General features: G+C 58.9%; 55 protein-coding genes and 2 pseudogenes (2 of these 57 running past the window's edge). 11 read left to right on the top strand and 46 right to left on the bottom strand.

What is annotated here, in order from left to right; all coding sequences use genetic code 11:
* The 5 genes from EV586_RS06700 to EV586_RS21580 form a co-directional block, all read right to left on the bottom strand.
* On the bottom strand, positions 1-1,366 hold the 5' portion of the coding sequence (locus tag EV586_RS06700; protein ID WP_132944302.1) for a methylaspartate mutase subunit E. Its footprint begins 107 nt before the window's first position; only the first 1,366 of its 1,473 coding nucleotides appear in the window; the start codon lies at positions 1,364-1,366; its stop codon lies beyond the left edge, outside the window.
* A gap of 13 nt (positions 1,367-1,379) precedes the next feature.
* On the bottom strand, positions 1,380-2,759 hold the full coding sequence (gene glmL / locus EV586_RS06695) for a methylaspartate mutase accessory protein GlmL (protein ID WP_132944301.1): 1,380 nt from the start codon (positions 2,757-2,759) through the stop codon (positions 1,380-1,382).
* Positions 2,760-3,173: a methylaspartate mutase subunit S gene (glmS, locus tag EV586_RS06690; RefSeq protein ID WP_132944300.1), complete on the bottom strand. Its 414-nt coding sequence runs from the start codon at positions 3,171-3,173 to the stop codon at positions 2,760-2,762.
* A 138-nt stretch (positions 3,174-3,311) separates the two neighbouring features.
* The gene (locus EV586_RS06685) at positions 3,312-3,521 is read right to left on the bottom strand and encodes a hypothetical protein (RefSeq protein WP_132944299.1); all 210 of its coding nucleotides are present in this window, start codon (positions 3,519-3,521) and stop codon (positions 3,312-3,314) included.
* 121 nt (positions 3,522-3,642) lie between these two features.
* Complete coding sequence (locus tag EV586_RS21580) at positions 3,643-3,777, bottom strand: hypothetical protein (RefSeq protein ID WP_279388274.1); 135 nt, start codon at positions 3,775-3,777, stop codon at positions 3,643-3,645.
* A gap of 285 nt (positions 3,778-4,062) precedes the next feature.
* On the opposite strand from EV586_RS21580, the gene EV586_RS06680 reads away from it, so the two are divergent.
* Positions 4,063-5,403, top strand: coding sequence for a helix-turn-helix domain-containing protein (locus EV586_RS06680; protein WP_132944298.1), 1,341 nt, complete (start codon positions 4,063-4,065; stop codon positions 5,401-5,403).
* Positions 5,404-5,449: 46 nt separating this feature from the next.
* Here EV586_RS06680 and EV586_RS06675 read toward each other — a convergent pair whose 3' ends face one another.
* Positions 5,450-6,121: a GNAT family N-acetyltransferase gene (locus EV586_RS06675; protein WP_132944297.1), complete on the bottom strand. Its 672-nt coding sequence runs from the start codon at positions 6,119-6,121 to the stop codon at positions 5,450-5,452.
* 161 nt (positions 6,122-6,282) lie between these two features.
* On the opposite strand from EV586_RS06675, the gene EV586_RS06670 reads away from it, so the two are divergent.
* Entirely contained in the window at positions 6,283-6,606 is a 324-nt protein-coding gene (locus EV586_RS06670; RefSeq protein ID WP_132944296.1) for an ArsR/SmtB family transcription factor, read from the top strand.
* A gap of 48 nt (positions 6,607-6,654) precedes the next feature.
* On the opposite strand, the gene EV586_RS06665 is transcribed toward EV586_RS06670, so the two are convergent.
* The 5 genes from EV586_RS06665 to EV586_RS06645 form a co-directional block, all read right to left on the bottom strand.
* On the bottom strand, positions 6,655-7,236 hold the full coding sequence (locus EV586_RS06665) for a TetR/AcrR family transcriptional regulator (RefSeq protein ID WP_132944295.1): 582 nt from the start codon (positions 7,234-7,236) through the stop codon (positions 6,655-6,657).
* Positions 7,237-7,286: 50 nt separating this feature from the next.
* Positions 7,287-8,480: an ATP-grasp domain-containing protein gene (locus EV586_RS06660; RefSeq protein ID WP_132944294.1), complete on the bottom strand. Its 1,194-nt coding sequence runs from the start codon at positions 8,478-8,480 to the stop codon at positions 7,287-7,289.
* Positions 8,481-8,498: 18 nt separating this feature from the next.
* The gene (locus tag EV586_RS06655) at positions 8,499-9,716 is read right to left on the bottom strand and encodes an ATP-grasp domain-containing protein (RefSeq protein ID WP_132944293.1); all 1,218 of its coding nucleotides are present in this window, start codon (positions 9,714-9,716) and stop codon (positions 8,499-8,501) included.
* Positions 9,717-9,738: 22 nt separating this feature from the next.
* Positions 9,739-11,004 carry an alanine--tRNA ligase-related protein gene (locus EV586_RS06650; protein WP_132944292.1) on the bottom strand — a complete coding sequence of 422 codons (1,266 nt, stop codon included), beginning with the start codon at positions 11,002-11,004 and terminating at the stop codon, positions 9,739-9,741.
* A 101-nt stretch (positions 11,005-11,105) separates the two neighbouring features.
* On the bottom strand, positions 11,106-13,028 hold the full coding sequence (locus EV586_RS06645) for an ABC transporter substrate-binding protein (protein WP_132944291.1): 1,923 nt from the start codon (positions 13,026-13,028) through the stop codon (positions 11,106-11,108).
* A gap of 174 nt (positions 13,029-13,202) precedes the next feature.
* On the opposite strand from EV586_RS06645, the pseudogene EV586_RS21705 reads away from it, so the two are divergent.
* A pseudogene (locus EV586_RS21705) lies at positions 13,203-13,637 on the top strand (M23 family metallopeptidase); the annotation flags it as partial.
* Between the two features lie 102 nt (positions 13,638-13,739).
* Positions 13,740-13,979: pseudogene (locus EV586_RS21700) on the top strand (SH3 domain-containing protein); the annotation flags it as partial.
* Positions 13,980-14,021: 42 nt separating this feature from the next.
* Here EV586_RS21700 and EV586_RS06635 read toward each other — a convergent pair.
* From EV586_RS06635 to EV586_RS06585, 11 genes are all read right to left on the bottom strand, one after another.
* Positions 14,022-15,155: an acyl-CoA dehydrogenase family protein gene (locus tag EV586_RS06635; RefSeq protein ID WP_132944289.1), complete on the bottom strand. Its 1,134-nt coding sequence runs from the start codon at positions 15,153-15,155 to the stop codon at positions 14,022-14,024.
* Between the two features lie 146 nt (positions 15,156-15,301).
* Positions 15,302-15,934 carry a response regulator transcription factor gene (locus tag EV586_RS06630; RefSeq protein WP_132944288.1) on the bottom strand — a complete coding sequence of 211 codons (633 nt, stop codon included), beginning with the start codon at positions 15,932-15,934 and terminating at the stop codon, positions 15,302-15,304.
* Positions 15,931-17,013, bottom strand: coding sequence for a HAMP domain-containing sensor histidine kinase (locus EV586_RS06625; protein WP_132944287.1), 1,083 nt, complete (start codon positions 17,011-17,013; stop codon positions 15,931-15,933). Before EV586_RS06625 ends, EV586_RS06630 begins: the two co-directional genes overlap by 4 nt.
* The gene (gene liaF / locus EV586_RS06620) at positions 17,010-17,801 is read right to left on the bottom strand and encodes a cell wall-active antibiotics response protein LiaF (RefSeq protein WP_165898366.1); all 792 of its coding nucleotides are present in this window, start codon (positions 17,799-17,801) and stop codon (positions 17,010-17,012) included. The genes EV586_RS06625 and liaF overlap by 4 nt, the downstream gene beginning before the upstream one ends.
* Positions 17,802-17,900: 99 nt before the next feature.
* Positions 17,901-18,548, bottom strand: coding sequence for a PspA/IM30 family protein (locus tag EV586_RS06615; protein WP_132944285.1), 648 nt, complete (start codon positions 18,546-18,548; stop codon positions 17,901-17,903).
* 37 nt (positions 18,549-18,585) lie between these two features.
* The gene (locus EV586_RS06610; RefSeq protein WP_132944284.1) at positions 18,586-18,933 is read right to left on the bottom strand and encodes a hypothetical protein; all 348 of its coding nucleotides are present in this window, start codon (positions 18,931-18,933) and stop codon (positions 18,586-18,588) included.
* A 197-nt stretch (positions 18,934-19,130) separates the two neighbouring features.
* Entirely contained in the window at positions 19,131-19,928 is a 798-nt protein-coding gene (locus EV586_RS06605; RefSeq protein WP_132944283.1) for an undecaprenyl-diphosphate phosphatase, read from the bottom strand.
* Between the two features lie 177 nt (positions 19,929-20,105).
* On the bottom strand, positions 20,106-20,723 hold the full coding sequence (locus EV586_RS06600; protein WP_132944282.1) for an SCO family protein: 618 nt from the start codon (positions 20,721-20,723) through the stop codon (positions 20,106-20,108).
* Positions 20,723-21,502, bottom strand: coding sequence for a prolipoprotein diacylglyceryl transferase (gene lgt / locus EV586_RS06595; RefSeq protein WP_132944281.1), 780 nt, complete (start codon positions 21,500-21,502; stop codon positions 20,723-20,725). Before lgt ends, EV586_RS06600 begins: the two co-directional genes overlap by 1 nt.
* A gap of 24 nt (positions 21,503-21,526) precedes the next feature.
* A complete protein-coding gene (locus EV586_RS06590) occupies positions 21,527-21,937 on the bottom strand; it encodes a FixH family protein (RefSeq protein WP_132944280.1) in 411 nt (136 codons plus the stop codon).
* A gap of 164 nt (positions 21,938-22,101) precedes the next feature.
* Positions 22,102-22,689 carry a TVP38/TMEM64 family protein gene (locus EV586_RS06585; RefSeq protein WP_132944279.1) on the bottom strand — a complete coding sequence of 196 codons (588 nt, stop codon included), beginning with the start codon at positions 22,687-22,689 and terminating at the stop codon, positions 22,102-22,104.
* A gap of 151 nt (positions 22,690-22,840) precedes the next feature.
* On the opposite strand from EV586_RS06585, the gene EV586_RS06580 reads away from it, so the two are divergent.
* The 3 genes from EV586_RS06580 to EV586_RS06570 all read left to right on the top strand — a co-directional run bounded on the left by EV586_RS06580 (position 22,841) and on the right by EV586_RS06570 (position 27,546).
* Positions 22,841-26,227 carry a ferritin-like domain-containing protein gene (locus EV586_RS06580; protein ID WP_132944278.1) on the top strand — a complete coding sequence of 1,129 codons (3,387 nt, stop codon included), beginning with the start codon at positions 22,841-22,843 and terminating at the stop codon, positions 26,225-26,227.
* Positions 26,228-26,353: 126 nt separating this feature from the next.
* Positions 26,354-26,695: a helix-turn-helix domain-containing protein gene (locus EV586_RS06575; protein WP_132944277.1), complete on the top strand. Its 342-nt coding sequence runs from the start codon at positions 26,354-26,356 to the stop codon at positions 26,693-26,695.
* Positions 26,635-27,546 carry an IS3 family transposase gene (locus EV586_RS06570; RefSeq protein WP_132944276.1) on the top strand — a complete coding sequence of 304 codons (912 nt, stop codon included), beginning with the start codon at positions 26,635-26,637 and terminating at the stop codon, positions 27,544-27,546. The genes EV586_RS06575 and EV586_RS06570 overlap by 61 nt, the downstream gene beginning before the upstream one ends.
* A 63-nt stretch (positions 27,547-27,609) precedes the next feature.
* On the opposite strand, the gene EV586_RS06565 is transcribed toward EV586_RS06570, so the two are convergent.
* From EV586_RS06565 to EV586_RS06450, 24 genes are all read right to left on the bottom strand, one after another.
* Positions 27,610-27,897, bottom strand: coding sequence for a hypothetical protein (locus tag EV586_RS06565; protein ID WP_132944275.1), 288 nt, complete (start codon positions 27,895-27,897; stop codon positions 27,610-27,612).
* A complete protein-coding gene (locus EV586_RS06560) occupies positions 27,894-28,274 on the bottom strand; it encodes a sigma factor-like helix-turn-helix DNA-binding protein (RefSeq protein ID WP_132944274.1) in 381 nt (126 codons plus the stop codon). The genes EV586_RS06565 and EV586_RS06560 overlap by 4 nt, the downstream gene beginning before the upstream one ends.
* 35 nt (positions 28,275-28,309) lie before the next feature.
* The gene (locus EV586_RS06555; protein WP_132944273.1) at positions 28,310-28,615 is read right to left on the bottom strand and encodes a hypothetical protein; all 306 of its coding nucleotides are present in this window, start codon (positions 28,613-28,615) and stop codon (positions 28,310-28,312) included.
* A 126-nt stretch (positions 28,616-28,741) separates the two neighbouring features.
* The gene (locus EV586_RS06550; protein WP_132944272.1) at positions 28,742-29,329 is read right to left on the bottom strand and encodes a sigma-70 family RNA polymerase sigma factor; all 588 of its coding nucleotides are present in this window, start codon (positions 29,327-29,329) and stop codon (positions 28,742-28,744) included.
* 148 nt (positions 29,330-29,477) lie between these two features.
* Positions 29,478-29,786, bottom strand: coding sequence for a hypothetical protein (locus tag EV586_RS06545; protein WP_132944271.1), 309 nt, complete (start codon positions 29,784-29,786; stop codon positions 29,478-29,480).
* Between the two features lie 131 nt (positions 29,787-29,917).
* Complete coding sequence (locus tag EV586_RS06540; protein ID WP_132944270.1) at positions 29,918-30,298, bottom strand: hypothetical protein; 381 nt, start codon at positions 30,296-30,298, stop codon at positions 29,918-29,920.
* Positions 30,295-31,032, bottom strand: a complete 738-nt coding sequence (locus tag EV586_RS06535) for a peptidoglycan recognition protein family protein (RefSeq protein ID WP_132944269.1) — start codon at positions 31,030-31,032, stop codon at positions 30,295-30,297. Before EV586_RS06535 ends, EV586_RS06540 begins: the two co-directional genes overlap by 4 nt.
* Positions 31,029-31,352: a hypothetical protein gene (locus EV586_RS06530; RefSeq protein ID WP_132944268.1), complete on the bottom strand. Its 324-nt coding sequence runs from the start codon at positions 31,350-31,352 to the stop codon at positions 31,029-31,031. The genes EV586_RS06535 and EV586_RS06530 overlap by 4 nt, the downstream gene beginning before the upstream one ends.
* Before the next feature lie 44 nt (positions 31,353-31,396).
* On the bottom strand, positions 31,397-31,780 hold the full coding sequence (locus EV586_RS06525; RefSeq protein WP_132944267.1) for a hypothetical protein: 384 nt from the start codon (positions 31,778-31,780) through the stop codon (positions 31,397-31,399).
* Between the two features lie 23 nt (positions 31,781-31,803).
* The gene (locus EV586_RS06520; protein WP_132944266.1) at positions 31,804-32,778 is read right to left on the bottom strand and encodes a hypothetical protein; all 975 of its coding nucleotides are present in this window, start codon (positions 32,776-32,778) and stop codon (positions 31,804-31,806) included.
* A gap of 54 nt (positions 32,779-32,832) precedes the next feature.
* Complete coding sequence (locus EV586_RS06515; RefSeq protein ID WP_132944265.1) at positions 32,833-34,482, bottom strand: hypothetical protein; 1,650 nt, start codon at positions 34,480-34,482, stop codon at positions 32,833-32,835.
* Between the two features lie 14 nt (positions 34,483-34,496).
* Positions 34,497-35,036, bottom strand: coding sequence for a hypothetical protein (locus tag EV586_RS06510; RefSeq protein WP_132944264.1), 540 nt, complete (start codon positions 35,034-35,036; stop codon positions 34,497-34,499).
* Between the two features lie 39 nt (positions 35,037-35,075).
* On the bottom strand, positions 35,076-36,284 hold the full coding sequence (locus EV586_RS06505) for a putative phage tail protein (RefSeq protein ID WP_132944263.1): 1,209 nt from the start codon (positions 36,282-36,284) through the stop codon (positions 35,076-35,078).
* A 2-nt stretch (positions 36,285-36,286) separates the two neighbouring features.
* Positions 36,287-37,450 (bottom strand): baseplate J/gp47 family protein, encoded by a 1,164-nt coding sequence (locus EV586_RS06500; RefSeq protein ID WP_132944262.1) that lies wholly within the window; start codon positions 37,448-37,450, stop codon positions 36,287-36,289.
* Between the two features lies 1 nt (position 37,451).
* The gene (locus EV586_RS06495) at positions 37,452-37,904 is read right to left on the bottom strand and encodes a DUF2634 domain-containing protein (RefSeq protein WP_132944261.1); all 453 of its coding nucleotides are present in this window, start codon (positions 37,902-37,904) and stop codon (positions 37,452-37,454) included.
* Positions 37,901-38,239: a hypothetical protein gene (locus tag EV586_RS06490; RefSeq protein WP_132944260.1), complete on the bottom strand. Its 339-nt coding sequence runs from the start codon at positions 38,237-38,239 to the stop codon at positions 37,901-37,903. The genes EV586_RS06495 and EV586_RS06490 overlap by 4 nt, the downstream gene beginning before the upstream one ends.
* A gap of 28 nt (positions 38,240-38,267) precedes the next feature.
* Positions 38,268-39,299 carry an XkdQ/YqbQ family protein gene (locus tag EV586_RS06485; RefSeq protein ID WP_132944259.1) on the bottom strand — a complete coding sequence of 344 codons (1,032 nt, stop codon included), beginning with the start codon at positions 39,297-39,299 and terminating at the stop codon, positions 38,268-38,270.
* 15 nt (positions 39,300-39,314) lie between these two features.
* Positions 39,315-40,043 carry a LysM peptidoglycan-binding domain-containing protein gene (locus tag EV586_RS06480; protein ID WP_132944258.1) on the bottom strand — a complete coding sequence of 243 codons (729 nt, stop codon included), beginning with the start codon at positions 40,041-40,043 and terminating at the stop codon, positions 39,315-39,317.
* Entirely contained in the window at positions 40,043-43,498 is a 3,456-nt protein-coding gene (locus tag EV586_RS06475) for a glycine zipper domain-containing protein (protein WP_132944257.1), read from the bottom strand. The genes EV586_RS06480 and EV586_RS06475 overlap by 1 nt, the downstream gene beginning before the upstream one ends.
* A 170-nt stretch (positions 43,499-43,668) precedes the next feature.
* Positions 43,669-44,112: a phage tail assembly chaperone gene (locus EV586_RS06470; protein ID WP_132944256.1), complete on the bottom strand. Its 444-nt coding sequence runs from the start codon at positions 44,110-44,112 to the stop codon at positions 43,669-43,671.
* Between the two features lie 86 nt (positions 44,113-44,198).
* Positions 44,199-44,651: a phage tail tube protein gene (locus tag EV586_RS06465; protein ID WP_132944255.1), complete on the bottom strand. Its 453-nt coding sequence runs from the start codon at positions 44,649-44,651 to the stop codon at positions 44,199-44,201.
* Positions 44,652-44,686: 35 nt separating this feature from the next.
* Positions 44,687-46,093: a phage tail sheath subtilisin-like domain-containing protein gene (locus EV586_RS06460; RefSeq protein ID WP_132944254.1), complete on the bottom strand. Its 1,407-nt coding sequence runs from the start codon at positions 46,091-46,093 to the stop codon at positions 44,687-44,689.
* A gap of 33 nt (positions 46,094-46,126) precedes the next feature.
* Entirely contained in the window at positions 46,127-46,339 is a 213-nt protein-coding gene (locus EV586_RS06455) for a hypothetical protein (protein ID WP_132944253.1), read from the bottom strand.
* 13 nt (positions 46,340-46,352) lie between these two features.
* A complete protein-coding gene (locus tag EV586_RS06450; RefSeq protein ID WP_132944252.1) occupies positions 46,353-47,144 on the bottom strand; it encodes a hypothetical protein in 792 nt (263 codons plus the stop codon).
* A 126-nt stretch (positions 47,145-47,270) separates the two neighbouring features.
* Here EV586_RS06450 and EV586_RS06445 point away from each other — a divergent pair, with 126 nt between their 5' ends.
* From EV586_RS06445 to EV586_RS06430, 4 genes are all read left to right on the top strand, one after another.
* Complete coding sequence (locus EV586_RS06445) at positions 47,271-47,834, top strand: DJ-1/PfpI family protein (protein ID WP_165898364.1); 564 nt, start codon at positions 47,271-47,273, stop codon at positions 47,832-47,834.
* Between the two features lie 262 nt (positions 47,835-48,096).
* Positions 48,097-53,355 carry a non-ribosomal peptide synthetase gene (locus EV586_RS06440; RefSeq protein ID WP_243652974.1) on the top strand — a complete coding sequence of 1,753 codons (5,259 nt, stop codon included), beginning with the start codon at positions 48,097-48,099 and terminating at the stop codon, positions 53,353-53,355.
* A gap of 39 nt (positions 53,356-53,394) precedes the next feature.
* The gene (locus tag EV586_RS06435) at positions 53,395-56,592 is read left to right on the top strand and encodes a non-ribosomal peptide synthetase (protein ID WP_132944249.1); all 3,198 of its coding nucleotides are present in this window, start codon (positions 53,395-53,397) and stop codon (positions 56,590-56,592) included.
* Between the two features lie 42 nt (positions 56,593-56,634).
* Positions 56,635-56,758: the 5' end (the start) of a non-ribosomal peptide synthase/polyketide synthase gene (locus EV586_RS06430; RefSeq protein ID WP_165898362.1), read on the top strand. 12,692 nt of this gene lie beyond the right edge of the window; the window shows 124 of its 12,816 coding nt (coding positions 1-124); it begins with the start codon at positions 56,635-56,637; its stop codon lies beyond the right edge, outside the window.

Below are 56,758 nucleotides of genomic sequence, written 5' to 3'. Positions count from 1 at the left end.
CGCGCGCGCGCTCTTCGAGCAAGGCGCGGTTGTGATCTTTGATCTCCTGCGGGAACGGGAGGTTGCCGAATTCGAGGTAGCGGATCGCACCGGCGTTGTCGCGCGCCGGCAGCATTTTGCCCGCGTTGTGTTTGCTGGGCGCAAACGGCACGTCGAGCACGCCCGCCTGAAACGCCCGCACCGTGCCGACCGCCCAGTCTCCTTCGCCAAGCGCATAGACTTGGTCGAGCAGGCAGGTCGTCTCCGCCTTGATCAGATCGATCTCCGCCTGCAGCGCCGGGGACATCGCCAGGCGCTGCCCCCGCAGCATGCGCAGCGTCTGCTGCGTCGCCAAAATGCCTTGCGCGTTCGCTTCTTTGGTCGGCACGCCGGCCGCTTCATGCGGCGTCTTGACGATCACCTTGGTCGCACCGGCGAGGGCGGCCGCCTGCGCGCCGAGACAGACCACGCCAAACGCCTGCGCCTCATCCTGCGGGAAGCCGCCCATCCACTGGTGAAAGACGGTGGTGATCTCCATCCCGGCATAGCCGTACGTCTGGAAATACGCCTCCGCCTGCTCTTCCAGCGCCCGGATCGCCGCCACGTCCTGCAGCAGCTGGCCGCCTTGCCCGTAGCCGAGCGTCAGGCTTTTGACGCCTTGCTCAGCGGCGAGCAGCCCTTCGAGGATCATCACCGCATTCGACATGCTCGGCGGCACCAGCGTGCCGGTCAGCGGACCAAACGGCTCGCGGTTGATGCGGATGCCCATCTCTTCATACAAGCCCGTCAAGCGGTCGCAGTACTGCCAGTCCAGCAGCGAGCGCTCGAGGCTGACGTTTTTCGCATACGGGATGTTGTACGAGATCCCGCCGCCTTCGTTCGATGTCCATCCGGCCGCCAGCACGATCTCCGACAGCAGGCGCGCATCTGGCGTGCCATGCCGCGCCTGCAGCGGCCGGCCGACGTTTTCAAACAACTCGCGGCATCCCGCCACCCCGTGGTTGACCGCCGGAAAACCGTTTAACAGCGACCGGCCCGTCTTCTTGCTCTCCTCCAGACCGACGATGCATTCGCGGTACCGGTTCTGTCGGGTATAGCTGTCGATCGTCACCGGCAGCAAGTCGGCTCCACCGACTTCTTGCAAGTGCAGCAGCAGCTCGATCTGCCCTTCGACGGTCGCCACCCCGGCGCGCGGTTGGGCCAGCGTGATACCGGCCGCTTTGGCGCGCATGAGTGCAGGAGCAAACTGTTTTTCCAACGGGATCTGGCGGTGGTGCTCCGCGGCCAGCTCCAGATCGGCGTCCCGTCCTGTCTCCCACTGGCCGAGCACCCCGGCACGCACTGCAAAGAACTGATCCAGACTCCATTTTGCATTCCGCAGTTCCATGTGCTCCCTCCTGTCATCCGATCAGGTATTTTTTCATCAAGCGCAGCGCTTTTTCCGGATCTCGCTGCGCCACCAAGCCCATCGCCGACAGCAGGTATGAGCGGTCGATCAGCACCTGCGGGTGCAAGGGCTTCAGGCAGGTCGGATTGTCTGCGGTGAAGAAGCCGGCCCCGACGATCTCATCGGCAAGCGGGCTGTGCACCAGCACGCCGCCGGTGCCGATCACCGTCCGAAACTCCAGCAGGTCTTTGCCGGTCTGGGACAAGAACAGCCCCATCGGCGTATAGACGCTCTCCACCACCCCGGCGTGGCGCTCCATGGCGATCTCCACCGCCGTCTTGGCCATCGCTTCGTCGAAGGCCACATCTTCCGGCGACACAGCGACAAAACTCACCTCGCCCTGCAGCTGCCGGCAGCGCTCCTCCACCGAGCCGCCGTACTCCGGCAGATGCTTCAAGATCCGCCGCGTGCCGGCCGTCTCCCACAGGGACACGGCGCTGACCCGCATCCCGAGGTCGCCTTCGACCGTGCGCTTGGCGTGCGGTTCCTGCAGCCCTTTCCAGACCACGCCCGGCTTGGTCGGTTCGCCGCTGCCGATCGAGTGGATGTCGGTCGTCGCTCCCCCGATGTCGACCACGACCAGCGGCCCGATGCCTGTGGCGAGGTCGGTGCCGTCGGCCAGCACCATCGCCGCTTCCAGCACGGCCGCCGGAGTCGGCATCAAGATCCCGCCGACCAGCGCTTCCGCCTCGGCGAGTCCTTTGGCGACGACGATCCGCTCCATGAACACGTCGCGGATCGCCTCGCGCGCCGGCTCCACCTGCAGTTCGTTCAAGCGCGGCATGACGTTTGACACCAGCTTGAAGTACAGCCCCGCGTCCGCAAACAGCGCTTCGATCTCATCGCGCGCGTTCTTGTTCCCGGCGACGACGACCGGCACGTCCCGGAGGTGTGTGGCGATCATCTGCGCGTTGTGCAGAATGCAAGTCTTGTTGCCGCCGTCGGTGCCGCCGGCGAGCAGGATCAGGTCGGGCTGCACCGCTCTGATCTCTTCCAGCTCGCTCTTCGTCAGCTCAAACGAATACATCCCGAGCACCCGCGCCCCGGCACCGAGCGCCGCCCGTTTCGCCGCTTCGGCGGTCAGCTCCGGCACCAGCCCGATCGCCACCATCTTCAGACCCCCGGCCGCGCTGGAACAGGCCAGCTTTTCGCTAAACTCCAGCGGTCCGGTCTGCTCGATCAGCTTGGCGTGCGCTTTTTCAAAGCCGACCAGCAGACCTTCTTCCACGGTGGTCAGATCTTTGGCCGTGCCCAGCACCGTTTCACCCTGCATGTCGATCGCCGTCAGTTTCGTATAGGTGCTGCCAAAATCGATACAAAGCAGCGCTTCCATCTACATCACCAGCCCTAAATCCTCATGCAGATTGCGCACGGCGACCACAAGCGGCGTCTCCGGCGAAAACACGCGGTTGAAGCCCATGTCCAAAAACAGCGCTTCGACTTCGGCAAAATCGTGCTTGCCGACGACGAGGTTGCCTCCGACGTACAAGACGATGTCGAGGAGGCCCGCTTCCTCACATTTTTCACGCAGGCCGCGGCAGTCGATCTCGCCATGCCCGTAGAGCGAAGAGACCAGAATCGCCTTGGCGCCCGTCTCAATCGCCGCCGAAATAAAATCTTCCTGCGAAGAGAGCACCCCGATGTTCACCACATGAAAACCCGCTTCCGAAAAGACATGGTCCAAAATGCGATTGCCCACCGCGTGGCAGTCCGCTCCAATGACGCCAATGACAATGGTTGCCTTCATCCGTATCCCTCCGCCTTAATTCCCAGTCACTTGATATATAAATATGATTTCTCTCCATGTGATTCGATTCCTTCTCTCGCATCAAAAGAATTAAGAATTTTCAAGTTGCTTACTCGGCGATTTGCACACGAAAAAAGCTCAGCGTGATCTGCTGAGCTTTTCCATCCGTCTTTTCGCTTCCAGCCAGCCTGCTTCCGCCCGAGCGTGCAGCAACCGCATCTCCTCCTGCCGCGGCTGGCTACGTTTCAGCTCCTCCTCCAACTGCTCCAGCAGCCTCCTGCAGTACGCTTCTTCGTACCGGGCTGCCTGGTACGCCATCTGCTGACCGCCGTCCGCCGCCTCTGCCATCGAGCATCCCTCCTGCCTCCAAACAAGAGAAACGCGAAAGCTCAAGCCTTCGCGTTCTTGTGCATCCTATTTGTATGGTATCCAATAACTTCCACTTCAAGCCTGTAGCAGCAGAACTTGCTTACAGGGTCGGCGAGTTGCCGATCGGCCAGACCAGAGCGGCTTGATGTCCGGACTCCGGACCTACGACTGCAGCAATAGCCACCGCAACCGCCATCGTCAATACGCCATACGCCAATGCTTTCAACAATTTCATCCTCGTACATCCTCCTACACAATCATGAACATTTGTATTTTTTGAACTTAATGTTTAGTTACGTTACTATCATGGTAGTCGGAATGCGCGATTTCGTCAATAACATTTTTGAACATTTTGGTAGATCGACCACAAATCTTAGCGAATACTTAAAACAACCAGACGACAAGTAAGGACGATTGGCTCTTGTCCGAGTATGATATACTAACTTAATAGAGAGACTTGAAATGGATGAGCTTGTCAGAGCAAAAATGACTACGAATTGACATAGGAGTGTTATCGGGGATGGCAGGAGTTGGACAACGAATCAAAGAACTGCGCAAAGCCTCCAAACTGACACAGCAAGAGTTGGCTGAAGGGGTTGTGACGCGAAGTTACATCAGTCAGATCGAAAAAGGCTTGATCCAGCCTTCCTATGACACGCTGGAGAAGCTGTCGAACAAGTTGGGCGTATCGGTGGAAGATTTCTTCAAAGAGCCGGAAAACAAGGCGATGCTGATCACCGACTGGAAGAAGTACGTCCGGTTTGCCGAAGGGCATGCCGAGTCCGGGCAATACGAGCAGGCGAAGAAGATCGTCGACAATCTGGAATCGGCCGCTCAGGAAGAGCTGAACGATTTTGACCTGGGTATTTTGAACTGGGTGCACGGCAAGCTCCGCGAGCAGACCAACCAGTTCCGCGAGGCGATGCCGTTTTATGAAAAGAGTCTGGAGCACTTGACGGAGTACATCGACTCCAAAGAGCTGGTGCGCTCACTCGACTCGCTGGCGTATTGCAACCTGCAGTTGAACGACAATCAGGAAGCCTTGCGCATTCTGAATCATGCGAACGAAGTGATCATCCGCTACCACCTCGGTGGTCTGGTCAAGACGTCGGTGCTGATCAACACCGGCGTGGCGCATGCGAAGCTCGGCGAATACCATTCGGCGATCCGCCTGCTCCAGGAAGCGAACTACCTCAACCACGCGATGAACGTGCACTACAAGGCCGGCCACATCTCCTTCATCCTCGGCAACTGCCACATGCAGATCGGCGATACGGATGCGGCCATCGAGTTCTTCCGCCACGCGATCGACTTTTACGAGTACAGCGACGACATCGAAAACAAGGCCGGGGTCATCACCAACCTCGGGATTCTCTACACCAACACCGGCCAAGGCAGCAAAGCGGCAGCAGCCTTGTCTGAGGCGATCCTGATCTACGAGCAATTGCGCGATGCGCACACCAAGCACGACCCGGCCGAAGCGGAGCGCCTCGAAACCCGCGCCGTCAACGCCCGGATCGAGCTGGCCCGCGCTTTCCTGCTGCTCGGCGAAACGGCGCAGGTGCAGGCGATCTGCGACCGGATCTTGAACAGCAGCCAGCAGCCGTATTACAAGGCGGACGCGCTGCTCTACCTCGGCAACATCCAGTTCCAGGCAGCGCGCTTCCAGGCAGCGCTGGACCACTATCAAGACGCCTACCGCCTCTTCCTGCAGAGCGGCGAGCGCAAGAAGATCGCCGACCTCGAAGAACATCTGGGCAACACCTACTTCGAGCTCATGGAGTTCGCCTTGTCCGCCCAGTTTTACAAAAAGCGCCTCGAGACGCTGCGCACCCAGCCGGCGCCGCTGGTGTCGCTCTAAAAAAGGCTCAGCTTGCCAACCACAAGCTGAGCCTTTTTCTGTATGCTTAGATCGCCAGCAGCGCGACCGTCGTTTTGCCTTTCAACCCTTCCACCATCTGCAGCCAGGACTCCGGCTTGTTCGGCAGGATCGCGTAGTAGGTGGTGAGGAACTGCACGATCAGCTCGGCCGGCAGGGACGCCACGCCCGGATCGTAGCTCAGGTAGCAGAGATCGAGGCCGGAGACCGCTTCGCCGTCGCCTTCCCAGGACGGGTGAACGTACGGGAAGTCGAGCTTGCGGTAGCCGAGGTGGGACAAGACTTCGCGGCGCACGTACGGGTTCATCGACTTGACGCCGCCAAAGCCATACTCCGCCACGAGGTACGGGTTGTAGATCTCCGCAAACATCCCTTTCAGCTCACGGCCCGCTTCCTGTACGACGGCGAGCAGGTCGATGCGCCGCTGCTCGGCGAGGAACGGCCCGATGCCTTTGCCGTCTTCTCCGATGATCGTGAAATCGGTCATCGCCACTTGCATGTCCGCATAATAGCGGTATTCGGTCGCCCCGACCACCTTGCCGTCTTCCACCGCGACAAACACGCGAATGCCCGGGTCTTGCAGAGGGCCCGCCCACAGCGAGAACTCCAGCACTTCTTCCTTCGGGAACACCTTCCCCATCAGCTCATGCATCTGCTGAAACAGCGGGTCGTCAATGCTCGTAATGCGTTTGTATTCCATCAAAATACCTCCTTCAGACAAGCTTGCATTTTATCTAACAGAATACACCAAACGAGGAAAAAGGCAACTCACCTTGACATCGCAGCGGGCAACTCCCTATAATAAAAACGTAACCAAAAAGTTACGTATCACTCCCCTTGCAAGGAGGTGGAGCAAAGCGAATGACAGAAGAAGGGCAGTCTTATGACGTCTTTGCGGCGCTGGCCGATCCGACCCGCCGCAAGTTGCTCGAAATCCTGACGAGCGGTGAGCAGTCGGTCACCCGGCTGGCCGAGCATTTCCCCGTCTCCCGCCCCGCGATCTCCAAACACCTGAACGTCCTGCGTCAGGCAGGGCTGGTCACCGAAACCAAGTCTGGCCGTGAACGCCTCTACCAACTGCGTGCGGAACCGCTGCGGGAAGTCCGGGACTGGCTCGATTACTACGAGCGCTTTTGGAACGAGAAGATCCACAACCTCAAGCGACTCTTCGAAGATCCGCATTAATAAAGTCCGTTTCGATGCACGCCACGGCCATCGAAACGGACTTTCTTGTTACCGGGCCAGCCCGCGAATCGCCATGTCCACGAGCGCTTCGGCGCCGGCCTGGTCTTTCTCTTCGATCATCCCGGTCAGCACCGCCTGCATATACGTGTGGATCGCGCCGGTGATCACCAAGGAGGCATCGGTCGTATCCATCTCGCGGAACTCCCCGCGCTCGATCCCGTACCGGATCACGCCGGTCAGCAGACTCATCAGCTGGCGCAGCTGTTGGTGGTGCTCCTGCTCGAATTCCTGCTTGTTCTTGAATTTGAGCATATGTTCGAAGTTCAGCTTGTGAAACTTCACCATCTGCGGAAACTTGGCCACTTGGAACCGCGCATAGGCGCGCAGCTTGTCGGCGGCCGACTCGTACGGGGCGATCTCTTCCTCGACAATGCGTTGATACTCCCGCATCTGATAATGCACCACTTCGGCCAGCAGTGACTCTTTATCCTTAAAGTGCAGGTAGACCGTCCCTTTGGCGATCCCTGCATCCTCTGCAATCTCTCCAACTTTCGTTTCATGGAACCCACTGGTGCTGAAGCGTTTGGCAGCCGCTTCGAGTATTGCCCGTCGCTTGTCAACAATCTCCATCTCGGTACCTCCGATATGATTACACTCCTTTCATTATACCAGACTCCGGGCTATGCTTCCCAAACAGTGTTTGCTTCGACGTATTGGATCGCCTGCGTCAGCCGCGCTGTCACTTCGGCAGCCGTCTGGCCGGACACGATCACCGTCATGTAGCTTTCGGTGCTGCGGGTCGGGCCGGCGTAGATTTTGCCGATCTCCCCTTCGGTGGACGCTTCCACGCACCAGTCAAACGGCACCGCTGCCGGCATGCTGACCAGTTTCCCGTGTTTGGGCGGGATGAAATAGCTGCCGTACAGCGTTTCTGCCCCCTGGGGATCGGGCAGCGGATCGATCAGGCCGCATTGCGCGCGGGTGATGTAGCGGTCGAGGTGCAGGCCATAGGCGCGCTCGATCAGCTCGTTGACCCGGCCGCCGGTGGTGCGCGACGCCACTTCACAGAGCACGATCCGGTCGTCCGGCGTGTGAAACACCTCGGCGTGGAAGGTGGCGGCATCGAGCTTCGGCATCACGCGGAGCAGTTCGTTTGCGAAATGGATCAGCCGCTCGTAAAGCGGATGTCCCGGCTCGAGCAGCACATTGCCGACGCCTTGCTGGTCAGTATAGGCGAGACAGGTGTTGACGTACGCCGACGCGCAGGCAAACTGCACCGCTCCGTCCAGCACCACCCCGTCGATCTGGTACATGTCGCCTGCGACGAACGACTCGGCCAGCATCCCGGCCGCAGCGCCCGTCTTCACCCACTCCTTGAGCTCGTCCTCGCTCCGCAGCACCCGCGTGTAGGAAGAGGACATGCCGCGCAGCGGCTTGACGACGATCGGGTAGCCATGCGCTTCGGCAAAATCATAGAGATCGAGCGCGCTCTCCAGCTTGCGGTGTGCGGCGACCGGGATGCCGCCGCGCATCGCAGTCTCTTTCATCACCGCTTTGTCGCGGAAGGCGAGCGCGCTGGCATACCCTTGTCCGGCCAGCCCGAGGCGGTCGCGCAAGCGCCCCGCCCGGATGATCTCGCTTTCCTCCAGCGCGATGATCCGGCGAAACGGGCGCTCCCGATGCAGCTTGACCGCCTCCAGTTCCACGCGCCCATCGCGCATCAGCACATCAAACGGCTGGCGCACCGGAAACTCCGGGAAGTCATCGACGACGCTCCGCTCCGCAAACATGTACACCTCTTCTTCCAGTCCGGTCAGCCACTCCGCATAATCGATCTTGTCCCGCGCAAAGCGATTCAACAGCAGGATTGCCATTCCTGCACCTCCTCCGTATTATCGGCCAGCCTCGACCGACTCTTCTTCCGGCGCCCAGATCACGTGCTGCTCAATATAGGCGAGCAGTTCCGCATGCCTTGCCGCCAGCTCCGTTTGATCCCCGGCGATAAACACCACCGAGCCCACCGTGTCGGCAGCTGCCAACTGGCCTTGGGAGACCATGCCGGGCTGCATGCGGGGCTGGTACTCTTGCACCCAGTCGAACGGAAACTGCTCGATCATCCCGACCAGCCGCCCGGGTTGCTTGGGGATCAGATACACGGCAGACAGCACGCGCGGCACGTTCGTTTCCGGAAGTTGCACGTCCAGTCCGCAGGACAGTTTGCTCCACGCTTCGTCCAGTTCCACGCCGTACGCCTGCCGCACGCATTCGGAGATGCGCCCGCCCCCTGTGCGCGAGGCGATCTCGCAGAAGATGAGCTGATCATCCGGGGTGTGGAAGATCTCGCAGTGAAAGGAAGTGTGCTCCGGCGTCGGCAAGATCGCCAGCACCCGTTCGGTCATCGCCTGCAATCGCTGAAAGATCGGCTCCTCCGGATGCAGGAGTCTGATGTACAGCCCTTCGTTCGCCCGATAGTTCAGGCACGCATCGTTGTAAGTGCCGACCGAGACCAGCCGGAGCTTATCGTTGGCGACCAGTCCGTCGATGTGGTACATGGTGCCGGGCACGTACGATTCCACCATCATCCCGGTCAGCCGGCCTTTGCGGTAGAAGGGCTGCAGTTCCTCTGCGGTGTGCACCAGCGTCGTGTTCATCGCGCCCATGCCGTCGATCGGCTTGATCACGACGGGCAGACCGTGCTCCTGCACGAAGTCATACAATTCCATGCCCGTCTCCAGCCGCTGAAAGGCCGGGCACGGCACATCGTCTTGCAACAGCGACTTCATCACCACTTTGTCGCGGTAGGCAACTGCGCTCGCCACGTCCTGACCGGGCAGACCGAGCCGCTCGCGGATGCGGGCGGCGCGCAGGATGTCGCTTTCATCCAATGCCAGCACCCGGCGGATCGGGCGCTCCTGATGCAGCTGCAGCGCTTCGATCTCGACCAGACTGCTCTGCACATAGTTCTCAAAACCTCTGACGATGTCATACTCCGGAAAATCATTTTCATAATAGCTCGGCGTAAACAGGATCAGCTCTTCACCCGACTCCTGCAGCCATTCTTTAAAGAACACCAGCTTCGCCGGAAATCGGTTTAGGATCAATATTGCCATCGTTCTTCTTCGCCTCCCTGGCTCAAGCTTTTTTGTAGCTTCTGGCCTCCATGTCGAGCAGCCAGGCTTTCACGTCCTGCGCCGGTTCGCCTGCATCATACGCGTCGGAGAAGGTCATGAACGGCTGGATCGCTTTTTTCTGATAGCCCTCTACCGCCTGCCCCCGCGCTGTCAGCACGTCGACCGCCAGCTCGGCGGTGATGCCGCGCGAATCTTTCCAGACTGCCAGATCGTCCAGCGTAAACGGTCCGCGACGTCCGCCGACCGCTAAATTCACTTGCTTTTCCAAATATTTCACCGATTCGAGATGCACCTTGCGATAGGAGTGCTCCTCCGTCGCAAACAGCTCCTCCAGCCGGTCTTTCTCCTCCATCCAGTCATATCCGATCTGGCGCAGGCAGTGTAGCGTCGGCTCGACATACTCCCGCAGTCCGGCTTCATAGCCGCGTCGATAGCGGTCATGCAGCAGTTCGCGCAAGATCTTCTTCACCACATGCCCCGGCCCTTTGCCGGTCAGCTGCGCACCGTCCGCCAATGCGGCGACCAGCGACCGGATCGTCGCCGCGTTGCGATGCCCGAACGGGGCCTGCCACGTCAGGCCGTCCAGCTCCTCGATCTTCTGCATCAGGGGCAGGAACATCTCCGTCTCGAACCACGACGCTTTGCCTTGCAGCAGAAACGCCACCCGCTCGAGGAGCAGACAAGAGTCCACTTTCAACTGCCCGTCCGGCCCGATGATATTCACCACGTCAAACATCGGCAAAAACGCATGGCGATGGCGCAGGAAGAACTTGCAGTAGAACCCGCTCAGCATGCCTTCGACCCGAAACGGCACCGGCCGCCGCCACAGCACCAGATTGTCCTCCGGCATTCCGGCCTCGATCATCACGCGCTGCAGGTCTTGGCGATCCTGCGGCAGCAGGATGTACAGATCGTCCCGGCGCATGCCCATACCTTCTGTCAACAGCTCCCAGCCCACCGTCAGCGCCTCGCGCAAGTCGGGCTGGCCGAACTGGTAATAGCTCATCATCACCTGAAAGATCGTCCACAGCGGCGACGGCACCTCGTCGTACGAATACGAGGTCCAGAACACCCGCTGCTGTGTAAACAGATACTGGCTTTCCGGCTCTTTCTGCCCCGAGAAATACCCGATGTTCGGTGTCAGCGCCGACCCGTTAAAATACGGCCCGTCCCCTTCCGCATTCACCACCCGCCGCTCCGGCAGCTTCGCATACCCTTTGTTCAGCAAAAACTCCGCATACCGCTCGCGGACTTCTAACGCTTTCATGCACCCTTCACCCGCTTTCCCGTATTCATTTGATTATAGTATACTTTCAATTTAACTTATAGAGCATAAAAAAGCACCCCTTGCGGAGTGCTTTTCGCCAGCTATTTGCCTTCCAGATAAGTCAGTTTCAGATCATAGTTGACCGCCATGCCCGGCACCGCCTGCCAGTTCTTCACTTCCGGCCGGGTCAGATACCCTTGAAAGGTGAAAAACAGCGGCGCGACCGGCAGATCGGCAAGCATGATCGACTCCGCCTGGCGGTATGCTGCCATCCGCTTGGCCCGATCGCTCTCCTGCAGCGCCTTGTGCAGCGCCGCATCAAAAGCGGACGACACGTAGTTCGCATCATTGTACAGCCCGTCGCTCAGAAACATGTCGAGGAAGTTGTCCGGGTCGTTGTAGTCGGCGCCCCAAGAGCCGAACAGCAGCTGATAGTCGCCGCTGCCGGAGCGCTGCAGACGCTGCCCGAACGAAACGTATTCGGCCTGCACATCGATGCCGAGCTGCTGTCTCCACTCTGCCTGCAGCGCGGCTCCCGTCTTGCGCGCAAAATCGCCGTCGTCGATCAGCAGCTTCACGCTCGGCAGCTTGCTCAGCCCGAGCTCTTTCAACCCGGCTGCCAGCAGCGTCTTCGCTTGCGCCAGCCTGACCTGCCGCTGCAGCAGGTCGCCGCTGTCGGTGCGGTACGTGCCGCCGCTGCCGTTGATGATCCCGCTTGGCACCATTCCCGTCGCCGGCTCATATCGTCCCCGCGCACCGAGTGCGTCGATCAGCGCCTCGGCATCGAGGCCGTAGCCCAGCGCCTGACGGATCTTCGCATTGCCAAGCACGGCATCCTCGGTGTTGAACTGCAGGTACGACGTGACCAGATTGCTGACCCGGCTCAGCTGCGGGCTCTGCGCATTGGCGGCATAGTCGGCCGCGCTAAGCGGTATGCGGTCGAGCTTGCCCTGCCGGAAACGCGCGGCAAGATCGGCTGTGCCGATGTAGTAGTTCACCTTCTGCAAGCGCACCTGCCCCTGATCCCAGTATGCCGCGTTCTTCTCCAACAGCGCATACTGCTCATGCGCCCACGCGGTGACGGTGAACGGGCCGTTGCTGAGCGTCTGCTTGACGTCGGTGCCATACGCTTCGCCTTTGCTTTCCACAAACTGCCGCTTCTGCGGGAAGAAGATCGGCAGGGTCAACTGTTCCAGAAGCGACGGCTCCGGTTTGGCAAGCGTCACGTCCAGCGTCTGCGAGTCGACCGCCTGCACGTTGACCCCGTCCAGCAAAAAAGCGTACGCGCCTTGCAGCTCCGGATTCTGCCCGCGCTGCCAGCCGAAGGCGAAGTCCTGCGCGGTCACCGCCGTGCCGTCCGACCACTTGGCGTTGTCGCGCAGGTAGAAGCGATAGGTCTTGCCGTCCGGCGACACGCTCCAGCTCTTCGCCACGCCCGGCGCCGCTGCGCCCGTCCGGTCGAGCCGGGTCAAGCCTTCGCCGATCTGTGTCAGCAGAGTCAGCGAGGAGGAGTCGCTGGCAAGCGTTGGATCGAGCACAAACTCATAGCTTAGCGGCAGATGCAGCGCCTGGCCGCCTTGGGGCAGCTGCTTGGCGCCCGAAGTGATGATCACCGAATTGCTCCGCTGCTCCCACTGCACATCCGCCCCCAGCGTCTCCGAGACGAAGCGGATCGGCACCATCGTGCGGCCCTTCGTCACTTCGGCCGGCTGGTCGAGCTGCACCGTCTGCCCGTTGACCCGCGCCTGCTTCGATCCGATCGGCAACACGATGTTCAGGTCGCCTTTGACCGCATAGACGGTCGATGTCTCTTCCTGCCAAAACACCTCGGCGCCGAGCTTCTCGAAGATCCCGCGCAGCGGCACCAGCGTTCTGTCATTGTTCATGTACGGCGCGGTGTCATACGTCTGCGCCTGACCGTCGATCTTGATGTTGATCTTGGCAGATGCCGCATCTGCGACCGCCGGTGCGGACAAAAGCGACAACGCCATCACGCACAGCCACGCTTGCTTCCTACCCTTCACCCCAACGTCCCCTTTCACGATTCATGGAATTTGCAATACTGGCAATATTCGACATTAATCCGCAAGAACCTTCAATTAATAATTATAAAATATATTATTGATATAGTTATAATTTTAATATATAATCAGAATTGTGGTATAGACCACTACAAATGATAGAGGAGGCCCCTACACATGAAGAAATTTATGAAATCTCTGTTCTTCCCGGTGTTCCTGATCTTCGGTCTGCTGATCACGTTCGCACCGCAGGAAGCGTCCGCAGCGCCGGCGTTCCAGCTGCCGTTCCCGTGCGGACAAGTCTGGAGCGGCCAGACCCGCTCCGACCACAGCCCGGCGAACGCGATCGACTTCAACCGCACCGACGACCTCGGCGACCCGGTCGTCGCATCGGCAGCCGGCAAAGTCACCACCGTCAAAGACTTGGGCAGCACATCGTACGGCAAATATGTCGTCGTCGACCACGGCGGCGGCTGGACCACCTACTACGCGCATCTGAACGCGTTCTCCGTCTCGGTCGGCCAGTCGGTCACCCAAGGCCAAAAGCTCGGCACCGTCGGCTCCACCGGCGGCTCGACCGGCCCGCACCTGCACTTTGAACAGCGCCTGAACGGCACTGCGCAGAAGATCGTCTTCAACGGCGCCCAAGCGCTGTACTGGGGCACGAAAAACTACACCTCGAACAACTCCTGCGGCGGCTCCTACGCCAACGGCACCGTCAACACCAACGGCGCGAACGTGAACGTCCGCTCCGGCCCGGGCACGAGCTACTCGATCGTCGGCTCCGTCGCTGACGGCGCGCAAGTCCGCATCTACTGCCAAACCTACGGCACCACCGTCACCGGCACCTACGGCACTTCGAACATCTGGAACCGCATCGGCACCGGCCAATACATCTCCGACACCTATGTGTACACAGGATCTGACGGACTGGTCGCACCGCTTTGCAATTAGAGAAAAGAGAGACCTTTGCGGCTGCAAAGGTCTCTCTTTTGCTTACATGGTGCGCAATACGTTTTTCGCGATCAGGAATTCGTGGATCTGCGTCGAGCCTTCGATGATCTCGTTGATCTTCGCGTCGCGGTAGTAGCGCTCCACCGGATAGTCGGGGTGCACCCCGTTGCCGCCGTGAATCTGCACGGCGTCGGCTGCGACTTTCGTGACCATGACCGAAGAGAGGTATTTCGCGTTCCACGTCTCCATGATCGAATCGGGATCGCCGATGTCTTTCAGATACCCGGCATGGTAGCAGAGCAGGCGCGCCGCTCTGATCTGCACGACCATCTCCGTGATCATCTTCTGGATCAGCTGGTTCTCGCCGATCGGCGCGCCGAACTGGTGGCGGTGCTTCGCGTAGGTCGCGCTCGCTTCGAAGCAGGCCTGCGCCAGACCGATGCAGCCCCAGGCGACGGTGTAGCGGCCATAGTCGAGGCAAGACAGAGCCACGCCGGTCAAGCCCATGCCTTCGCGGCCAACGAGGTTCGACTTCGGAATGCGGACGTTCTCAAAAGTCAGCTCGGCGATCTCCGAACCGCGCGAGCCCATCAGACCTTTCATCGGGGTGCGGGAAAAACCGGCCCGGTCGCCTTCGACGAGGAATGCGGTCGGCTTGCCGTCATAGGAAGCGATGACGAGGAACAGGTCGGCGATCCCGCCCATCGAGATCCACTTCTTGCGGCCGTTCAACACATATTCATCGCCGTCGAGCACGGCGGTCGTCTGCACGCTTTTCGCGTCGGAGCCCACTTCCGGCTCGGACAGGGCGAAGGCGCCGATCACTTCGCCTTTGGCGAGCTTCGGCAGCAGGGTGTCTTTTTGCTCGCGGGTGCCCCAGCGCAGCAGGGCCAGCGCGACCATGCCGTGGACGGTCAGCAGCACGCGGGCGGAGACGCAGACGCGGCCCAGCTCTTCGTTCAGCGCGCCGATCGTCACGTTGTCATAGCCCAAGCCGCCATATTCGGCCGGCAGCATCGAACCGAGGTAGCCGTGTTCGTTCATGCTGGGGATGATCGATTCGTGCAACCGCTCTTCGCGATCGTTCAGGGCAGCGTACGGCCCCACATACTTGTCGGCAAAAGCGCGGAATTCATCCTTCAAGGATTGCTGGAGCTCAGTCAATTGAGTCTTCATGCGGTCACCTACTATTTCAAGAGTTTAGTATCTTGCATTAATACTACAAATATCAGTAACTTTAATCAAGCGGAATGACAATAAAAAAACTTGGTCTTTACAGACCAAGTTTTGTCACCCCGCACCTTTTGCCCGTACAGGATCTCTTATTCCACCAGTTTATTGCGATGGGCGTAGATCGCCGCCTGTGTGCGGTCGTCCACTTCCAGCTTGGCCAGAATCTGCGTGATGTGCGCCTTGACCGTCTTCACCGCGATAAACAGCTCGTCGGCGATCTCCTGGTTGTTTTTGCCCTCGGCGATCAGGCGCAGGGTCTCCAGTTCCCGGGCGGTCAGCATCTCGTGGGGCTTGGCCTCATCGGGGCGGCGCATGCGGGAGAGCACTTTGCCGGTCACCTGCGCTTCCAGCACGGGCTGGCCTTTTTGGGCGGAGCGGATCGCTTCGGCGATCTCCTGCGCCTTTGAAGTTTTCAGCAGATAGCTGAGCGCACCCGCTTCGATCACCGGGTATACTTTGTCATCGTCCAAAAAGCTGGTCAGGACGATGATCTTCGGGTCGGGCAGCAGGCGACTGATCTCTTTTGTCGCCTCGATCCCGTCCATTCCTTCCATCACCAGATCCATCAGGATCACATCCGGGCGATGCTCCACCGCCAGGCGCACGCCTTCCCGTCCGTCCGACGCTTCCCCGACCACCTCGATGTCCGGCTGAGCTTCCAGATAAGCGGACAAGCCCATGCGCACCATTTCATGATCATCTACCAGCAACACGCGGATCATCGTTCCTGCTCTCCTTCCGGCTCCAACGCGGGAACCTTTTCAATGATGGGCACTTTCAGCGACAACTGCGTCCCTTTGCCGGGCGCGGAGATCAGGTCGAGCACCCCGCCGATCTCATGCGCCCGCTCCTGCATCATCTGCATGCCGTAGGAGGACGTCTTTTGCGCGTTCATCTCGAAGCCGACTCCATTGTCGATCATCCGCAGAAACACCTGCGAATCGATCGCTCCGACGCGCACTGTGACCGAAGTGGCCTGCGAGTGGCGCAGCACGTTCGACAAGCCTTCCTGGACGATCCGAAACAGATGGTCCTCCACCCCTTTGGACAACGGCGGAATCTCCGTGATCTCAGCGCGGATGTCGATCGGCTGCTTGGCCTGAAACTCCTGCAGGAGCTCCTCCAGCCCTTCGCGCAAGCCTTTGCCTTCCAGCGTCGCCGGACGCAGGTGCAAGAGCAGGGCGCGCATCTCCTTCTGGGCATGTCCGGCCATTTTTTCGATCATCGTGATCTGCTGATGGATCTTGTTTTCTTCCGTATAGGTCAGGTTCTCCTGCACGGCGGACGACATCATCGAGATCGCAAACAGCTGCTGTGACACCGCGTCATGCAGTTCGCGGGCCAGACGCTGGCGCTCTTCGAGGATCACCGACTTTTTCAGCTGATCCTGCATCTCCGCCTTCTCGGTGGACAGGCGCTGCAGCGAGGCGACCTGCTTCTCCACGCGCTGCGCCATCTCGTTCAGCCGGTCGCCGGCCAGCCCGATCTCGTCGTCACCAAGCGCCGGGACGCGGTGCGCGAACTGGCCTTTTTCATAGCGCAGCGTCGCTTCGACCAGCTCTTCCAGCCGCTGTTTCAGCCCGTTGCCAAACGCGAACCCGGACACGATCCCCGGCAGCACGATCATCGCGAGGACGATCAAGATCACCGGGATGTCGAACCACTGCTCGGTCAGCACTTTCATCACGTCGAGCTTGACATACACCACAAGAAGCGTCAGCGCAGGCAACGCGGCCAGCAGACTGACGCCGAGCGTAAAGCGCGTGATGCGCCATTGAATGTTCGTCAGCTTCCGGCTCATAAGCACCTCACATCCACGTCGCCGAGCAGGACCGAGATGGAGATCTTCACTTTGCGCGAGGCGCTGGAGTAGCCCGGAGACGTTTTTTCCATCTGGCAGTTGAGGCCGCCTTGCTTGGTGCCGAGCACTTCGAGGTTGCCGGCGGAGACGGAAGCTGCGACCGACACGTCGAGGTCGTACGGCACATAGATGTCGATGTCCCCGATCAGCGCGGCGATGACGATGGTCGTTTCGCCTTCAGGCAAGATCGCTTTCGACAGGTCGATCTTCACGTCGCACACGCCGTAGGAGACGTTCAGGCCGTCCAGATCGAACGGATGGTTGAGCATCCGCAGCGTGCCGACGAGCGACCCGCTGAACGAGTGCTTCGACCATTGAAAATCGCCGCCGGCAGCGGAGCGGAACCCGCTGCCTGGCTCACCGTGTCTCCCCCGCCCTTGAGCGCGGCGCTGTTCCTCGCCTGACGGTTCGTCTACGGGTGCTTTCTTTAAGTCGATCACCACGTCTTCCGGACGCTTGCGCTCTTGGCTTTTGATCAGCTTGTAGCCGACGTAGATCAGGCCGAGGGCGATCACAATGCCGATCAGATTGGCGTTCGACAGCTGCTGCACAGCCAGCACGCCGCCGATGACCATCAAGACCAGACCCGCTTTTTTCGAACGGTTGCGATACAGCCAGTAGCCGACCGCGCCGAGCAGAAACGGGAGAAACAGTCCCAAGGCGCTTAACACAATGATGATGAGTACGATGGCAACCACTAAAAATAATGGATTTTGAGGCAGGCGCACAAGGTGACCCCCCTTTCTAGCTGTTATTATAAACCAAAAACACAAGAAGGGGCCCATGATTTGGGCACCCTCTCGATTTTTGCGGCGACGCGCCTGGAGTTATGAGACTTTCTCCCCGCGCATGCGCTCCAGTTCCTTTTCCACCTCGTCCGCATATTCGAAGCGGGCATAGCTCAGTTCGTCAAAGGTCGAGGAGGAGCCTGTGTTTGCTTTGATTTCCATTTCAAGGATCTTGTTTTCAAAGCGCTGGAACTCGCGGACGAAGCTGTCGGTGTCGATGCTGTGCAGCGCGGTGACGATGCGCTCTTTGACTTGCGCCACGTTGGCGCGGGCGATCAGCGCATGCTTCTTGTCTTTCAGCTCCTGATAGCGGCGTTCGAGCAGCGACGCCTGCTCTTTCAGCTCGCGGGTCTGTTCGGCTGCGAGGTCGGCCTGTTCGCCGAAGTAGGCAGCGCGGGCTTCGTAGTGCTTCATTTCGCCGAGCGCTTTGCGGGCGAGGTTCTCTTCGCCGGAGTTAAACGCCTGCTCCGCTTGGCGGCGACGCTTGTCCTGCAGGGCGTGCGCCTCTTCCTTATTGCGTTCGTAGGAGACGGTCAGCGCCTGCTGCTTGACGATGGCGTGGCGCGCTTTGGAGATCTCTTCTTCCATGTTGCGCAGGGTGTGGTTGAGCATCATCTTCGGGTCTTCGATTTGGTCGAGGCCTTCGTGGATCGCTGCGGAGATGAGGTTGGCAATGCGTTTGAACATGTGTGGTTCCTCCTTAGGGGTGGTGTCGTTTGTCAGATTAGTTTTTGCCTTGCTTCTTCAGGAACGCTTTCCAGTCGTCTTCAAAGCCGTTATCCGTCTTGACCGAGCCTGTGAAGGTGTCGGTGGAAGAGGTGGTGGTGTACACCGGCTCGGTGTGCTTCAGTTTGTTGATCAGCTTGAGCACGATGTACGCGCCGCCTGCGAGCAGGGCCAAGGTGAACACCAGCGAGAACACCATGCCGATCAGCGCTGGGAGCCAGCCGCCTGTGAACATCAGGCCGAGCAGCAGGAGAATCACGCCGCGCACCTTCTTGTTCTGTCTGTATTTCTTCACCCCGAAGTAAAAGAACATCAGGGAGATCAGGAAACTTATCAAACCGCCCATCTTGTTTCACTCCTTTCGTGTTTCGTGTGTGTTGTTGTTTTCTATGTCTTTATCTTACGGAAAATCTCAAAGTCTCTTAATGTACCTCAGTTGAATCTTCGAGTAAGACCTTAGTCGTAGAGGATGTAGGACAAGTTCGGTTATTGGACGCAAAAAAGACCTTCGCAATTATGCGAAGGTCTTTTCGTTGCTTGCGCCTACAGCAGAAACAGCCAGAACAGCGCGGCCAGCACGAAGCGGTAGATCGCGAACCAGGTGAGCTTCACGCGCTCGAGCAGCTTGAGGAAGCCAACCATCGCGAACAGGGCGACGACAAAAGCGGTGATGAAGCCGACCGCGAAGTAGCCGATGTCGTCTGTGGAGAGGTACTGCCAGCTCTTCAGCAGGTCGTACCCGGTCGCGCCGACCATCATCGGGATGGCGATGAAGAAAGAGAAGTCGGCCGCAGCCTTGCGGTGCACCCCGAAGAACAGACCGCCCGACATGGTCGAACCGGAGCGGGAGAAGCCCGGCCAGACGGCGAGCATTTGGAACAGACCGATCTGCAACGCCTGGAGGTAGGTGATCTCGTCGATCGTGTGCGCCTTGATCTCGCGGCGATCGGCGAACTTCTCGGCGACGATCATCAGCACGCCGCCGACGACGAGTCCGATCAGCACCGTCTCCGGCGAGAAGAGCACTTCTTTGATGAAGCCGTGGAGCAAAAAGCCGGCCGTCAGTGCCGGCACGATGCCAAGCAGTACATGAAGCAGGTTGATCTTGTACACCGGGGCGTTGGCGACGCGAATGCCGAACAGCCCGAGGATGCGTTTCCAGTACAGCACGGTGGCGGCGAGGATGGCGCCGAGCTGGATGAAGATCTCAAACGTCTTCACCGCTTCGCCGGTCACGCCGAGCAGTTCTCCTGTCAAAATCAGATGCCCGGTCGAGGAGATCGGCAGAAATTCGGCCAAGCCTTCGACCAGACCCATTATCAGCGCTGAGATGTAGTCCATAGTGTCGTCCTTTCCGCATCATCGCAATCAATAACAGCATTCTACCTTATTTCGGACGAACAAAAAAGCCGATTCCCTTCAGCGGAATCGGCGTATGCAGAGCTTCACCGTCTCCTAGCAAGCGACAAGCCGTGTTTTGCCACGCTTGCTCGGCTGTACGGTTGCCCGTTCAGAGGGCTACTCTTTTGCTAATTTGGTAATGTCGTGTAACACTTCATCGATCGGCATCTCTTCGCCCATGTAGTAGACTTTGCGGACGTTGTTTTTCGCGTCGACCAGGTACAGCGAGCGGGTGGCGTGGATGAACGTGCCGTCCGACTGCTTTTCGACGAAGTTGCCGTAGCTTTCCACGACCTTCTGCGTCTCTTCTACCGTGCCGCGGAGCAACGTCCAGCCGCTCTGGTCGATGCCCATCGCATCGGCGTGTTTTTGCAGCACTTCGGCGGTGTCATATTCCGGGTCGAACGTGACGGAGACAAATTGGACTTTGTCAGCCCAGATGCCTTTTTCTTGCAAGTCTTTTTGCAGATTGACCATCTTCGCCGTCGTGACCGGGCAAATGTCCGGACAGTTGGTGTAGATAAACTCGACGAGGCGGACTTTGCCGTTGTAGTCGGTGAAGTTGACGTTCTCCCCGGCGAGGTTTTGCAGCGTGAAGTTGGGAGCGCGGTTCAGCACGGGCAGCTTGGTGTAGCCCGACCAGAACCAGTAGGCGACCCCGACGATAAAGGCGAGGATCATGAGACCGATCAGCCCGTTCCAGAACAGGTTGTTGCGTTTTTGTGCGGTTTCCATCAATTCACAGCCCTTTCCTTCGTCAGCAGGCGCGTGCCCGCCCACAGCGCCAAGGTCACGAGGATGGCGATGACGGAGGTCCATTGGCCTGCTGTCCAGTTGAAGAGATATTCCGGCGTATCGCCGCGCAGGTATTCAAGGAAGAAGCGTCCGATCGAGTAGAGCGCGACATAGATCACAAAGATCAGACCTTTGGGCAGCGGGCGGAAGCGCAGCAGGATCAGCAGCGCAAACACGACCATGCACCACATGCTCTCGAACACTTCGGCCGGCCAGAGCGGCTGATCCCCGTATTCGGCGTAGGCGTTGGTGCCTTCCGGATAGACGATGCCAAAGCCGCTGTTCGTCGGTGCGCCGTAGGCGTCGCCGTTCATGAAGCAGGCGGCGCGGCCGATCGCCTGGCCGATGATCATGCCCGGCGCGAACAGGTCGGCCGTCTCCCAGAACGACCATTTCAGCTTGCGCACATACCAGACCCCGGTCAAAATGCCCCCGATCAGCCCGCCCTGCACCGACATCCCGCCGTCCCAGACGGCGAAGATCTGCAGCGGATGCGACAGGTAGTACGCGCCTTGGAAGAACAGGACTTCCCACAAGCGGGCACCGAGCAGGCCGCCCAAGATCACGGCAAACGCCATGTCGCTCAATTTCTCCGGGTCCCGCCCCGCCAGCTTGGCAAAATACGCGGTGACGCCCAGCCCCAGCAGAATCGCCAGCGCCGAGATCACCGAGTGCGACGGAATCCCAAACCCGAAGATCGTAAACAGATACTCTCTCACCCAAGCACCTCCGCTTTTCCCAACCTATTGTACTACTTCAAAAGAGACCGTCGGCATCTGATGCAGTTCTTTCGTTGTTGTGTGTATCGTCACTTGATAAGTTCCCGGAGTTGTAAACGTCTTCTTCAGCGCATAGCGGCCATCGTTGCCGCCTTTGACGTTCAGCGTCTCATGAGCGCCTTCGCCTTGCCAGATTTCAAATTCCACCTTGGCATCTGTCACCGGTTCACCGGCGCGCGCGATCGTCGCGACCAACTCCGCTTCAGCGCCCGCTTTGGCAGGGCTTGGCGTGGTGGTGAACTCGATGTTCAGCTTTTGCGGCTTCGTCGTGCCCGTCCCATGCTGCGCATGATCTGTGCCACCGTCCGTCCCGCAGCCTGCGGTTGCCAGTGCAGCTGCCGTCAGCAGCGCAGCGATCCATGCTATTCGTTTCATCTTTTGCACCTCCTGCGTACAAGGGCAATGATACCAGACTGGCCAGGGGGATTACATAACTCTATCGGGCTATCTTTTTTCAAATCTGTGACGCATCTGTGAAACCTCGTCCCAACCCTCCCTCCATCATCGCAAAACTGCGCCGGAAATGCAAAAAACGGCCCTTATAGGGCCGCCCGTTCCGCATATTTTCCTTTCCCCCGCTTCTCCACCCATCTTCCGCCATACCACAGTCCGATCATCAAGGCGACGACCACGCCGAATTTCCACGGATGCTCGATCCACGACGGCAGGTCGTGCCCGATGTAGGACAGGATGAACACCATCACGCCTTTCGCCGCGAACGTCGCCAGAATGAAGGAGCGGATGCTGATCGTGGTCAGCCCGCCGACCACCGCCACCGTCGTCGAAGGAGAGAACGGGAACGCACAGAGAATAAAGACCGATGTAAACCCCTTCTCCTCAATCCACTTCAGGAACTTCCCCGAATCCTTATACTTGCGCAGCATCCGGTCGCGCAGCCGGTGGCTGAGCAGGCGCACCAGCAAAAAGAGCAGGCTCTGCCCCAGACTGACGCCGATCCACGAATAAAAGAATCCTTCCCACAAGCCAAACGCCATCGCATTCGCCATCACGATCGGGATCAGCGGCAACACCGGAAAAAACGTCTCCAGCAGCGCCAGCAAGATCCCCGGCAGCGGCCCAAAGGCGCGGTATTGCTCCATAATCCCCTGTAAATCGGTCAGATCCATCCTTTTTCCTCCGGTTAATCAGACTTACCTCAAGTATATACTAACATAATGTATAAAGTTAAACTATATACAAAATTGTTTCTTGTATTCTTTATATACACATGCTAGATTTAACTTGAATTAAAAGGACAAAAGGAGGGACTTCTAGACGATGAGTGACAACCAAGAGGCACGCAAACTGCTGGTCGATCTGCTGCACGAAGCGGCCGAACTCGAACACTGTCTGCTCGATGCCTACCTTTATACGGCCTGCTCGATTAAAAGCACGCCGCAGGAGTTCGCCCTTGCGGCCGGCAAGCCGAACCGCCGCCGCGCCGTGCAGTTCGAACGGGCGCGCGCCTGGAAGCAAAGCATCCTCATGGTCGCCCATGAAGAGATGCTGCACCTGCATTACGTCGAGTGCCTGCTCCGCGGCCTCGGCGAAGCACCGAGCTTCGGCCTGCCCAAGCGCGCACAGAGCGGCAACTGGGTGATCCCGAACTGGAGAGCACAGATCGCCGGCGAGAACGTCGACGGCGGCAACGGTGTGGAAGTGCCGATCAGCGGCTTGAGCCTCGAAAACATCCGCCGCTTCGTGCTCTACGAATCGACCGATTCCCTGCAGGACGACAACCCGTTTGGCGAATCGGCTTCGCAATTATTTAAACGCTTGTATGACTTCGAGCTGGACTACCGCTTCGAAAGCATGCTCTATCACATCGATAAGGAAGACCGCCGCGCCGAGCTGAAGCAGAAGCTGTACCAGCTCTACAACCTGCTGACGCCGCTCGCGCCGGAAGACAAAGTCGAGCAAAAAGTGTTTGCGGCGATGAAAGCGGTCGGGCTGCCGTCGGTGGAAGAACTGCGCTTCCAGTCGATCGCCGACTTCTACCTGCGCGGCATCCTGCCCCTCTACCAGCAGGCGTTCGACTTCAACTGGGTCGAGAACAACAACCGCGACCTGAACAACGAACTGCTCGATCCGGCCCACGCAGCAGAGGGCTTTTTGCCGATCGGCCCGATCAACCGCGACATGAACTTCAACCATTTTGCCCGCGGCAACATCGAGAACCCGCTGCGCAACTACAAGCATGTTGAAAACATCGTCAAAGAGATCGTCGAAGAAGGCGAAGGCGCGTCCAATTTTGAAAGCAAAGCGCTGGAGTTCCTCGACAAAGTGGAGCAGATCGGCGGCACGCGCAACTACCTGACCAAAGTGATGCGCGACCCGAACCGCCGCAATCCGTCGACGCCGATCGTCCGCCTCGGCGAGCGCCTGCGCAACTCGCACCTCTACCGCTTCGTGCTGATCATGACCGAGCTGGAGCAGGAGAAAGCGCTGGCTCAAGCGTCGGGCGTGGAATTCGAAGCGGTCCGCGAGCAGCTGTACGTGGACGACAACGTGCGCCTGAAGCAGATCACATCCGAGCTCCCGTCGCACTTTAACGCGGCGTACCTCGTCATGCTGTCCTGGCTCTCTCGCATGTATGAGATCCCGCACTGGGACGCGGACAAGCCCCGCCGCCAAGCGATCGAGATGCTGGCTTCGTGGCCGCTGATGTCGCTGGCGATCCGCCCGTTCCTCGAACTGGCCTCGTTCTTCCCGGTCAACCTGCAGGACATGTTCCGCCTCGACCCGGCCGGCCTGCCCTTGCTGCCGATCCACGCCCAGCAGCTGCACGGCATCTACACGCAGACCGAGCGCTCGCAGGACGTCAACGCCCGCATGGACTATCTGGCGGTGCGCGTCTTGAGCGATGTCGCGAGCTGGGCTGCCGCGCAAAAGGAAGCTCTGGCAGGCGTCACGCTCGACGAAAACACGAAAGACATGATCCTCTCGCGCCTGACCACCCTCTCCCAGCTCGACGAGTTCCAGAAGCAGTTCCCGTTCCGCGTCCACGGCGGCTACTCCAACCAGATGCCCGATCTGACCTACCAGCAGAAGCATCCGGACGGAGGCAAATACGAAGAAGATCCGACCACCATTCCGGCGCTGTTTGAAGAGACTTTAGCCCTGCGGATCAAGTTCTCCGGCTGGGGCCTCGTGCAGCTGGCGACCGACCCGGACCCGCCGAGCGACGAAGTGGGCGCGACCGGCACGCACATGCTGCACCCGGCCGACGGCAACCGCCGTTTTGACCGCGCGCTGGTCTGGCAGCACAACGACAAGAAGCACGACATCGTGCGCGGCCCGAAAAAAGACGTGCCGGAGCTTGGCGTCAACGCCCAAGAGGTGTCGCTCGTCGTCACCAACGGCAAAGCGAACGCCGGCTTCGTCCCGCTGCAAGTGATGAACTCGCTTGGCGCCGTGCAGACTTCGGGCGTGCAGTCGGAACTGCGCGTCGACGGTTTCCTCGACCTGCTCAACCTGACGCCGCAGGACATCCTCGGCGCGGACCGCAAGCTGCGCCTCGACCTGCTGGAGAAAAAGGGGCAGAAGCCGTTCCTGAACGGCCAGAACCATCTGGTCTGGAAAGACGGCGAGCCGATCGACCCGTTCATCATGGCGCTGTTTGCCGATCCGGCAGGCGGTGCAAACGCGGACGACCCGGAGCTGCTGTTCAAGCGCGAGATCTTCAACCAAGGCTTGACGATGATGGAGATGGAGCCGTTGCAGCGCATCTCCACCTCGCGCGGCCCGTGCGGATTTGACGGGGTGCAAAACATTCCGTCATGGGTGATGGACGCGATGCCGGAGCAAGACCGCAAGCTGTTCGAGTGCCCGGGCTATCCGATGTCCTACCTCGTCAACCGTTCGCGCAAACTCGGCAAAGCGCTGGAGCATGAGTTCAACTCCGCCGTCGAGTCGCAAGCGGCGGTCGATGCGGCCGTTTCGCTCGCCGAGCGCATGCGCCTGATCAACGTCCCGCGCCCGGAGACGTTCATCTGGCTGACCTTCCTGCTCCACTACGGCCATACGGTCAGCGGCCACTTGGAGCTCGGCGCAGGCGACAACCCGATCCTCAAAGCGCTGGCGAAAAAGACCAACCTCGAGTTCGCCTTGGCGGAGGAAGACAGCCGCACTTCGTCCAACTCGCGCTGGCTGGTCAAATACACCAAAGGCGTGATGGACACCGATGCGATCCGCGACCTCGTCTTCGGGGAATTGTACATCCCGGTCACGGTGCAAGCGTCCGGCAAGCCGGTCACCTTGTCGCGCAGCTGGACCTTCCCGGCGGCGATGCAAAAGACGGTCGCCGACTACGCCTGCAATTTTGCCCAACCGTTTTGGGCGCCGTTCAAAGTCGCAGCCGACGGCAAGACCCGCACCTTGAAGCTCTCGAAGACGGTCGAGATCACCGAGACGTTGGGGAAGAAAAACTCCGATTCCTACTCCTACACCATGACCGGCCTCGAAGGCGTCACCGATTACACCGCGTCCTTCTCCGTCTCCAAACCGAAACACGGCGACGAGACGATCACCTTGGACTGGAACGTCTCCTTCAAAGCGTCCACGCCGCAAGCGGTGCTCACCGCCGTCACCACCGTGGCGAACGGCGCGCAGCAGATGACCGACGCGATGACGAACCATTTCGCACCGAAGGTGAAGCGTTACTAAGCGCTGTTACGATGAAGCGTTACGCATCAGAAGCGCACCAAGAAGCGGCCCAGCACTGATATTATCCCTCCTGTGTAGACAGCAGGACAAAGTACCCCTACTGTTAACTCAGGAGGGGTTTTTTGTATGGAGAAAGAGACACGGGTAAGATCGACCTATTCTTCCGAGTTCAAGTATCAAGCAGTGAAGATGTACAAAAAGGGTCAAATCGGGTATAAAGCAATCGCGAAGTTATTAGGAATACCCTCCCACACTATGGTCCAACTGTGGGTAAGAAATTTCGATAAATATGGAATGGTCGGTTTGGAAGAACGACGAGGAAAGGCAAAATCTCCACACAAAGGCAGGCCAAAAACGAAGTTTGCGACCGTTGAGGAAGAAGTGAAAGCACTTCGGGCGGAGGTTGCATTGCTAAAAAAGATGCGAGCCTTACAAAAGGGGGACGAAAAAGAAAACAAATCCAAATAGCATATCGAGCCATTCGAGATATGCTCAAAACGCATTCAGTCATGCTCTTATGCAAGTTGGCAGGTGTTTCGAGGAGCGGGTTCTACAAGTGGCTGCGACGTCAAGAAACGGAAAGTACCAAGCAAAGTCAGGACAATTTACTGAAACGTCTTATCAAAGAATGTCACCGAGAGGTGAGAGGGATATACGGATACTATCGAGTAAGGGCCTGGTTGCGAAAACGTCATGGCATCATTGTCAACCACAAGCGAGTCTATCGGCTGATGAAAGAGTTAAACGTACAAGCGAAGATCCGGCGGAAAAAGAGGTTCTTTGGCAAGGTTGAACATGAAGTAGCACCGAATCATCTGAAACGTCAATTCGAAGCTCTTATGCCCAATCAAAAATGGGCCACGGATGTGACGTATCTTCAGTTCAACAATCAGACCCTGTATTTATCCGCTATCTACGACATGTTCAACAACGAGGTTGTTGCATACAGGATCGGTCAGAAGAACGATCTCAAACTTGTGTTGCATACTGTGCACCAGGCAAATAAAAAAAGAGATGTGACCGGAGTCCTCCTTCATAGTGATCAGGGGTTCCAATACACATCTCGACAATATAAAAATCTTCTCAATCAGTATCATATAACACAAAGCATGTCTCGAAAAGGAAACTGTTTGGACAACGCTTGCATCGAGAACTTTTTTGGGCACTTGAAAGCAGAACTGATGTACATCAACAAATTCAAAACGAAAGCTGAAGTCGTGCAAGCAGTTCAAGCTTATATTCGTTTCTATAACGAGGATCGAATTCAACGAAAACTAAACGACCTTAGCCCGATTGAATATCGAGATAAGGTCGCATAGAGGGTGCTTTGTTTACCCACTGTCTACTTGACAGGGATATGTTCAGCACCGGGCCGCTTTTTGCTATTCTTCTTCCACCGTCAAGCCGAGCAGGACTTTCGCGCCTTTGGAGAGCGCGGTGAACACCACCTCCCGCTCCCAGCGGCGTTCGAGTTGGCGCGGGGAGAGGATCGTGTATTCCTGACGGGCCGATTTGGTGCGGGACTTGTCCTTTAAGATCGGGGCGAGCAGGTCGTCGGCGAGCTCCTCGAGGACTTCGGCGGTCATCTCGCGGTTCGGGTCCTGCAGATACCGTTCCACCTCTTCGCGGGTGCGGACGGGGCGGCTCGGGCCGAGTCGGCGGCGGATCATGAGGCGGCACGCCCCGTCTGCAGAAACTGGACTATCCGCTTCAGCCCGGACGACACGCGGTGCGAGATAGCCGTCGGGTCGACGCCGAGCAGCTCGGCCGTCTCCTGAATGCTGCGGTCGTCGATCAGGTGCAGCACGATCGCCTCTTTCTGCCGCTCCGTCACCGCCGCGCGGCCGCGAGCCTTCTCGCTTTGGTACTCGCCGAGCGCCGTCTTCAGGTCGATCAGGATCGCCTGCGCCGTCGGGCAGCCCTGTTCGGCGCCGAGCTTTAATTTGTGCAGGGAACGCAGCGCCGTCTTCAGCGCTGCCGTCGACCCGTAGTCGATCACGTCTGCCATACGTCTGCCTTTGTCGATGTCGCGTTTTACCATGCCCATGATCAATGCCTCCTCTGGCTGTCGTGATGTTCGTCTCAGTGATCGGCCGGCTCGTCCGAAGCGGTTCCCGCGTCCGCTTCCAGCGCTTCCAGCTCTTGCAGGATCTGTTCGCCCAGCGGCGACTTCGCCGTCAGTTCAAAATTCTCGCCGAGAAAAGCGAGAAATGTCTGCAGCGCATCGTTGACGATCTGCCCCATCGCCTGCTGCGCTTCACCGCGCGAGATCGGCTCGTTCCAATAGCGGCTCTGCTGCAAAGAATCGCGCCGCTTCTGGCTGTCGGCCACCGCCGTGCTCAGATCGGCGATCTCCTGCTGGTTTGGCAAAATGATCTTTTGACTCATCGTGAATCCCATCCTCTCGCTAGTTCCTTCTGCTACCTATATAGGCGAAGCGGGACTCAGAATTAACACAAAAGAAGGCCGGTTCCATAAATTCAGAACCGGCCTTCTTTTCCGTTGTTACGTATGTTAATATCCGGACAGTCCGGCATCAGTAAATTTGGGACGCAAGCGCTTCAGCGCCATCGACACCGCCGCTTCGGTGATGCAGAGACTGGCGGCGATCTCCTTGTTTTTGTAGCCTTGCATGACCAGCAGGCAGATCGTGCGCTGCTGGACGGTCAGCGGCAGGCGGTTGAACATCGCATAAAATTCGCTCCGCCGAAAACTGTCATCTGCGGCAACCAGCACCACTCCGCCCTGTTCGGTCAGATGTTCTTCGACGGAGAAGGCGTCGAGGTTGCTCTGGCGGGACAAAGCACTCATCTCCTTGCGCACCGCATTCAGTTCATATTGCGCCACCCGCTCGAAGTACGTGGCAAACCCCGCCTCGCGCTCCGGGTCCCAAGCCCGGATCGCCTTTTCCAGCGCCAGCAAAACGCGGTTCTCATAATCCTCCACATCGTACATGGGCTTGAATCGCTCGTAGGCTCTGACCGCCTGCCACGCGATGGCTTTGATGCGTTTGCGCATTTTGTTCACCACTTCTTCAAAGGAAACTGTGCCACGCTTACAGTCTTCTGCCAATTGATCCAGGTGTTTGGTCTGATTCTCCATTTCGTTCCTCCTGCACGCAGCTTGCCCCGAACAAAAACAAAAACACGAACGTGTGTTCTTATTTTAAACGATCTAGCCGTACAGTACAACCGTAAATTTAATGCTACAAAAAAAAAGACCCACTTAAATTTCCGGGGTCCCTTTAATACTATTCAAAATCATAAACCTCGCGGGCTGTCTGCAGCATCTCCTGCCAGGAGCCGTCCGCTTTTGCTTCTGTCGTGGTCAACCAGCGACCTTCCTGCCCCCAGCGTTCCCGCATTTTGCCGAACAGTTTCAACAGCGCCTGCTCGGAACGGTCCGCCCCCTCAACTTCGAGGAAAAAGTCCGCGACGATCGGCGGATATCCAGCCTCCAGGCTGCGCTGTTTGAACTCGGCCAACACCGCTTGCTTGGTCGCGCTCATGAAGTTCGGGTCGCGCACCGTTTCGCCATAGACGTCCTTCAGGTCGTACATCGCGGCCACCTTCCATAAATTCTACAATTCCATATTGCAAACTTATGTTCCCATTTTGAATATAATATATATTCATGCGATCTGCAATAAAAAAGTGCCTGCCCCATTGAGGAGGCAGGCCGGGTGAGGAGCTACGCCTGATCGCGCTCCTCAAGGACGAACGAAGCGTTGAGCTGCCCGTCATCGAGATAGTCGTGCGCTTTTTCATAGAGCAGCTCGGCCATGTGGCGAACGAACTTCTCGGTGAAGAAGGGGCGCAGATAGAACGGCAGGAGCGGGACGACGGCGGCGACCGCCTTTTGGACGACGAGGTCCATCAGGTCGGAGCCTTTGACGGTGCCGTAGTGGCCTTGCGCCGCCTTTTTCTCCGCCTGCAGCATCAGCTGCAAGAGGGCCTGGCGCAGGCGGTGCGTGTTGTGGTTGGCGTCGAGGAACAGCATGAGCACAACAATAGCCCCGGCGATGCACAGCAGCACGAGGGGCTCTTGGAGGTAGGAAAGCCATTCGGTCATTGGGATTCACCTCCTTTCAGGAGGTCATAGGTGCGCTTGAGCAGCACGATCATTTCGGCGCGGGTGATCGGCCGGTCGGGTGCAAAATGCTTCGCGGCGTCGGTGCCCGCCGAGATCTTGTGCTGGTACGCCCAAGCGACCGCTGCGGCCGCGAAGTGGTCGGCCGGAACGTCAGGCGCCGGGCCCGGTTTGCGAGCGGGGGCCGGCGGATGCAAGATGCGCTCGACATCCGCCTTGAAGGCGGCGAACACAGCCGGGTCGCGCACCATCAGGCGCGGACACTCCTTGCCGGTGATGTCGTAGTGGCGCACGATCGCCGTGACGGGCAGCTGCCAGCGGCGCAGGATGTCGGCGACGAGCTCGACCGCCTGCGCCCAGGTGCCTTTGCCAAAATGACCGTCCCAGTCGGCATGGCAGAGCTCGATGCCGATCAGACAGTCATTCGGGTAGGATGTAGCGAAGCGCTGCAGCGCAGTTTTATTGTAGGAAGTCGCTCCTACGTGGTAGGCCATCTCTGTTTCAGGGATGCAGCGGATGATCTCCTTGTCGTCGACCACATAGTGCGCCGATGCCCAGTTCTGCTTGGCGGCGCTGACCCCGTTTTGAAAATAGTCGCGGTTGTTGCGCGCGGTGGTGCCCGGGTTGGCGACCCAGTGCAGGACGACGCCTTTGGGCGTGATCTGGCGGCGCGGGCGGGCGTCCGGATTGGTCAGGAGCAAGTCGGTGATCTTCATAGCTTGGACCCTCCGTAAACAGCCGCAGCGAGGGCGACGATGCTCATCACCACTTTGACCGCCAGATCGTGCCAGCCGTTGTTTTGGCTGTTCGTGCTCTTCACGCTTTCGGTGAGCAGGGTCATAAACTCGGTGCGAAAGCTCTTGATCTCCTCGACCAGCGAGGAGAGAATCGTCTCATTGCGGGAGTTGGCCACCGCCTGGGCGACCAGGGTGTCTTTGATTTTGCTCAGTTCGTCTTTCACTTCGCTTTCAAACTGCAACTGCCGCTCCTTCACATCATCCAACCCCTGTTTCAGCGCTTCGATGTTGATCGTCATGGGTGTTTCACCTCGCTTGTTGGAACTCACTTCAGCCCTACATGTTAGAACAATTCAGTTGCTTTGTGAGCGATAATCGTTGCCGTGTGCATCCCGGCTGTCGCTTGCCGGCTGATCACTTGTATCGTCTCGCCGCCATATGCTTTTGGCATCGCTGCGTAAGTTTTGTTGTGCATCCCATACCCCGGGTAGAACATGGTGTGCACCGTTTTTCCCTGAATGACAACATCAATGCGGTTCGCGGTGTCACCGCCAACGCTGACTTCAGAGAGGTGGTAGGTCTGCCCGGCCGGTACCGTAAGCGTTGCAAGGACCGTCCCTGCAGTTGAGACTGTTTTGGTGTCTGTCACAAGAATCGGTCGCTGCGCTTCCCTCGCAAGCCGCACACCGCCTCCGACTGTCACTCTTCCGGTCACGATTTGTAACATGAAGCTCCCTCCTCTAGGCGTAATTATGATTCCTTTTTAAACACTGCATACATCCCAGTTCCTCCGCCTGGTACCGATCCATAAGCGCATTGCCAAGTTGTCACCCGTCCGTCCTTTACATTTGTAACCTTATCGATCCCTTCGGCTCGATGAGTGATCTTTGTGCTGCTCAGCACAAAGACTCCTCCTAACCGAGTATCGACCTGTATAAGATCACCGCTTTCACTGTATGTCAGGTAGGTTTTAATCAACTCAGGCCACAAAGCTGTAGTAATACCATATAAGCGATCTTTGTACTTCACCCCTGTGGCGATGGGGATCGCATAGTAGCCGTTCTCTGAGCGCCATCTGCCATTCTGGTCATACACATAGCGTCCGCCTAATGGGTCTAGTGCAGAGTCGAGTGCAAAAATTGCCGATGGCCACGGTTGATTAGCTGGAAGTTCACCAACGTTTGGCAACAAACGCAGTTTGCTTCGAAGTTGGAGGCGACGAGCTGTTTCATGTCCAACGCGAGGATCGATCAACTTATTATCCAATCGATAGTTAGCATCCAAATTGCCGTGTTGAAAAAGCGGTTCGTGTCCCGTCAGAACTTCTTCCTTCACTTCCAAAAAGACCAGGTCGCTTTGCTCAGTTTGTCCTTCCGGCATGGGTGCCAAGCACACAATATTGCTGTCTTCTGGTACAGTTGAAAACTGTCCCGTGTTTCCATAGCCAGACACACGAATCATGTGCCCCGCGACTTTTGCAGTGAAAGCGGGAATTTCATGAGCGTATGTCTCCCCATAGACAAAGTTGGAATCCAGCCCTGTTTTTCCACCGTCGTAGTCCTGAAGATCGTACAGTTCATCAACGCGGCTACTTTGGATCGCTTGCATCTCATTCAGCTCATCTTCGAGCAACACGGCGTCAGAGCCGATCAATACCTGCGTAAACTGATTGTCTTTATTGAAATTTCCTTTCGGGTTCCGATTGAATACAGGATGTTTCGTCATTCCAGGTCACCTCCTAATAAAAGGGAGGGGAAGTTCCCCTCCTCCAAGCACAATTTAGTCCCATTTACCGTTTAAGAGACGGCGATACGTAGGCAGATGGGGTGCAAAGTTTGGCATTTGGCTTATCGGGGCAAGCAACTCATGCATGTTGTAGTACAGATTTCCTGAGGACAAATATGGGCTGGACTTCAAGATAAAAATCATCACATGTCCTGCTGGCACTTGAACCGTCCAGCCACCGCTGCCGATGTTCGTAGTGGTTAGCGTAACCGTTTCCGTGAAATTGTCCGTCAATTCCGGCTTCCCTGCCGGATCAAAAACCTTGTACGCAACCGATGCGCTTGCCGCCGCGTTTTGACCAGCATAACTGGAATAGTTCGCGTTGGGCGTAACGCTTGCCGTCGTGTTTGTAATGTTCTGTAAACAATACATGGAGACATTGTCGGCTAAGGCGCCAGCGTTCCCCATGTACATGTGAATCTTTTTATCCTGCCAAGTGGCATGTGTTCTGCTCATATAGGTAATGCCTTCGAAAACTTTCCAGGCTTGCCCCTCTTTTTGCAGTACTTGACTTCCCCATTCTGCTGCCGAATGTCCGCCCGCCCATTTGACCGGAAAATTACCGATCGCCGACCACCACTGAAAGAAACGCAGAATTGGAATAAATCCATCTGATGGAACTGACAGTCCCATCCTGTCATTCAACGTATTCATCGCTGTGTTCGCCAGTTTCTCGATCGTCACCTGGCCGTCGGCGATCTTCGATGTCGTGACCGCATTTGTGCCGATTTTGTCGACGGTGACCACAGCATTTTCAAGATGCGTGGTTTTCACCGCATTCGCGGCAAGTTTACTGCTCGTTACAGCGCCGTTCGACAGCTTTTCCGCGGTGACGACTTCGGGGGCCATTTTATCTGACGTCACTGCTTGGTACGCCAGTTTCTGCGTGTTGATGAAACCAGAGGGAATGACGCTATCCCTCAGGCTTGACAATCGCGCCATCTCGAAGACATGCTCATTACCTTGTTGACCCGGCAAATAAGCAAGAGTGAACAGCCAAATCACAGTGCGCCCCGCAGCTGAGCGGAACACCCAGCCTTCCGAATGGGTCAGAGGGCTGCCGTTCAGGTCATATTGCCAGTCACTCAGGTCATCCTCCACCACACGCAATACCGATTTCATTTGCATCCGGCGCGAAGTTTCCGCGCCGACCCGGTTATCGCAGAGGTCATTCGGTATGGTGAAATCGCTAGATTGGGCTCCGTGTCGGTACAACGTTTGACCGGCATGCACTTCCTCCTCAAACACTTCAAGCAGCACCGGGTCGTAGCGCTCCTCCTCACTGTCGAACGGCGGTGCTGGAATCAGGATCAAATTATCTTCGCCATCCGCTTCCGTTCGCGGGGTGCCTGTTGTGTTGATACCCGTTACGCGGACGCTAACGCCGTCTGCCATCACTTCAAACGGAGCGATGCGATAGACGTTCGCCCGGCTCGTGTCCCGTTTGACGACCAGTCGCTCTTTTAATCCGTCCCGATACAGGTCTCGTGCTACACTTCGAGCCTGTTCTTGAAGGATCGCTTGCATTTCGTTCACTTCATCTTCCAGCAGATATGCCTCACTGCCCGCCCGGATTTGAGTGAACGCTTTGTCCGGGTCATAATTGCCCTGCGGCGGTCGGGTGAATCTTGGCGTATAGGTCACGTCTCAGCCCTCCTTTAGAAGGTAATCTTCCAGACGATGCGCAAGCGGGCATCTATCGGCTTGTTCCAGACCGGGAACACTTTATGGTTGAACATGAAGCCAGAATCTTTAGCACCCGACGCATCGCCACCGAACAGCCCCATCTCCGTAAACGGCACAGATTCCGCCTCCTGCGGCACACCTTCACCCTCCAAAATCTCAGTTGTAAGTTCCAAGATATGGGTCGGAGCGGCAGAAACGCTGCCGTCGCTGTTCAAATAGCGCCACGTCGTGATCGGCTTGCGATACACTTCATCCCGCAGCGCTGACAGATCCGGATTTTCCACCTGCGGTTCCTGTAGATTGCCTGTGCCAACGCCTTTACCGAGGGCGAGATACTGGAAGCCGTTGGCGACATTCTCGCTCGGCGCCATTCGGCGGGCCATCAGAACGCTCGCTTGTTTGACAATCAGGTTGCGCAGCTCCTGTTTTTTGAGCACCGTCCCGTCTGCCTTGTACATTTGGATCGTGACATCGCCGATCGCCAGTTTTACTTTTGTTTCTTCATGTTTCATGAGGTCAACCTCCCTTAGGAAAATGAAAGAGCCCTGACGTTACAGGGCTCTTTGTTCCAAGATTGTTTCCACGCCGTCTTGGTCGGCCCGATACAACACGCAACTGCAGGTCTCTTTCGCAACATCCATTTCGTCTGCTGCGTTGAGCATCCCTACTGATATTGCCGCTTGGCTCACGAAAACTTGAAGCGGATGCGCTTCGATAACAGCCAGTGTCTGCTCCATTCCAGCCTGCTCTTCCAATCGTTCTGGAAACAGCCGAGCCGGCTGTCTCGAAAAGGAGAAACGGTATGCATCTGCACATGCTCGAAATGGAACTTCCCAGCTGTTTACACCGAAAAGCACCGCCGGCTTCCCGTCTGCAATCAAGCCCATCTGCTCACTGCTTGTCTGCCTCAGCTCCGAACTTCCTTCAGCGCTTACCGCCGCGTGCAGCGTCCGGTTCGCTCCATTGACCTGAGAGCCATTGAGAAGAAATGCCTGGCCAAGATTCCCTTGCATGTCGTAGTGTTCATGATCCAACGAGCGCTCTAAGAACGTGGATGACTCATCGTTTAGTTCGCTGGAAACAAACATGGTATTGCCGATGGTCGAGTGGTTCAAATGGAACAGATTTTTTTCGGTCTGCCCGAATTTCATCTCTTCATTCTGTGTGGTCATCTCGCTGCGCACCGTATCGCTGTGCGCATACTCCCGCCCGGTGCGCATTTTGTACCAGGCGCGGAACGACTCGGCGACATGCTCCCGGTATTCGATCCAAAAGTCCAGATGCACCGGGCGCACCGTTTTGATCGTCTCGCGGATGCTGGCGTGGACGTCGTCGACGGGACGTTTTGGCGACAAGATGAAATCGACCAGCACAGCGCCAAACTTGTAGCTTTCGAACACCTGATCGATCTCCGCCGTCCGCGCGCCGTACGAGCTCAAGATAGCAGCCATCGTTTCGCTGGTCATCGTGCCCGTCCCGCGCATCTTTTGCAGCACGAGGGCCCGGCGCATCTGATACGACAGCGACTCGTTGGTGATCAGGCCAAACTCCGTTTCCCAGAAGACAAGTCCCCACGTGGCCGTCTCGACGAAAAATTGGGCGAACACGTCTTCCAGCATCTTGCGCATCGCGACCGACTCCACGGCGTTCGCTTCCATCAACTGCTGATAGAGTTCGGAACGCCCGTAGTGAGTGGGGGCATACGACATCAGCGTCTGCAGCTTGGCCAGGGTGACGGCGTCACGTTCACGTTCGCTCATCGTCACTCACCTGCCTGCAGCCATTCGACGTTCGCTTCCGCAAGCACGACCATCGCATCGGCCGCGATCTCCAAGTTTTGTGTGACCGGCACGCCGTCGACCGCCATCGTCAACTGGTCAAAGTCCTGCACGCCTTCGGTCATCATGATCGCCTGCCCCACTTTGGACAGGCGAACGAAGCGATCCTCCGGGTTGAGCACGAGCGTGCGCAAGTATTTGGAGATGTTTTGCACCACCGCCCGCTTCACCCCGGCTTCCTCGTACCCGCGAATGACGGTCAGTCGGAGGCGGAGCGACAGCACCAACTGCGTCGGCGTCTCGACATGAATCTTCGCTCCGATCGGCGCCATGCCCGCGCCGCCGCCCGCGCTGTTCGGATCGATGTAGTCCTGCACTTTTTTGATCAGCCCGGCAGTGGCCGGCCGATCTTCCAAATCGACGAGCAAGACTTGCACGTGGCCAGGCTGACCTGCAATCGGACTCACTTGCACTTTGCCGACCGAAGCGTCCGCCTCTTGCGCCCAGCGGATGTAGTCCGCGATGTTGCCCGACGCGCCAGGGTTGCGCACATGCTTCAGATAGCGGTTCAAAAAGGCCTCATCCGTCTCTTCATCCACCCCTCCGCTCATCGCGTCGGCATTGTCGATCTTGGTCAGACCGGAAATCTTGCTGACGGCGATGGTGATCTTTTGGGGCAGCACGTTGCCGGTGCTCCCCTCTTTCGTGCATGCCACAGGCAGCGTCAGCGTTTTGTTGCCCGGAATCGTGCCGTCTGCGGTCGTCACGAAATACTGCAGGTTCTCATCGCTCAGCTCGTCCGCTTCTGTGGCGAACATCGTGCCTTCGGGGATGTAGACGCCCGCTGCGCCTTCCACCGTTACTTCACCTACCGCTTTCTGGGCCGGGCGGCGAAAGATCCCGCGCTCTGCGCCGCGCGCGTCGAGGTACGGGCCGAAAGTGGTGGTGGCAAAGCCCCACTGCAGCACTTCCTTGGCCCGGATGTAGGCGAGCGCAAACTCGATGGCGGCCGGCGACAGCGAATCCCAGATGAAGCTGCCTTCCGACTGGTCCCACGAAGGATCGACCGCCGACAGCATCCGCCGGCGAATCGCTTCCTCCGTCTGATCCTGATAGGGAAATACGGCCGACAGATCTTTTTCACTCATGCTAGCTCACCTCCAATGTATACTGCATCGCCTCGGCGCCAAGCGGCGTGATCAGCGTGAAGTCGCACATCACGCGGTCCGCCAGACGCTCAAAGCGAAAATCGGTGCAGGCTGTCACCCGCGCGTCATAGATCAGCGCTTCGGTGATGTTGCGCTGCAGCTCCATAAACAAAATCTCATCGGGCAGATCGATCCCGATCAGTTCGTGTGCCTCGTTGCCGTACTGGGTCGTATAGACCAGAAAGCGGTCGCGGGCGGTGAGCAGCGCTTTTTTCGCCCAGTGCTTCAGGCTCTCCAGCCCCTCGGACACCGCCACTCGTCCGGTCGCGGTGAACACGAACTCGCCTCGTTGATAATCAAACACCGGGTTGTTGCCCGTGTTTGCGGCTGCCTGCCCGGCCGCGTCGAGGTCAAACGCGTTGTCCAGCGCAGGAAATTGTGGCATGATGCTCATTCGACCACCGTCCGATCCCCGGCCCGATACTGGCCGTTGCCAATCACAGCCCGGGCCGGATTTTTGCTGAGGCGGCAGAGGATGGCGTAGTTCTGGCCGCCGTTGATCCCGACCGCCACGACGCGGTCGCCTTTGCGCAAGATCAGGTTGTCAGCTACGAGCAGTTCTTTGTGCTTGTAGGACAGATCGATTTTCATCGAGTCCGGCTTCATGCGCAGATCGCCGCCGTTGACCATGTCTTCCAGAATGGTGCCGAGCTCGACCGGCAGCAGTTGCGCCCCGACTTGCCGGTTGGCGATGTCTGCCATCAGCCCGGCCAATTCACCCACTCCCATCGTCTTCCCTCCTCTTTATTCCTTCTCATTATTCATCCTCATACACGAGATCCAAGTCGACCGTCGCAGTGGCCGTCGAGACGCTGGTGCGAATCGATTTCACATAATACACGCCAGACAAGCCCGTCTGACGCTCATAAACCTGTACCGGGTCGCCCGGATACAGGCCGTGCACGGCGACCGCCTGGATGCTGGCCGTCCGCTCCGGCTTGTTCAGTTTTTTCAGCACAGTCTGCGCCACCGAGAGCGCCGACGCTTTGTCTTTGCCGTCTTCCTCAGCGGTGTGCAGCTCCTGCAAGCGGCCATACCGCTTGATGGCGGCGTCGTCTTTCGCTTCGGCCAGCATCGGGCTCTGCTCCTCATTGGCCGCGTGCCCGATCACTTTGACGTGGTTGCGCATGTTCGAGATGTTTTCCGAAACGTTGGCCGAGAGCAGCGTATGACTCTCCTGAAACACCCACATCGTCGGTTCCTTCGGCTTTTTGCGCAGGATGATCCCGCTGGCGTCGGCGCGCAGGAAGAATTTCTGCCCGGTCGCGTCACGCGTGATCTGCAGCGCTTTGACGACCATGTCGTACAGCGTCTGGTTGCGGCAGACGAGGCTTGGGATGCGGTGGCCGGAGTCGTCGATCACCCCGGCCACCACGCCAAACTGCACGCAGAGCTTCTTCAAAATGTCGGACGCCTTCATGTTGCGAAACACGAAATCATCGCTGTTCTTCAGCAAAAAGTACATCAGGTCATGCGCGACCACTCGCGTCACCCCGGCATACCCGCCTTGGATCTGCTTCTCGACCACCATTCCCGAGAACAGCTGGATCGTCTTGTCGGTGTCGGTCTGAAAGACGTACAACACCAGACGGTCGCCCGGCGTGACCAAAGTTTTGGTCTCCTCATGCGGCGCGAGGTTGACTTCCAGCTTCATCGAAGACTGGTCGAGTTCCCCGCTCCAGTTGAAATCCTGAACCAGCGAGTTCAGTTCCGTTTTGACGCCGGCGGCGTTGTAGGACACCAGCGTGTAGCCAAACAGTTTGCGATCGTCAAGCGTGATGACTGGCATGTTCGTCCCTCCCTACTATTTCGCCCCGGCGACGCTCGGCGCGCCAGTTGCGGCAGACGGCGGGAGCTTCAAAACTTGGCCGGGGCGGATCAGATTGGGGTCTTTGCCGATCACGCCTGTGTTGAGGTTGTAGATCTCCATGTATTTGGCTCCGTTGCCCAAATAGCGCTTGGCCAGCGCCCACAGCGTATCCCCCGAGACGACGGTATGCGTTTTTGGGGCCGGGGCGCTCGGCGGGCGTTCGCTGCCCGAGGAAGTGCCTTGCTTGGGGTCTGTTTTCTTCACCGTCAACGTGCGGTGTTTCTTGAACGTGATCGTGAAATAGACATCGCCCGGTTCGCCGCCGCGATGCTCGACATCGAAGGTGCGGATCATCACATCGGCGTTGAAATACGTTCCGCCGATCGTCAGGCGCGACGGTTTGCCGACCTGGCGAATCTCGTGGATGATACGCTCGAATTCCTGCGGCGATTTCAACGATTCCGGGGAACTGTACGCCCAGGTGTCGACGAGCGTCCGGTCATAATCGCGGGGGAAAAAGCTGGAGAAGCTAAGCTCCGCCAGCTGATCGCCGCCGCGAAAGGCGGTCTGGCCGAGGCCGAGCACGCTCGACTCCTGAAACTCATGAGCGTATTTGACACTGATCTGGGCCGGCGCAACAGGAAACGCCAGTGTCCTGCTCACGCCGACCTGATCCCAATAGGTCAACAAAAAAGGGCCGATCTGACCCGTTCCGTACGACATTATCTCGCCACCTCCGCCTGGCTGTAGACGCCTTGGTTGGTCAGCACGCGCTTCAGCTCATTGGACAGCGCAGCCGCGATGTTGTGGATGTCCGCCTCTTCGCGGACTTGCAGCGTGTTCGCCAGTGCGCCGATCTGGATGTTGACCGGCCCGCTGCTGTTGCCGGATACGCCCTGGCCGGTCGAGGTGGCCGCCGAGGTGCGGATGAAGGAGGAGAGGTTCTCGTCGAGCACCATCTCTTTGCGCTTGAGGATCGCCCAGCCTTCATTTTCGACGAGGCCGCCGCCATGGTATTGATAGGCATAATATTTTCGGCGGTTCATCACTTCCTGCTCGTCTGATGAGTGGACCGGAGCTTTGGAACTGCTTTGCTGCAGGCCGTTTGCCGCATTGCCAAGCAGTAACTGCGCGATCGGAGGCAACCCGGAGAGCGCGGTGAGCATTCCGGCAGAGATGCTGCCGACGATCCCAACGCCGATCGAGCTCATTCCGCTAGTATTGACGAGCCCTGGAATTGTGTTCAGCATGCCGCCGATTTTTCCCGGAAGCGGCGCAACCGACGCCACAGCCGTGTTGCTCGCCGTATTAAAATTGGTGCCAAACATCCCGCTCATGCCGGACAACTGCGTATTGCTCTGTGCCATCATCCGATTGAAGCCACCGCCAACGGTTGACTGCAGCCCGAGCATGCCTTGGTTCGCCACCACCGGCAGACCGGAGAATGTTGTTCCCATGCCGTTGGTCAGCGATGTCTGGAACCCGCTGCTGTACGATTCCATGCTGTTCAGCGAGCTTCTGTAATCCCTCGCCATACTGCCAGTTCCAGACGATGGCGTGACGCGCGAAGGGGAAAGTCTACTCGCACTCCTGCGAGCGGTAAATCCTTCTGTATCAAGTTTCTTCGATGTGATTTCTCCGACCTTTTCGCCGGTCATTGCCCCCGCAATACCGCCGATCAGGCCACCGACAACTGTACCCACGCCAGGGAAGATCGCCGTCCCAAGCGCAGCGCCTGCTGCGGCTCCACCCCAGCCTCCCAGTCCGGAACCGGCCGCTTTGATCGTTGCGCCAGCCTTGTCCTTTGCCTTAAAGATGTCAAAGACAGACAATGCGGTGCTCACACCGGGGATGCGTCTGATCCCTTTTTTGGCAAACGATTTCAGCAGCGAGCTTTTTCCGCCTTCGGGGATGTCCACCCGCGGTCCCGCATGGGGACTTGCCTGGCTCGTCACGCCGGGCACAGCATTCGTTCGGGTAGCGGCTCTTGCGTTTGCCATGGCACTGGTCGTTGCAGTGCCTCCTGCATTCGTTCCTGCAGGAGTCACGGGACTCGTTAATCCACTGGTCGGTGCATTGCCCCCTGCCTGGATTCCTGTCGTGGCCCTTGCGTTTGCCAATGCTTGGTTCGTTGCTGTGCCTCCTGCATTCGTCCCTGGATTAGCCCTTGGGCTTGCCATTGCACCGGACATTGCGTTTGTCGTAGCATTGCCCCATGTGGAAGGACTTGTTTGGGGAGCTCCCATGTTCCATCTCTGGATACTTGGAGCAGCGCTAGGATTGCTCAAACTTTGGATGCTTTGGGTACTGCCTGAATTGCCCCACCTTTGGACGCTTGGAGGTGCTCCGGTATTGCCCCATCTCTGGAGGCTTGGCGGAGCACCGGTATTGCCCCAGCTTTGAAGACTTGGAGGAGCACCCGTATTTCCCCATCTCTGGAGGCTTGGTGTACCGCCTGTCTGGTTCCTTACGTTGCCCCCTGCGTTGGTGCCAGAAGTACCACCTGCATTGAACCTGGCGTTTGCTCTGCTTGTTGCGGAGTCCCTTCCAGCAGTCCGCCTTACCGTTTCGTCAAGATTGACACGTCTATTATTTCGAGCGATCCTTCTGTCGTCAGATTCGACTCTCCTGCGCAGATTCCCAACTGGATTACGAGTTCTATTGCGTCTATTCCTTCGATTGCTATTGGAATCGCCCGACAATTCTCCACTCATTGCCTGCTTGCAATCGCAATGTCGGCAAACGCATTCGACGATCTTTTGCAGGTGACCGACGATCGTCGCAAGGTGACTCGTAACGGTGTCTATCTTCCCGGATATTTCCTTGGGGTGGTTGGTATCTTTGAATATTTTGGACAAGGCGCCGTCAATGAGCTTACCTTTTGCTCCTGAAATCAGACCTGAAAGCAAGTCGCCTTTTGGAGTGAACATCTTCTTTATCAACCATCCACCGCCAAGAAGGAGTGCAATTTTACCAAAGGTGGAGTCCATGATCGCACCAAGGTCGAATCCTTCGACAAAACCTTTCAAAAGCCCCTTGACGATCGTCAAGCCCAGCGAGACGAACACATTTTTATCCGCAGAAATATCGGAGCTGAAAATAGCGGTAATGCCCGTGCCTAACGCTTTGCCCATGTCATTTGCGATCTGCTCGACAGTTTCCGAACCACCGCTGTACCACCAGTTGGAAAACTGGTCTTTCAGCGACATCATGATCGCTCCGAGTTTCTCCCAGATGTTCAGGTTGGGGTCAGTCAGCGCCTGCAAGTTGCTGACATTTTTCAAGGCACTTTCCACCGCGCTGCTGACTTTCAAGAGGTCATCAAAAATGGAGCCCTTCTTGGGCGTGCCGCTCTCATCTAGCCCCATCGAGCGTCGGTAGATCTGTTCGAGACGCAGTTGAATAGTACCCCAGGTTCCCAACATCGACTTCGACTGCTGCTCAGCCATGCCAATGTTATTCTTGGCCAATAGTTCCATAACAGCCTGGGATGCTCTGGCGCTTTTTTCTTGATCGGTCAAATTATCGGCACCTTTGATACCGTCAAAGTTCATCTCACCAGGGCCGCTGAATTCAAAATTGTATATCTTCTTTAGGTCGTCTTTGTCGACCCCGAGATCGACAGCATTCTGAAATCCTCGAAAATAATCGCCATTCTCCAACTGTTGGAACATTGCGACCACGTTTTTCATCTCGGTCTGTCTGCCGGAAGCGATGTCGACCATTTTATTGATGTCTGCTTCAGATTGCAGGGATTTCAGTTGCTCCGCCATTAGGAGGCTTTTGAAAATATCCTCTTCTTCTAGCAGCGAGTTGGCTCTGATCGCTTCTACCTGTTGAAAATGTTTCTGCGCTTTTCCAGATGCTAGTGCGCCTGAAAGATCCCTCGCGTCGTCATCGCTAAAATTCTGGGCCTTGTACTGGTTGTACAGTTGGTTTTCATAATATTTTTTGAGTGTAGCCGCCTGTACTTCGACCTTCATTGACACCTGAACCGCTTGTTCTCCGACACTTTTCATGACACCAAACAGCCGGCTGGCCGACTGAGTGAGCGCATCAAAGGAAATGGAAGCGAGTTTACTCATGCTGCCAACCGCATAGTTGGTTGCATTGTTAAGCGCGTTCATTTTCGGTGTCAATTCCGCTAACCTTTGCGCAGAATCCGTTGCTCCTGACATAGATTCACCTCCTTACTTCATCGCTTTTCTACGATTTTCCATCTCCACAATGATCGAGGCATAAAGAAAGGCCCTTTCCCCGCGAGGTAGCTTTTGCACCTCGGAAGGGAAACGGCCCGTTTCGATAAAGATCGCGTGCAGGAGCACCGCCTCGCCGTGCCCGTCGCGAATTAGTTTTTTGCTTCTTCCACCAGGTCGTCGTCTTCACCGTAGCCGCCCAGCTCCAGGATGCGCTCCGCCAGCTTGTCGACTTCGCCCGGCAGCAGCGCTTTCTCGACCACTTCTTCGGCCACCAGCGCGCCGTATTTTTCTGCCAGCTTCGGATCGGCCAGGTTCGGGGAGACGGTGAAGGTGTGAACGAGCAGCTTTTGGAACATGTCGGTGTCGAGCGAACGGCGCAGGTTCTTGCCTTTGCCCGTCTCTTTCACACAGCGCTCCAAGGTCGCTTTGTACTCAGACTGCTTCGGGCCTCGCACGCGAAACTTCGCGTTCAAGCGCTTCAAGTACACATCGTCTTCCGGGGACTTGTCCGCATCGACAGACAGCAGCGCTTCGAGCGGGTCGACGTACAGATCTTGGGTCATGGCGAGGGATTTCGTTTCTTCTTTTTTCATGGCTAGTGGCCTCCTAGAAAAATAATGGCTGGGCGGGAACCGAAATTCCCTTCCCAGCCTCTATATAGTCACGCGATGCTCAAAACTTAACGGGCTTTCGTCGCGTCGCCTTTGATCGCCGACGAGATCTGGATGTCTTCGAAGGTGAACGGAATCTCTTCTTCGAGGATCGAGTCGAGCGTCCAGCCGAAGTTGACTTCCCAGAACTTGACGTTCTTGAGCAGCACTTTCTCCACGCCCAGAGACTCCGGATCGTCGAGCACGACGAGGAGCTGGCCGACGAACTGCACGGAGCGCTCGTTGCTCATGTAGGAGGTGACGCGCTCGAGGAACTTGGAGTCGACTTTGTACAGGCCGATCGTGCCTTCGCCTTTGACGCCTTTCGATTTGTAGCCGGTGCGGCGGGTCGAGGAGAGCTTGAGCTCCTCTTTGTCGATCGTTACTTTTGCTTCTACTTTTTTGCAATTCGCCATAAAGGTATCGCCTTCGTACAAGGTGCCGAAGGAACCGTTAATCGCGTAGCCTGCGTTCATCGCCATGTGGAATCACCCTCCTGAAATGAGAGCGGACCGCGTTAGCGGCCCACTCGGATCGTTGTATAGATTTCTTCCATCGCGTCGATCGGAGTGACGCGCAGGTCGAGGAAGACTTGGTCGCCGACCGACGGACGGGTCGGGTCGAGGCCGACCAGCGAGCCTTTTTGGATCAGGCGGCCCTGCTCAAAGATGTCGAACGCCGCGCGGATCGCGCCGAGCAGCGCATCGCGGCCGACTTCGTCGTTGAGCACTTTGCCGATGTAGTTTTTGTTCGCCGAGATGGTCAGGGCGTTGCCGATCGCATCGAGGACGGAGATGTTCTTGATCTTGGAATAGCCTTCATGCTGCGTGCCGGAGTAGGACGTCAGCGTGTTGATGCCTTTTTCGATGCGGTAGGTCTCACCGTCGTAGAAGGCGGCGACCAGACCCGCTTTGTTGGCTTCGCGGATTTGGTTGTGGTTGAGCAGGTTGGCCAGGCCGTCGATGCCGCCGATCAGCGCATAGGTGATCGAGGCATCCGGGCCGGCACCGGCGATCATGCCGGCGATGCGGCCGGAGAACTCGGCCGGGGTCAGGGTCTTGCCGCCCAGCTTGACGCCGATGTTGTGGTAGACGATGCCTTCGTGGTTCAGGCCGAGCGCTGCCGCTTTCGCACCGTCAAAATCGCCATTGGCGCTGTGACCGAGCACGAGCTGCACAAAGTGGCCTTCGCCGCGCAGTCGGCGGATGAATTCGGCTGCCGTCTCCTGCAGGTCGCCCTCGCCGGAACCGATCGTCAAAATGTTGAATTCATACGCATGGCCTTCGAGCACGGCAAGCGCGTCCGAATACTCGGCGTTGGTCACCGCCTGACCGGATGCACCGCCCGTCAGCGGCTCGTTGACCGCCGTGGTGAACGTGCCGTCGGCAAGCTTGGTCAGCTCCACGTAGTGGGACTGGCCGTTCACCGCTGCGATCAGGCCGGTCGCAGTGCCGTCAAAGCTGAATTTCTCCAGCACTTTCGCACCGTCGAAGATCTTGAATTCTTTCGCGCCTGCCACCGCATCGGTGACCGAGACGGTCAGCTCGTTGCCGTATGCGCCGGTGTAGACGGCAGTCGCTTTGACCGCATCGGTCGCGCCCGCCTTCAAGGTCGCGGTCGCAGCTTTTGCGCCGACCGCCATGCGGTAGGCCAGAACGGTGCTGGCGCCGCCTTTCAGCGCTTGCAGCACGAGATTCTTCGCCGAGCCTTCCTCCAGACGGGAGAACGCCGCTGCAAATTCCAGATCGGACGTGATCTTCACCAGCTGGCCTTCCGGACCCCACGGCGCAGTGACCGGGATCGCCACGACGCCTTGCACGCCTGCCTGCACACCTGCTGCTGCATCTGCTACAAAGTTAATATAGAAACCAGAACGTTGAGACGGATCGAGAGTATCGAGAATCGTCCATTTTCCTCCTGCCATCTTACCTTCACCTCCGAGAGTTATCGCTCCGTTTTACTTTGCCGGAGCCTGCAAAAATGCTTGAATCGCCTGCTTGATTTGGGTCATGGTCACGAGATCGTTCGCCGACAGCCCGGCGCGGACGACCGCGCCTCTCAACACGTACGGAGCAACGTTCAGCACCTCGTACGAATCGGCCTCCAGGATCGCTTGGAGCTGAAACACCGCTTCGCGGCTCTGCTCCGGGATTTCGTTGATGTCTTCCATTCCTCTCACCTCCCTACTTAGTAGCCGCTAGCGCCGCCGAAACTTGAAGCACTTTTTCAGCGAATTCCGCCCGCTTCGGCACGGTCAGCCGCGTCTTCAGCCGCACGATGCCTTCGAACAGGCCGTGCTCGCCGCGCTCGCCGAACGTGACGCTCTGCACGTCTTCTACATAGAAGTAGCGCTCCAGAACGGCAGACGTCTCGACCGGGGCGGCCGCGTCAGGTGCGGGCAGCTCGTCCACCGCGCAGACGGTGTTGCCCAGCGCATCCTGCTCGGCCACAAGCGCCAGCCTGCCGCCAAGATAGACGCAGTAGCTGCGAAAGACGCCGATGCCGTGCTCGAGGCGCGGGATGACCAGCCGGATGCTGCCCGGTTCGGCCAGCGTCACATCGACCGGCGCGGACGGCATGCTCTCCGCCCCGTCGCGGCCGACGCCGCTGACCTGCACGCGGTAGACGCCGGCGGGCAATCGGCCCGTCGCCGCCGCTTCGGCTGCCGGGGCGGGGTGGCTGTAATCGAACAGCCGCGCCGGCACCTCGCGCTCTTGCTGCAAGGCGTCTTTCAGCGCGCCTGCCACCCGTTTGCCCGCCCAGTAGTCGGGCGTGAAAAAGGTGATCTTCCACCACGACGAGTCCTGCACGGCCGTCGCCGTCATCGGAGCGGCCTGTGAGCGCACATGCTCCACCAAGAGGGCAGGGGCTGCGGAGACCGCCCCGCTCTTTTCCACATGGAGCGGAAGGCCAGGGCACGTTTCTTCCACAAAATGCATGATGCTTTTGACCTGTGAGACCAGATCGAGCGACATGCTTGCTCACCTCCCATGCTTACTAGCCCGCAGACCCTGCTAGTTGTTGAAGGAGATGGCATATCAAAATTTTCAAACGAATGATATAATCGGAACAGCACGAACTTAATGAAGGCAGGTGCAAGAATGAAGGCATTGTTTTTACTTTATGAGGGCTTCGCAGATTTCGAAATTAACATCCTGGGCATTCAACTCCGCCGCCAATATGAGATCGTCACCACGGCAGCCGAGCCGTGCGACTTCGTGACCGGCGTCAGCGGTCTGCGCTTCGCGCCGCACGTGCAGTTGGCAGACGTTAGCGTCGACGACTACGACCTGCTGATCATCCCGGGCGGCGACCCGGCCGATCTGATCGGCAAAGACCATCTGAAACGGCTGGTCGTCGAGTTCCGCCGCCAGGACAAATGGATCGCGGCGATCTGCGGCGGCCCGGTGCTGCTCGCCGATGCGGGTGTGCTTGGCGATGCCAAGTTCCGCGTGGACGAAGAACCGGACAACGAACTGGTCAAAGACCTGTTCAACTGGGACAACCAAGTCGAAGAAGATGTGGTCATCACGCCGGGCTTCATCACCGGCGTCGGCTCCGCGTACGTGGAGTTTGCCGTGGCCGTGGCGCAGCAGCTCGGCGTGATCGACGAAGAGCGTGCAAAAGGGCAGTTGGAGTTCTTCAAAAACGGCTCCGTCAGTTAGATAAACTTGTTACCGAAAGTTAAACAGCACCTTATCGGGTGCTGTTTTTGCTTTAAGTAGTGGTTTCCCTTTCGGGCAATGACCTGTGTAACAATTTTCCTGAATTTAGTTGACATCGCCTCCTTTCATGCATTACATTGATTGGAAGTAAAGCCAAAAACTCGATATTTTTAACGGGGTTGAAACCTCTCACTTCTTATTGGATCTCTGATCTGACACAACAGAAAATTCATTACTTACTTAAAGGAGTGTGAACCAATTGATGAAATCACTCGTCGACCTGCTCCGTTATTGGGCGGCCCAGCAGCCGGATCATCTGGCGTATCTGTACCTGCGCGAAGGCGAGATCGAAGAGGCGCGACTGACGTATGGCGAACTGGACGAAAAAGCCCGCGCCATCGCCGCCACGCTGCAGCAGATGGGTGCGCAAGGCGAACGCGCCCTGCTGCTCTATCACCAGGGGCTGGACTTTATCGCCGCCTTCTTCGGCTGCCTGTACGCGGGCGTGACGGCGGTGCCGGTCTACCCGCCGAAGATGAACCGCAACATGATCCGCCTCGAAGCGATCGCCACCGACGCGACGCCGAAGTTTTCCCTGACCACCGGGCCGATCTGGAGCCGGGTCGAACCGATGCTCGCCGACCAGCCGGAGCTGCAGAAGATGCAATGGCTGGCGACCGATGAGGTGGACACCAGAGCGGCTGCCGGATGGAACAGCCCGCAGGCCGACGAAGCGACGCTCGCCTTCATCCAATACACCTCCGGCTCGACCGGCACGCCCAAGGGCGTCATGGTCAGCCACGGCAACCTGCTGCACAACGAAGCGATGATCACCGAAGCGTTTTCCCAGCACAAAGACTCGCTGGTGCTCGGCTGGCTGCCGCTCTATCACGACATGGGACTGATCGGCAACGTGCTGCAGCCGCTGTACGTCGGCGCTTCCTGCATTCTGATGTCGCCGGTCGACTTTTTGCAGCATCCGATCCGCTGGCTGCAGGCGATCTCTTCCTATAAAGCGACAACGAGCGGCGGCCCGAACTTCGCCTACGAACTCTGCGCGCGCAAAGTGACGCCGGAGCAGATCGCCGCGCTCGACCTCAGCTCGTGGACGGTGGCGTTTAACGGGGCTGAACCGATCAACCCGGACGTGCTCGACCTGTTTGCCGACACGTTTGCCCCGGCCGGCTTCCGCAAAGAAGCGTTTTTCCCGTGCTACGGGTTGGCCGAGGCTACTTTGTTTGTGACGGGCGGTGCGCAGACGGAGCTGCCGATCGTGAAAGCGGTGGAGAAGGAAGCTTTAAACGGCAACCGGGTCGTGTTCTGCGAGGAGCGCAGCGACCGCACTCAGCTCTTCGTGTCGTCGGGACACGCCTTCTTGGAGCAGCGCGTGCTGATCGTCAACCCGGAGACGGGCATCGAGTGTCCGGCAGCCGAAGTTGGCGAGATCTGGGTCAAGGGGCCGAGTGCGGCACAAGGGTATTGGCAGAAGCCGGAGCTGTCAGCGGCGACGTTTGCCGCGCGGATCACCGACACGGGGGAAGGCCCGTTTATGCGGACCGGGGATCTCGGGTTCATGCAGGACGGGGAATTGTACGTGACGGGGCGCTTGAAAGACCTGATCATCATCCGCGGCCGCAACCACTATCCGCAGGACATTGAAAACACGGTGGCGGCGTGCCACCCGGCGCTGAAGCCGGGCGCGGGTGCCGCGTTCTCGGTCGATGTGCACGGCGAAGAGCGCTTAGTGCTGGTGCAGGAAGTGGAGCGCGCCGTGTGGCGGAGCGTCAATGTCGAGGAAGTTTCGGCGGCCGTCCGCCAAGCGGTCGCCTACCATCATGAGCTGCAGGTGCATGCGGTCGTGCTGATCAAGCCCGCGTCGATCCCCAAGACCTCGTCGGGCAAAATCCAGCGCCACGCCTGCCGCAACCAGTTCCTCGACGGCACGCTGGCCACCATCGCCAGCGACGTGCTGGCAAGCGATGCCTCGGAAGCGGTCGTGGATCTGTCCCGCGAAGAGCTTCTGGCCCTGCCGGAAGCCGATCGTGGCGCGGCGCTGACCTCGTTTTTGACCGGAGCGTGCGCCGCCGTGATCGGCGTGACGCAAAAGCAGATCGCGCCGGAACAGTCGCTGCACGCGCTCGGCATGGACTCGCTGATGGCGGTCGAGCTGAAGCACCGCGTCGAAGCGTCGTTTGGCGTGGAACTGACGATGGGCGACGTGCTGGACGGCCCGAGCGTAAACGAGTTGACGGCGCTGATCCTTTCACGGATCGATGGCGCAGGGGCGGTCGCAGCTCTGGACTCCGTCTTGGCAGACGTGGCGGAGTTTCCGCTGTCATACGGGCAGAAGGCGCTCTACTTTCTGCAGAGCGTCAACCCGCAAAGCGCCGCCTACAACATCTCGAAGGCGCTGCGCATCACCGCGTCCCTTGATGAACAGCAACTGCAGGTTGCGTACGCCGCCCTTTTGGCGCGCCACCCGCAGCTGCGCGTGACGTTTGACATGCTGGAGGATCAACCGGTGCAACGCGTGGCGGAGGACGCCGAGGCGTCGTTTGCCGTACTGGACGCCGCCGGGCTGTCTGACGAGCAGGTGCTGGCCGCAGCGAACGCGGAAGCCAACCGACCGTTCGATCTGAAAAAAGGGCCGCTGCTGCGCATGACATTATGGAAGCGCGGCGAACGCGACCATCTGCTGGTGATCGCCGCGCATCACATCGCCGTCGACTTCTGGTCGTTTGGCGTGCTCCTGAAAGAGTTTGGCGCGCTGTATGCGGGCACTCCGCTGCCGGCGGGCCACGGCGACCGCTACTTCGACTATGTGCGCTGGCAGCAGGAGCTCCTGCAAAGCGCGGAAGGCGAGCGGATGAAAGCGTTCTGGCAGCAACAGCTGAGCGGCCCGCTGCCGGTGCTCGACCTCCCGGCCGACCGCACCCGTCCGGCCGTGCTGTCGGAGCGTGGCGCTGCCCTGCCGTTTGTGCTGCCGGAGGAACTGACTGGGCGCTTGAAGGCGCTGGCGAAAGAGTCGGGCGCAACGCTGTACGCGGTGCTGCTGGCAGCGTTCCAAGCGCTTCTGCACCGCTACACCGCTCAGGAGGACATCGTGGTCGGCTCGCCGAGCGCCGGGCGCAGCGCGGCGAAGTTCGCCGATACGGTCGGCTATTTCGTCAACCCGGTCGTGCTGCGCAGCCTCGTCGCGTCCGACGCTCCGTTCGCCGAGCTGGTCGGGCAGGTGAAACACAGCGTCCGCGCTGCGCTGAAGCATCAGGACTACCCGTTCCCGCTCTTGGTGGAACAGCTGCAGCCGAACCGCGATGCAAGCTATCCGCCCTTGTTCAACGTGATGTTCAATCTGCAGTCGGGCGCTTTGTGGAAAGAAGACGCGCTGGTGGCGCTGGCCATGGGACAAGGCGGCGCGAAGCTGACAGCAGGCGGCTTGCCGATGGAGTCGGTCGCACTGACGCAGGAGCACGCGCAGTTCGACCTCTCGCTGATGATGGGCGAGGCGGACGGCAAGCTGTCCGGCGTGTTCGAGTACAGCACCGCGCTGTTCGACCGGGCGACCATCGAGCGGATGAGCGGGCACTTAGCCACGCTGCTCGGCGGCATCGCCGAAGATCCGTCGCGCGCGATCGCCGACCTGCCGCTGCTCACCGCTGCCGAACAAGCGCTGCTCCCAGCGTGGAACGGAGCGCTCGGGACCCTGCCTGACGCGGCCCTGCATCAGCTGGTGGAAGCGCAGGTCGAGCGCACGCCGGACGCAGCGGCGGTGGTGTATGAGGACACCGTTCTGACCTTCGCCGAGCTGAACGCCCGCGCCAACCGCACGGCGCGCGCCCTGCAGGCGCACGGCGTCAGCGCCGACGTGCCGGTCGGGATCTGCATGGAGCGCTCGCCGGAGCTGGTGATCGCCCTGCTCGCCGTCCTGAAAGCGGGCGGCGCGTACGTGCCGCTCGACCCGTCCTATCCGCAGGAGCGCCTCGCCTGGATCGCCGAAGACACGCAGGTGCCGGTCGTGCTGACCCAGTCCTCGCTCGTCGACACCGTTCCGGCCCGGCAGGCGAAACTGATCTGCCTCGACTCCGCAGCGGAAATGCTGAACGAGTATGGAGCTGACAACCTGAACGCGGTCGTGGAGCCGCACCAACTGGCCTACATCCTTTATACATCCGGCTCCACCGGCCGCCCGAAAGGCGTGGAGATCCCGCACCGGGCCATCGTCAACCACATGCTCTGGATGCTGGACGCCTACCCGATGGGCAGCACCGATAAGATTTTGCAGAAAACGCCGATCGGCTTCGACGCCTCCGTCTGGGAGTTCTGGGCGCCGCTCCTGTCCGGTGCGACGCTCGTCATGGCCCGCCCCGGCGGGCATCGGGACAGCGGCTACCTGGCCCAGACGGTCAAGGAGCACGGGATCACCGTGCTGCAGCTCGTGCCGACCATGCTCGGCCTCCTGCTGGAAGAGCCGGAGCTAACGGCCGGCACCGCATTGAAACACGTTTTCTGCGGCGGCGAGGCGTTGCCGCTCGATCTCCAGACCCGCTTCTTCCAAGTGCTCGACGCCGGGCTGCACAACTTGTACGGCCCGACCGAATGCACGATTGACGCGACGTTCTGGGATTGCAAACAGGGCTTCGCGGGGCGCAGCGTCCCGATCGGCCGCCCGGTGACGAACACGCAGGTCTATGTGCTCGACGCGCAGCTGCGCCCCGTACCGGCGCTTGCGCTCGGCGAACTGCACATCGGCGGCGCCGGGCTGGCCCGCGGCTACCACAACCGCCCCGATTTGACGGCGGAGAAGTTCGTGACGCATCCCGAGTCGGGCGAACGCCTGTACAAGACGGGCGATCTCGCCCGCTTCCTGCCGGACGGTACGCTGGAATATGCGGGCCGCCTCGACCATCAGGTGAAGATCCGCGGCTTCCGCATCGAGCTCGGCGAGATCGAAGCGGTGCTAAAAGAGCATCCGGACGTGCGCGACGCGGTCGTCACCGCCCGCGAAGAGCACGGCGACCAGCGGCTGATCGCATACCTGATCGCAGCGGCCGCCCCGAATGCCGACCTGCGCGGCTTCGTCAAACAGAAGCTGCCCGAGTACATGGTACCCGCCGCCTTCGTCCTGCTGGACGCGTTCCCGCTGCTGCCAAACGGCAAAGTCGATCTGAAATCCCTGCCCGCACCTACTCTCGGCCAGACCACGTCCGCCACACCGTACATCGCCCCGGCCACGCCGACCGAAGAGAAGCTGGCGGCGCTGTGGAGCGACGTGCTGGGCGTGGAGCGCATCGGCACGGCCGACAACTTCTTTGAGCGCGGCGGGCATTCGCTGATGGCGATGCAGATCGTCACCCGCGTGCGCCGCCAGTTCAGCGTCGAGCTGCCGGTCGCGCGCCTGTTCGAAACGCCGACGATCGCCCAGCTCGCCGCCGTGATCGACGCGTCGGGCACCGCGCCGGCCAAGCCGAAAAAGCCGGCGATGAGCAAGCTGTCCCGCGCGGCGCACCGCATTGATTCGTAAACCGATCGCGTAAACCGATCGATAGGGAGGAGAACACGTTTGACTACACAATCGGAACTTTACGCATTGCACGCCTCGTTTGCCCAGCAGCGGCTCTGGTTCCTCGACCAGCTGAGCCCGGGGCAGGCACTCTATAACATGCCGGCCGCCCTGCGCCTCTGCGGACCGCTGCAGACCGCAGCACTTGAAATGACCCTGCGGGAGATCGTGCGCCGTCATGAGACGCTGCGCACGACCTTCCGCCTGCAGGATGACGAACTGATGCAGATGGTCAGCATCGAGCAGGAGCATCACCTGCCTTTGCACGACCTGACCGGGCTGGATGAGTCGGAACGGGCAGCGCAGTTGAACACCCTTCTGCGCGAGGCGGCCGGCCAGCCGTTCGATCTGAGCGCTGGCCCGCTCTTCCGCACCGATCTCTTTAAAGTGCAGGACGAGGAGCACATCCTGCTGCTCAACCTCCACCACATCATCTCCGACGGCTGGTCGATGGGTGTGCTCGTCCGCGAGCTGTCGGCGCTGTACGGCGCATTTGTGGACGGCATGCCTTCCCCGCTGGAAGAGCTGCCGATCCAGTACGCCGACTACGCCCACTTCCAGCGCGACTGGATGCAGGACGAGGCGCTCGACGGCCTGATCGAATTTTGGAAAAACGAACTGGGCCACGACTCGTACGCGCTGCAGCTGCCGACCGACCATCCGCGTCCGCCCGGCACGAGCGTAAGCGGCGACACAGTTGCTTTTGCCCTGCCCCGCGAGCTGAACGAGCCGCTGCAAGCGCTGTGTCAGGCGGAACATGCCACCCCGTTCATGGTGCTGGCAGCCGTGTTCCAGACGCTGCTCTACCGCTATACCGGACAGACCGACCTGCGCATGGGCACCCCGGTCGCCGGACGCGATTCGGAAGAAGTTGAAGGCTTGATCGGATTCTTCGTCAACAACGTCGTGCTGCGTGCCGACCTGTCGGGCACCCCGTCCTTCCGCGAAGTGCTGCAACGCGTGAAAAAATCGGCTCTGGCAGCCTTTGAGCACCAGGAAGTGCCGTTTGAGAAGCTCGTCGAAGAGCTGCAGCCGGAGCGCGACCTGAGCGTATCGCCCCTGTTCCAAGTGCTCTTCGTGCTGCAAAACGCGCCGCTGGCCAACCTTGAGCTGAAAGGGCTCGAGTGGAGTCTGCTCGACCTGCACAGCGGCACGGCCAAATTTGACCTGACGCTGTCGATGAGCGAGACGGCAGACGGCCTGCAAGGGGAGCTGGAATACAAGACCGATCTGTTCGAACGCGCGACTATGGAGCGGATGGGCGGCCATTTTGGCAACCTGCTCGCTGCCGTCCTGCAAGACCCGTCCCGCCCGGTGAGCGAAGTGCCGTTCTTGTCGGACGCGGAGCTGGAGCAGCTGTTGGTGGATTTCAACTCCACCGACAAAGACTATCCGCAGGAACACGGTCTGCATGAGCTGTTCGAACGCCAAGTGGAACGCACGCCTGACAGCATTGCGCTGATCGACGGCGACACTCGACTGACTTATGCCGAGCTGAACGCGCGCGCGAATCAGATCGCCAGCCATCTCGCTGCAAAAGGTATCGCGCCGGGCAAGCTGGTCGGTCTGTACATGAACCGCTCGGCCGCCCTCGTAACCGCTCTGCTCGCCGTGCTGAAGACGGGCGCCGCTTACGTGCCGCTCGACCCGAACTATCCGGCGGAGCGCGTGCTGTTCACGCTGGAAGACGCCAGCGTTGCCCTGCTGATCACCGAGACCGCTCATGCTGACCGCCTGCAAGGGCATGGCTGTGAACTGCTCTGCCTCGATGCGGCCGAAGCGGAACTTTCCGCCCACACCGGCGCGGGCAACCTGCCGGCCAGCTCCACCCCGACTGACCTCGCCTACGTCATCTATACGTCCGGCTCGACAGGTCGCCCGAAAGGCGTGGCGATCGAGCACCACAGCGCCGTGACGCTCGTGCATTGGGCGCATGAAGCGTATGCGCCGGACGAGTACGCCGGGGTGCTGTTCTCGACGTCGATCTGCTTCGACCTGTCGATCTTCGAACTGTTCGTCCCGCTCGCGGGCGGCGGCAAGGTGATCCTCGCCGAAAATGCGCTGGCGCTGCCAGAACTGCCAGCCCGTGATGAAGTGACCTTGATCAACACCGTGCCCTCGGCCATCGCCGAACTGCACCGGATGCAGGCGATCCCGTTAAGCGTCCGCGTGATCAACCTCGCCGGGGAACCGCTGAAAGGCGCGCTCGTCCAGGCGCTGTACGGCGTGCCGACCGTTGAGAAAGTCTACAACCTCTACGGCCCGTCCGAAGACACGACCTACTCCACCTACGCCCTGATCGAGCGGGAGAGTCAAAAGCAGCCGCTGATCGGCCGTCCTCTGCCGCGCACCAAAGCCTACGTGCTCAGCCCGGAGCTGCAGCCCGTTCCGCTCGGCGCACCCGGTGAACTTTTGCTCGGCGGCGGCGGTCTGGCCCGCGGCTATCTGAACCGCCCGGAGCTGACGGCAGAAAAATTCATCCCGAGCCCGTTTGCGGAAGGCGAACGCCTTTACCGCACCGGCGACCTCGTGCGCTATCTGCCGGACGGTTCGCTCGACTACCTCGGCCGCCTCGACCATCAGGTCAAAGTGCGCGGCTTCCGCATCGAGCTCGGCGAGATCGAAGCGGTGCTGCTGGCGCACCCGCAGGTACAGGAAGCGACCGTCATCGTCCGCGAAGACCAGCCGGGCGATCAGCGCGTCGTCGCCTATGTCGTCGCGGCTGGCGAGGAGCTCCCGACCGCGAGCGACCTGCGCACTGCTGTTAAACAAAAGCTGCCCGACTACATGGTGCCGTCGGCGTTCCTGTTGCTGGATGCGCTGCCCCTGACTCCGAACGGCAAGATCGACCGCAAAGCGCTGCCTGCGCCCGACCCTTCCAGCGCGACGACCGAATACATCGCGCCGCGCACCGAGACGGAAACCAAGCTGGCCGCGCTCTGGGCGGAGCTGCTCGGCATCGAGCGCGTCGGCATCCACGACAATTTCTACGACCTCGGCGGCCATTCGCTGCTCGCCATGCAGCTCGTCACCCGCGTTCGTCCCGTCTTCGCGGTGGAACTGCCGGTGCGCTCCTTGTTTGAAGTGGCGACGGTCGCCGAGCTGTCCACGATGATCGAAACCTTGCAGCAACAGCAGGCCACAGCGCCCAGCAGACCGACGATGAAAAAGCTGAACCGGGAGCGCAGAACGCTCTAACCCGGATCGATTCTTACACCTAGAGAGAGAGGACGAACAACTGTGACCACACAACCTGAACTCTACGCGTTCCCTGCCTCGTTTGCCCAGCAGCGGCTCTGGTTCCTCGACCAGCTGAGCCCGGGGCAGGCCCTGTACAACATGCCGGCCGCCCTGCGCCTTTGCG

The organism is Tumebacillus sp. BK434 (assembly GCF_004340785.1).
Taxonomy (GTDB): Bacteria; Bacillota; Bacilli; order Tumebacillales; family Tumebacillaceae; genus Tumebacillus_A.
Note: the sequence above shows the minus strand (reverse complement) of the source record. Positions and strands in the feature narration are given on the sequence as shown.

Bases quoted from the DNA above. Each gene is read 5' to 3' on its own strand.
- glmL (WP_132944301.1), bottom strand. From the start codon at position 2,759: ATGGAAGCGCTGCTTTGTATCGATTTTGGCAGCACCTATACGAAACTG.
- glmS (WP_132944300.1), bottom strand. From the start codon at position 3,173: ATGAAGGCAACCATTGTCATTGGCGTCATTGGAGCGGACTGCCACGCG.
- EV586_RS06685 (WP_132944299.1), bottom strand. From the start codon at position 3,521: ATGGCAGAGGCGGCGGACGGCGGTCAGCAGATGGCGTACCAGGCAGCC.
- EV586_RS21580 (WP_279388274.1), bottom strand. From the start codon at position 3,777: ATGAAATTGTTGAAAGCATTGGCGTATGGCGTATTGACGATGGCGGTT.
- EV586_RS06680 (WP_132944298.1), top strand. From the start codon at position 4,063: ATGGCAGGAGTTGGACAACGAATCAAAGAACTGCGCAAAGCCTCCAAA.
- EV586_RS06675 (WP_132944297.1), bottom strand. From the start codon at position 6,121: ATGGAATACAAACGCATTACGAGCATTGACGACCCGCTGTTTCAGCAG.
- EV586_RS06670 (WP_132944296.1), top strand. From the start codon at position 6,283: ATGACAGAAGAAGGGCAGTCTTATGACGTCTTTGCGGCGCTGGCCGAT.
- EV586_RS06665 (WP_132944295.1), bottom strand. From the start codon at position 7,236: ATGGAGATTGTTGACAAGCGACGGGCAATACTCGAAGCGGCTGCCAAA.
- EV586_RS06660 (WP_132944294.1), bottom strand. From the start codon at position 8,480: ATGGCAATCCTGCTGTTGAATCGCTTTGCGCGGGACAAGATCGATTAT.
- EV586_RS06655 (WP_132944293.1), bottom strand. From the start codon at position 9,716: ATGGCAATATTGATCCTAAACCGATTTCCGGCGAAGCTGGTGTTCTTT.
- EV586_RS06650 (WP_132944292.1), bottom strand. From the start codon at position 11,004: ATGAAAGCGTTAGAAGTCCGCGAGCGGTATGCGGAGTTTTTGCTGAAC.
- EV586_RS06635 (WP_132944289.1), bottom strand. From the start codon at position 15,155: ATGAAGACTCAATTGACTGAGCTCCAGCAATCCTTGAAGGATGAATTC.
- EV586_RS06630 (WP_132944288.1), bottom strand. From the start codon at position 15,934: ATGATCCGCGTGTTGCTGGTAGATGATCATGAAATGGTGCGCATGGGC.
- EV586_RS06625 (WP_132944287.1), bottom strand. From the start codon at position 17,013: ATGAGCCGGAAGCTGACGAACATTCAATGGCGCATCACGCGCTTTACG.
- EV586_RS06615 (WP_132944285.1), bottom strand. From the start codon at position 18,548: ATGTTCAAACGCATTGCCAACCTCATCTCCGCAGCGATCCACGAAGGC.
- EV586_RS06610 (WP_132944284.1), bottom strand. From the start codon at position 18,933: ATGGGCGGTTTGATAAGTTTCCTGATCTCCCTGATGTTCTTTTACTTC.
- EV586_RS06605 (WP_132944283.1), bottom strand. From the start codon at position 19,928: ATGGACTACATCTCAGCGCTGATAATGGGTCTGGTCGAAGGCTTGGCC.
- EV586_RS06600 (WP_132944282.1), bottom strand. From the start codon at position 20,723: ATGGAAACCGCACAAAAACGCAACAACCTGTTCTGGAACGGGCTGATC.
- EV586_RS06590 (WP_132944280.1), bottom strand. From the start codon at position 21,937: ATGAAACGAATAGCATGGATCGCTGCGCTGCTGACGGCAGCTGCACTG.
- EV586_RS06585 (WP_132944279.1), bottom strand. From the start codon at position 22,689: ATGGATCTGACCGATTTACAGGGGATTATGGAGCAATACCGCGCCTTT.
- EV586_RS06580 (WP_132944278.1), top strand. From the start codon at position 22,841: ATGAGTGACAACCAAGAGGCACGCAAACTGCTGGTCGATCTGCTGCAC.
- EV586_RS06575 (WP_132944277.1), top strand. From the start codon at position 26,354: ATGGAGAAAGAGACACGGGTAAGATCGACCTATTCTTCCGAGTTCAAG.
- EV586_RS06565 (WP_132944275.1), bottom strand. From the start codon at position 27,897: ATGATCCGCCGCCGACTCGGCCCGAGCCGCCCCGTCCGCACCCGCGAA.
- EV586_RS06560 (WP_132944274.1), bottom strand. From the start codon at position 28,274: ATGGGCATGGTAAAACGCGACATCGACAAAGGCAGACGTATGGCAGAC.
- EV586_RS06555 (WP_132944273.1), bottom strand. From the start codon at position 28,615: ATGAGTCAAAAGATCATTTTGCCAAACCAGCAGGAGATCGCCGATCTG.
- EV586_RS06550 (WP_132944272.1), bottom strand. From the start codon at position 29,329: ATGGAGAATCAGACCAAACACCTGGATCAATTGGCAGAAGACTGTAAG.
- EV586_RS06545 (WP_132944271.1), bottom strand. From the start codon at position 29,786: ATGTACGACCTGAAGGACGTCTATGGCGAAACGGTGCGCGACCCGAAC.
- EV586_RS06540 (WP_132944270.1), bottom strand. From the start codon at position 30,298: ATGACCGAATGGCTTTCCTACCTCCAAGAGCCCCTCGTGCTGCTGTGC.
- EV586_RS06535 (WP_132944269.1), bottom strand. From the start codon at position 31,032: ATGAAGATCACCGACTTGCTCCTGACCAATCCGGACGCCCGCCCGCGC.
- EV586_RS06530 (WP_132944268.1), bottom strand. From the start codon at position 31,352: ATGACGATCAACATCGAAGCGCTGAAACAGGGGTTGGATGATGTGAAG.
- EV586_RS06525 (WP_132944267.1), bottom strand. From the start codon at position 31,780: ATGTTACAAATCGTGACCGGAAGAGTGACAGTCGGAGGCGGTGTGCGG.
- EV586_RS06520 (WP_132944266.1), bottom strand. From the start codon at position 32,778: ATGACGAAACATCCTGTATTCAATCGGAACCCGAAAGGAAATTTCAAT.
- EV586_RS06510 (WP_132944264.1), bottom strand. From the start codon at position 35,036: ATGAAACATGAAGAAACAAAAGTAAAACTGGCGATCGGCGATGTCACG.
- EV586_RS06505 (WP_132944263.1), bottom strand. From the start codon at position 36,284: ATGAGCGAACGTGAACGTGACGCCGTCACCCTGGCCAAGCTGCAGACG.
- EV586_RS06500 (WP_132944262.1), bottom strand. From the start codon at position 37,450: ATGAGTGAAAAAGATCTGTCGGCCGTATTTCCCTATCAGGATCAGACG.
- EV586_RS06495 (WP_132944261.1), bottom strand. From the start codon at position 37,904: ATGAGCATCATGCCACAATTTCCTGCGCTGGACAACGCGTTTGACCTC.
- EV586_RS06490 (WP_132944260.1), bottom strand. From the start codon at position 38,239: ATGGGAGTGGGTGAATTGGCCGGGCTGATGGCAGACATCGCCAACCGG.
- EV586_RS06485 (WP_132944259.1), bottom strand. From the start codon at position 39,299: ATGCCAGTCATCACGCTTGACGATCGCAAACTGTTTGGCTACACGCTG.
- EV586_RS06480 (WP_132944258.1), bottom strand. From the start codon at position 40,043: ATGTCGTACGGAACGGGTCAGATCGGCCCTTTTTTGTTGACCTATTGG.
- EV586_RS06475 (WP_132944257.1), bottom strand. From the start codon at position 43,498: ATGTCAGGAGCAACGGATTCTGCGCAAAGGTTAGCGGAATTGACACCG.
- EV586_RS06470 (WP_132944256.1), bottom strand. From the start codon at position 44,112: ATGAAAAAAGAAGAAACGAAATCCCTCGCCATGACCCAAGATCTGTAC.
- EV586_RS06465 (WP_132944255.1), bottom strand. From the start codon at position 44,651: ATGGCGATGAACGCAGGCTACGCGATTAACGGTTCCTTCGGCACCTTG.
- EV586_RS06460 (WP_132944254.1), bottom strand. From the start codon at position 46,093: ATGGCAGGAGGAAAATGGACGATTCTCGATACTCTCGATCCGTCTCAA.
- EV586_RS06455 (WP_132944253.1), bottom strand. From the start codon at position 46,339: ATGGAAGACATCAACGAAATCCCGGAGCAGAGCCGCGAAGCGGTGTTT.
- EV586_RS06450 (WP_132944252.1), bottom strand. From the start codon at position 47,144: ATGTCGCTCGATCTGGTCTCACAGGTCAAAAGCATCATGCATTTTGTG.
- EV586_RS06445 (WP_165898364.1), top strand. From the start codon at position 47,271: ATGAAGGCATTGTTTTTACTTTATGAGGGCTTCGCAGATTTCGAAATT.
- EV586_RS06440 (WP_243652974.1), top strand. From the start codon at position 48,097: ATGAAATCACTCGTCGACCTGCTCCGTTATTGGGCGGCCCAGCAGCCG.